Annotated in this window: 47 protein-coding genes; 37 read left to right on the forward strand and 10 right to left on the reverse strand. The window is 37.2% G+C overall.

What is annotated here, in order from left to right; genetic code table 11:
- The first annotated feature begins 197 nt into the window (after positions 1 to 197).
- From WH267_RS18130 to WH267_RS18165, 8 genes are all read left to right on the forward strand, one after another.
- Positions 198 to 368, forward strand: a complete 171-nt coding sequence (locus tag WH267_RS18130; RefSeq protein ID WP_340010089.1) for a hypothetical protein — start codon at positions 198 to 200, stop codon at positions 366 to 368.
- Positions 369 to 438: 70 nt separating this feature from the next.
- Entirely contained in the window at positions 439 to 1,113 is a 675-nt protein-coding gene (locus WH267_RS18135; protein ID WP_340010090.1) for a response regulator transcription factor, read from the forward strand.
- A gap of 140 nt (positions 1,114 to 1,253) precedes the next feature.
- A complete protein-coding gene (locus tag WH267_RS18140) occupies positions 1,254 to 2,546 on the forward strand; it encodes a PorY family sensor histidine kinase (protein WP_340010091.1) in 1,293 nt (430 codons plus the stop codon).
- A gap of 93 nt (positions 2,547 to 2,639) precedes the next feature.
- Positions 2,640 to 3,407 (forward strand): sulfite exporter TauE/SafE family protein, encoded by a 768-nt coding sequence (locus WH267_RS18145; RefSeq protein ID WP_340010092.1) that lies wholly within the window; start codon positions 2,640 to 2,642, stop codon positions 3,405 to 3,407.
- A gap of 38 nt (positions 3,408 to 3,445) precedes the next feature.
- Positions 3,446 to 3,676, forward strand: coding sequence for a hypothetical protein (locus WH267_RS18150; protein ID WP_340010093.1), 231 nt, complete (start codon positions 3,446 to 3,448; stop codon positions 3,674 to 3,676).
- Between the two features lie 113 nt (positions 3,677 to 3,789).
- Positions 3,790 to 4,542 (forward strand): COG4705 family protein, encoded by a 753-nt coding sequence (locus WH267_RS18155; RefSeq protein WP_115972885.1) that lies wholly within the window; start codon positions 3,790 to 3,792, stop codon positions 4,540 to 4,542.
- Positions 4,543 to 4,578: 36 nt separating this feature from the next.
- The gene (locus tag WH267_RS18160; RefSeq protein ID WP_340010094.1) at positions 4,579 to 6,996 is read left to right on the forward strand and encodes a TonB-dependent receptor domain-containing protein; all 2,418 of its coding nucleotides are present in this window, start codon (positions 4,579 to 4,581) and stop codon (positions 6,994 to 6,996) included.
- 20 nt (positions 6,997 to 7,016) lie between these two features.
- Complete coding sequence (locus WH267_RS18165; protein WP_340010095.1) at positions 7,017 to 7,817, forward strand: phosphatase PAP2 family protein; 801 nt, start codon at positions 7,017 to 7,019, stop codon at positions 7,815 to 7,817.
- A gap of 180 nt (positions 7,818 to 7,997) precedes the next feature.
- Here the strand turns inward: WH267_RS18165 and WH267_RS18170 are convergent, their stop codons facing one another.
- On the reverse strand, positions 7,998 to 8,921 hold the full coding sequence (locus WH267_RS18170; RefSeq protein WP_445223280.1) for an alpha/beta hydrolase: 924 nt from the start codon (positions 8,919 to 8,921) through the stop codon (positions 7,998 to 8,000).
- A 279-nt stretch (positions 8,922 to 9,200) separates the two neighbouring features.
- Between WH267_RS18170 and WH267_RS18175 the strand changes: the two genes are divergently transcribed.
- Positions 9,201 to 10,805 (forward strand): T9SS type A sorting domain-containing protein, encoded by a 1,605-nt coding sequence (locus WH267_RS18175; RefSeq protein WP_115972888.1) that lies wholly within the window; start codon positions 9,201 to 9,203, stop codon positions 10,803 to 10,805.
- Positions 10,806 to 10,903: 98 nt separating this feature from the next.
- Here the strand turns inward: WH267_RS18175 and WH267_RS18180 are convergent, their stop codons facing one another.
- The 3 genes from WH267_RS18180 to WH267_RS18190 all read right to left on the reverse strand — a co-directional run bounded on the left by WH267_RS18180 (position 10,904) and on the right by WH267_RS18190 (position 14,623).
- Positions 10,904 to 11,707, reverse strand: a complete 804-nt coding sequence (locus WH267_RS18180) for an SDR family oxidoreductase (RefSeq protein ID WP_340010096.1) — start codon at positions 11,705 to 11,707, stop codon at positions 10,904 to 10,906.
- Positions 11,708 to 11,729: 22 nt separating this feature from the next.
- A complete protein-coding gene (locus WH267_RS18185) occupies positions 11,730 to 13,394 on the reverse strand; it encodes an FAD-binding dehydrogenase (RefSeq protein ID WP_340010097.1) in 1,665 nt (554 codons plus the stop codon).
- Between the two features lie 128 nt (positions 13,395 to 13,522).
- Positions 13,523 to 14,623, reverse strand: coding sequence for a hypothetical protein (locus WH267_RS18190; RefSeq protein WP_340010098.1), 1,101 nt, complete (start codon positions 14,621 to 14,623; stop codon positions 13,523 to 13,525).
- Between the two features lie 127 nt (positions 14,624 to 14,750).
- On the opposite strand from WH267_RS18190, the gene WH267_RS18195 reads away from it, so the two are divergent.
- The 8 genes from WH267_RS18195 to WH267_RS18230 all read left to right on the forward strand — a co-directional run bounded on the left by WH267_RS18195 (position 14,751) and on the right by WH267_RS18230 (position 23,557).
- Positions 14,751 to 15,026, forward strand: coding sequence for a hypothetical protein (locus WH267_RS18195; protein ID WP_123319122.1), 276 nt, complete (start codon positions 14,751 to 14,753; stop codon positions 15,024 to 15,026).
- 83 nt (positions 15,027 to 15,109) lie between these two features.
- A complete protein-coding gene (locus WH267_RS18200) occupies positions 15,110 to 15,538 on the forward strand; it encodes a rhodanese-like domain-containing protein (protein WP_340010099.1) in 429 nt (142 codons plus the stop codon).
- A gap of 1 nt (position 15,539) precedes the next feature.
- Entirely contained in the window at positions 15,540 to 16,043 is a 504-nt protein-coding gene (locus WH267_RS18205; RefSeq protein ID WP_340010100.1) for a TlpA family protein disulfide reductase, read from the forward strand.
- A 444-nt stretch (positions 16,044 to 16,487) separates the two neighbouring features.
- Positions 16,488 to 16,883, forward strand: a complete 396-nt coding sequence (locus tag WH267_RS18210) for a DoxX family protein (protein WP_340010101.1) — start codon at positions 16,488 to 16,490, stop codon at positions 16,881 to 16,883.
- A 163-nt stretch (positions 16,884 to 17,046) separates the two neighbouring features.
- On the forward strand, positions 17,047 to 18,120 hold the full coding sequence (locus WH267_RS18215; protein WP_340010102.1) for a sensor histidine kinase: 1,074 nt from the start codon (positions 17,047 to 17,049) through the stop codon (positions 18,118 to 18,120).
- A complete protein-coding gene (locus WH267_RS18220) occupies positions 18,101 to 18,802 on the forward strand; it encodes a LytR/AlgR family response regulator transcription factor (protein WP_340010103.1) in 702 nt (233 codons plus the stop codon). Before WH267_RS18215 ends, WH267_RS18220 begins: the two co-directional genes overlap by 20 nt.
- Positions 18,803 to 19,086: 284 nt before the next feature.
- Complete coding sequence (locus tag WH267_RS18225; RefSeq protein WP_340010104.1) at positions 19,087 to 22,110, forward strand: SusC/RagA family TonB-linked outer membrane protein; 3,024 nt, start codon at positions 19,087 to 19,089, stop codon at positions 22,108 to 22,110.
- A gap of 10 nt (positions 22,111 to 22,120) precedes the next feature.
- A complete protein-coding gene (locus WH267_RS18230) occupies positions 22,121 to 23,557 on the forward strand; it encodes a SusD/RagB family nutrient-binding outer membrane lipoprotein (protein ID WP_340010105.1) in 1,437 nt (478 codons plus the stop codon).
- A gap of 100 nt (positions 23,558 to 23,657) precedes the next feature.
- Here WH267_RS18230 and WH267_RS18235 read toward each other — a convergent pair whose 3' ends face one another.
- Positions 23,658 to 23,975, reverse strand: a complete 318-nt coding sequence (locus WH267_RS18235) for a DMT family transporter (protein ID WP_340010106.1) — start codon at positions 23,973 to 23,975, stop codon at positions 23,658 to 23,660.
- A 288-nt stretch (positions 23,976 to 24,263) separates the two neighbouring features.
- On the opposite strand from WH267_RS18235, the gene mug reads away from it, so the two are divergent.
- Positions 24,264 to 24,767 (forward strand): G/U mismatch-specific DNA glycosylase, encoded by a 504-nt coding sequence (gene mug / locus WH267_RS18240; RefSeq protein ID WP_340010107.1) that lies wholly within the window; start codon positions 24,264 to 24,266, stop codon positions 24,765 to 24,767.
- A 3-nt stretch (positions 24,768 to 24,770) separates the two neighbouring features.
- Here mug and WH267_RS18245 read toward each other — a convergent pair whose 3' ends face one another.
- The 3 genes from WH267_RS18245 to WH267_RS18255 all read right to left on the reverse strand — a co-directional run bounded on the left by WH267_RS18245 (position 24,771) and on the right by WH267_RS18255 (position 29,455).
- On the reverse strand, positions 24,771 to 25,376 hold the full coding sequence (locus WH267_RS18245; RefSeq protein ID WP_340010108.1) for a DNA-3-methyladenine glycosylase: 606 nt from the start codon (positions 25,374 to 25,376) through the stop codon (positions 24,771 to 24,773).
- A gap of 498 nt (positions 25,377 to 25,874) precedes the next feature.
- Complete coding sequence (locus tag WH267_RS18250; RefSeq protein WP_340010109.1) at positions 25,875 to 28,046, reverse strand: S9 family peptidase; 2,172 nt, start codon at positions 28,044 to 28,046, stop codon at positions 25,875 to 25,877.
- 14 nt (positions 28,047 to 28,060) lie between these two features.
- Positions 28,061 to 29,455, reverse strand: a complete 1,395-nt coding sequence (locus WH267_RS18255; protein ID WP_340010110.1) for an aminopeptidase P family protein — start codon at positions 29,453 to 29,455, stop codon at positions 28,061 to 28,063.
- Between the two features lie 187 nt (positions 29,456 to 29,642).
- Between WH267_RS18255 and WH267_RS18260 the strand changes: the two genes are divergently transcribed.
- From WH267_RS18260 to WH267_RS18290, 7 genes are all read left to right on the forward strand, one after another.
- Positions 29,643 to 30,527 (forward strand): AraC family transcriptional regulator, encoded by an 885-nt coding sequence (locus WH267_RS18260; RefSeq protein ID WP_340010111.1) that lies wholly within the window; start codon positions 29,643 to 29,645, stop codon positions 30,525 to 30,527.
- 88 nt (positions 30,528 to 30,615) lie between these two features.
- The gene (locus WH267_RS18265) at positions 30,616 to 31,521 is read left to right on the forward strand and encodes a dihydrodipicolinate synthase family protein (RefSeq protein WP_340010112.1); all 906 of its coding nucleotides are present in this window, start codon (positions 30,616 to 30,618) and stop codon (positions 31,519 to 31,521) included.
- A gap of 16 nt (positions 31,522 to 31,537) precedes the next feature.
- Positions 31,538 to 33,022: an aldehyde dehydrogenase (NADP(+)) gene (locus tag WH267_RS18270; protein WP_340010113.1), complete on the forward strand. Its 1,485-nt coding sequence runs from the start codon at positions 31,538 to 31,540 to the stop codon at positions 33,020 to 33,022.
- Positions 33,019 to 34,017 carry a 4-hydroxyproline epimerase gene (locus tag WH267_RS18275; RefSeq protein ID WP_340010114.1) on the forward strand — a complete coding sequence of 333 codons (999 nt, stop codon included), beginning with the start codon at positions 33,019 to 33,021 and terminating at the stop codon, positions 34,015 to 34,017. The genes WH267_RS18270 and WH267_RS18275 overlap by 4 nt, the downstream gene beginning before the upstream one ends.
- A gap of 18 nt (positions 34,018 to 34,035) precedes the next feature.
- Positions 34,036 to 35,301, forward strand: coding sequence for an NAD(P)/FAD-dependent oxidoreductase (locus tag WH267_RS18280; protein ID WP_340010115.1), 1,266 nt, complete (start codon positions 34,036 to 34,038; stop codon positions 35,299 to 35,301).
- A gap of 213 nt (positions 35,302 to 35,514) precedes the next feature.
- Complete coding sequence (locus WH267_RS18285) at positions 35,515 to 37,671, forward strand: zinc-dependent metalloprotease (protein WP_340010116.1); 2,157 nt, start codon at positions 35,515 to 35,517, stop codon at positions 37,669 to 37,671.
- Between the two features lie 184 nt (positions 37,672 to 37,855).
- Positions 37,856 to 38,356, forward strand: coding sequence for a GNAT family N-acetyltransferase (locus WH267_RS18290; RefSeq protein WP_340010117.1), 501 nt, complete (start codon positions 37,856 to 37,858; stop codon positions 38,354 to 38,356).
- 65 nt (positions 38,357 to 38,421) lie between these two features.
- Here WH267_RS18290 and WH267_RS18295 read toward each other — a convergent pair whose 3' ends face one another.
- Together WH267_RS18295 and WH267_RS18300 are read right to left on the reverse strand one after the other, a co-directional pair.
- Positions 38,422 to 38,808: a DoxX family protein gene (locus WH267_RS18295; RefSeq protein ID WP_340010118.1), complete on the reverse strand. Its 387-nt coding sequence runs from the start codon at positions 38,806 to 38,808 to the stop codon at positions 38,422 to 38,424.
- 43 nt (positions 38,809 to 38,851) lie between these two features.
- Entirely contained in the window at positions 38,852 to 39,829 is a 978-nt protein-coding gene (locus WH267_RS18300; protein WP_340010119.1) for a polysaccharide deacetylase family protein, read from the reverse strand.
- Positions 39,830 to 39,918: 89 nt separating this feature from the next.
- Between WH267_RS18300 and WH267_RS18305 the strand changes: the two genes are divergently transcribed.
- The 12 genes from WH267_RS18305 to WH267_RS18360 all read left to right on the forward strand — a co-directional run bounded on the left by WH267_RS18305 (position 39,919) and on the right by WH267_RS18360 (position 55,145).
- Complete coding sequence (locus tag WH267_RS18305) at positions 39,919 to 40,776, forward strand: AraC family transcriptional regulator (protein WP_123321680.1); 858 nt, start codon at positions 39,919 to 39,921, stop codon at positions 40,774 to 40,776.
- 92 nt (positions 40,777 to 40,868) lie between these two features.
- Positions 40,869 to 41,285: an RrF2 family transcriptional regulator gene (locus tag WH267_RS18310; protein ID WP_115972914.1), complete on the forward strand. Its 417-nt coding sequence runs from the start codon at positions 40,869 to 40,871 to the stop codon at positions 41,283 to 41,285.
- A gap of 80 nt (positions 41,286 to 41,365) precedes the next feature.
- Entirely contained in the window at positions 41,366 to 42,079 is a 714-nt protein-coding gene (locus tag WH267_RS18315; protein WP_340010120.1) for a phosphoadenylyl-sulfate reductase, read from the forward strand.
- An 11-nt stretch (positions 42,080 to 42,090) separates the two neighbouring features.
- Complete coding sequence (gene cysD / locus WH267_RS18320; protein WP_340010121.1) at positions 42,091 to 42,999, forward strand: sulfate adenylyltransferase subunit CysD; 909 nt, start codon at positions 42,091 to 42,093, stop codon at positions 42,997 to 42,999.
- Between the two features lie 74 nt (positions 43,000 to 43,073).
- Positions 43,074 to 44,312 carry a sulfate adenylyltransferase subunit 1 gene (locus tag WH267_RS18325; RefSeq protein WP_340010122.1) on the forward strand — a complete coding sequence of 413 codons (1,239 nt, stop codon included), beginning with the start codon at positions 43,074 to 43,076 and terminating at the stop codon, positions 44,310 to 44,312.
- A 4-nt stretch (positions 44,313 to 44,316) separates the two neighbouring features.
- On the forward strand, positions 44,317 to 45,147 hold the full coding sequence (gene epsC, locus WH267_RS18330; RefSeq protein ID WP_123321678.1) for a serine O-acetyltransferase EpsC: 831 nt from the start codon (positions 44,317 to 44,319) through the stop codon (positions 45,145 to 45,147).
- A 29-nt stretch (positions 45,148 to 45,176) separates the two neighbouring features.
- Positions 45,177 to 46,088 (forward strand): cysteine synthase A, encoded by a 912-nt coding sequence (gene cysK / locus WH267_RS18335; RefSeq protein ID WP_123321677.1) that lies wholly within the window; start codon positions 45,177 to 45,179, stop codon positions 46,086 to 46,088.
- A 25-nt stretch (positions 46,089 to 46,113) separates the two neighbouring features.
- The gene (cobA, locus tag WH267_RS18340; protein ID WP_115972919.1) at positions 46,114 to 46,959 is read left to right on the forward strand and encodes a uroporphyrinogen-III C-methyltransferase; all 846 of its coding nucleotides are present in this window, start codon (positions 46,114 to 46,116) and stop codon (positions 46,957 to 46,959) included.
- Positions 46,949 to 48,658, forward strand: a complete 1,710-nt coding sequence (locus WH267_RS18345) for a diflavin oxidoreductase (RefSeq protein ID WP_340010123.1) — start codon at positions 46,949 to 46,951, stop codon at positions 48,656 to 48,658. Before cobA ends, WH267_RS18345 begins: the two co-directional genes overlap by 11 nt.
- Positions 48,659 to 48,690: 32 nt before the next feature.
- Entirely contained in the window at positions 48,691 to 50,364 is a 1,674-nt protein-coding gene (gene cysI / locus WH267_RS18350) for an assimilatory sulfite reductase (NADPH) hemoprotein subunit (protein ID WP_340010125.1), read from the forward strand.
- A gap of 384 nt (positions 50,365 to 50,748) precedes the next feature.
- The gene (locus tag WH267_RS18355; RefSeq protein ID WP_340010127.1) at positions 50,749 to 53,622 is read left to right on the forward strand and encodes a TonB-dependent receptor; all 2,874 of its coding nucleotides are present in this window, start codon (positions 50,749 to 50,751) and stop codon (positions 53,620 to 53,622) included.
- Positions 53,623 to 53,627: 5 nt separating this feature from the next.
- The gene (locus tag WH267_RS18360; RefSeq protein ID WP_340010129.1) at positions 53,628 to 55,145 is read left to right on the forward strand and encodes a TSUP family transporter; all 1,518 of its coding nucleotides are present in this window, start codon (positions 53,628 to 53,630) and stop codon (positions 55,143 to 55,145) included.
- Positions 55,146 to 55,613 lie beyond the last annotated feature (468 nt).

The following is a 55,613-nucleotide window of genomic DNA, read 5'->3' on the forward strand; positions in this document are numbered from 1 at the left end:
TTTTGTTTTTAAGTGTCCGTTCTGAAATAAGTTAAAAATTGAACAGATTAATGATAATCTTTAACGAGCTTCATCCACTATTTCTAAAATTCCGGCTGCAATCCAAACCAATCGCTTTGAAGAAATAGAGTTGTTGTTTTATCAAAGTTTAGGAAGATCCGTTTTCTGTATTTCTTTTCAGATAAAGGATTATCCTGATGACTATTGCAGAAAAATACAAGATTAATATTGTAGATACTGTCCCTCATTTTGTATTGGCTTCTGAAAAATTTGTTTCTATTATTCCCGGTGCCAGTAAACCGAACCAGGTACAGGATAGTGTGAAAGCAGAAGGCCTGATCTATGAAAAGGCCCAAGTCCCTTTTTAGTCCCTTTTATTCTCAAGATTATTTATTTGACGTTCAAAATTTCTTCAAAATTTAATCTTAGATTTATCGCATGAAAATTCTAATTGTTGAAGACGAAGCAGAACTCTCCAAAAGTATTTCCGAATATTTATCTTTGGAAAATTACCTCTGTGAAAATGCAGTTACCTTCAGTGAAGCCATAAATAAAATAGAAATGTTCGACTATGACTGTATCTTACTGGATATTATGCTTCCTGATGGGAATGGTCTTAAGATTCTGGAGGAATTAAAAAAGCGAAATAAGGAGGATGGTGTTATTATTATTTCTGCCAAAAATGCTCTGGATGACAAGATTGAAGGTCTGAAGCTGGGAGCTGATGATTATCTTACCAAGCCTTTTCACCTTTCTGAGCTTATGGCAAGGGTGTATTCCATTATCCGTAGAAAGCAGTTCAGCAGTTCTAATGTGGTCAGACAAAATGAACTTCAGATCGACCTTCTGGCGAAAACGGTAGCCGTGAATGATGAAACTGTTTCTTTAACCAAAAAAGAATTTGACCTTTTAATCTATTTTATAGGAAATAAAAACAAAGTAATCTCTAAAAGTACACTGGCAGAACATCTTTCCGGTGATTTTGCTGATATGCTTGATAATCATGATTTTGTATACGCCCATGTGAAAAACCTTAAGAAAAAACTATATGATGCAGGTTGTGAACATTATTTGAAGACTGTATATGGAACGGGGTATAAATGGGAAGCGTAGGTTAGAAAGTATATTCCTGCTATGATTGAAAGGATACAGATGACAGTCTATTTTCAAATTTTTACCCCTTAAATAAAATGCTAAATTGCAAAGAGTAAAAACGATTCAAACGATCAGCTTTAAACCTTGAACCATACAATTTGAAACCTCTACTAAGCAAAACCACCAAACCTTTTATTATCTATGTACTTATTGTTCTGATGATAAGTATTCCCGTGTATTATTTTGTAGTGGACTCCATTTGGCAGAATGAACTGGATGAGCATAATCAGATTATTGTAGAGAAAACGGCTTATAAATTCAATCATTTAAAGCTTTCTGATGAAAATCTGGAACGGAGTATCGATCTTTGGAACCATATTCAGCCCGAAACAGATATTGAAAGAATCACCCAGAACCAGATAAGGAAAGACAGCGTTTATATTTCGGAAAAACATCTGCCATTTATTTCCGAACAAAAAAAAGAACGCTACCGATGCCTGAAAAAGGTCGTGTATATCCATGGAAAACCTTATCTGTTTACAGTAGAGACCAATATTGAAGAGTCTCATGAAACAATTGGTATCATTGCGATGATCACGATATTCTTCTTTGTGGTCATTTTGGTAGGGCTTCTTTACCTGAACAGGAAGTTTTCTGCATCCATCTGGAAACCTTTCAGGGATACGCTTAATCAGCTCAAAACTTTTAACCTTAACAATCAAAGTAAAATTGAATTTCCAACTTCTGACACTATGGAATTTCAAGAGCTGAATCAATCTGTTCAAAAGCTGATAGAACGTAATATCTCTGTCTATAAAAGCCAGAAAGAGTTTACTGAAAATGCATCCCATGAACTGCAGACTCCATTAGCTATCATTAAAAATAAACTGGATCTTTTGCTACAGGATCAGGATCTTACTGAAAAACAGTATGAGATTGTTGAGGATATGAACAAAGCACTTACAAGAAGTTCCCGTATTAATAAAAATCTGTTATTACTTGCTAAAATAGATAATCATCAGTTTGATAATTCTGAAACTATTTCATTTGACCAGATGCTTCTTCAAAGTATTGATATTCTTGAGGAACATTTTGAACAGAAAAACATATCTGTAGAGAAAAATATAATCCCTATTAAGGTAAATGGAAACAGCAGCCTTACAGAGATTATGATAAATAATCTTATCATCAATGCGATCCGCCATACTGCTTTTGGAGGCACAATTTCTATTCAATTAACGAATTCTGTGTTCGAAGTTTCTAATTCAGGAACTCAACAGCTGAATGGAGAATTATTATTTAAAAGGTTTTCAAAATTATCTGCGGATACTAATGGAAGCGGACTTGGTTTATCTATTATCCAGGAAATCTGCAAATTTCATCACTGGACAATCAATTACAGATTCGAAAATGGGCATCATATTTTTTCTGTTAGTTTATTATTTTCTTAACATTTAAATTTAAAAAATTCAAAATTAATTCTAAATCGGAGGGCATCTTTGTACTGAAAATATTAGGTACTGAAGTGTAAATTTTATTTAGAAATGATTTTAAAAATTGCTTTTTTATTCGCAGGAACTATTCTTGCATTCTGGATCAGCGCTATCTGTGGAGGTGGTGCAAGCCTTATTCTGATTCCGATCCTGAATCTTTTGCTTCCTACCTCACTGATTCCTTTTTCTCTAACGATTGGAACCTTTACAAGTTCAGCTTCCCGAATTGCTGTATTTAAACAACATATTAACTGGAAGATATTTTTATGGTTTGTTCCGTTTTCTATTCCGGCTGTTCTGTTGGGTGCCTATCTGATTAAATATGTAAACCCCAATTATCTGCAACTAATGGTAGCATTCTTCCTGATCGCCAATCTGCCGCAGCTTTTTGCTTCTAAAAATAAAATTGAAGAAACAGGAAAAGAATATCCAAAATCAGCATTGGCTCTTATTGGTTTCTCTGCAGGTTTTATTTCGGGGATTACAGGAGCTGTAGGATTGCTTTTTAACCGTTTTTACTTAAAATTCGGACTTAAAAAAGAGGAAATTGTAGCAACCCGTGCGGCTAATGAAATTTTTCTTCATCTTATTAAACTTATCATTTATATTTCATTAGGGCTATATTCCAATACTGCTCTTTGGTTAGGAATTGCGATTGCAGTAGCCGCTATTCTTTCTTCTTATACCGTGAAATATATTCTGCCGCATCTGAGTGAAAACCTGTTTAAAAAGATAGGGTATGGGGCTATGGTTGTTTCCGGGATCACTTTAATGATAAGTACTTCAGGAAAGATTATCCAGAGCAGGATCAGATTGTGATTAATTCTTCATCCACTGGGCATAAAAATGTTTATACAATGTCCTGGAGAAACACCCGGATGGTTCTTGAATATAAAGGTCAAGAAGGAATAGAAATAGAGAAAAATGTACAGCCTGAGGAACTGTCCGGAAATCTGAAAGAAAAGTATCATACCCTCATAGAACATTATGATGAGGTTCATATTGAAAAAGTATATGTATTAGGAAAGAAGACCTCTCATGAGTTTTATTGTTATAAAGGCAATGTGCTTACAAAATTCAAAGCTTAATAATATATTCTGAATTATAAAATATAGATACACAGTGTTTTACCATGGAGTTTTTCGCAGATTGATACAATTTATCCTTCTGAATATTATAACCCAATAAGAAAATAAATACAATGAGAACGGCAAATAAAGTAGCAGCAGTCACTATCCTTTTCTGGCTTATGAAAATTGTAGCGACCACTTTAGGAGAGACCCTTGGTGATTTTATTTCCATGACCCTGAATTTGGGTTACACGAAAGGAATCCTCATTACCTTATTCTTTTTCATCTTTATATTATCAATACAACTCAGCGTCAAAAAATATATCCCGGCTGTGTACTGGTTGGTTATCATCGCAACAACCACACTGGGAACGGAAATTTCAGATTTTATTGACAGAACATTGAAAGCCGGATATTTAACAGGAAGCCTGATACTTCTTTCCGGGCTTTTACTTTCGCTTTTTTTATGGTATAAAAAGTATCGTAATCTTGAGGTATTCCCCCTATTTGAAAGAAATAAAGAATTCTATTACTGGACCGCTATATTATTCTCCAATAGCCTTGGAACTGCATTTGGGGATTTTTTGAGTGATAATTTAGGACTTGGATATATGACCGGAGCTTTGATTACCGGACTGATCATTCTGATTGTTGTACTGCTCCATTATTTTACAAAGATCAATCATGTGGTTTTGTTTTGGATCGCCTTTGTATTGACCAGACCGTTTGGAGCTACTTTTGGAGACCTTTTGACTAAACCTCTTACAAAAGGAGGTCTTGATCTGGGAACAATCAATGCTTCCTTGGTATCTCTAGCCTTAATGATCGTAATGATTTTTATTTCGCAAAGAAAACAAATTAACGAACCTAATCTTCAAAACTGAAATTTTATACAATAAGTAATTAAAGCCCCAATTATAATGAACAGATCAAAATTTTTACTTTTCCCAACCGTTGCTATTTCTTCTATGGTGACCGCACAAGTAAGTTCAGTCACTTTTTCCGGAAAAGTAACTACTAAGGATAAGGAAGCCATTCCTTATTCCAATATAATTTTAAAAAAGGAAAAAGATACAGCATTTGTTGCCGGAACAATTACCAATGAAGAGGGAAGGTTTTCTATTAGCGGAGTTAAACCAGATCATTACTTACTGGAGGCTTCCATCGCAGGATATAATACGCATAAACAATCTGTTTTTATTGGAGGCCTTTCTGAGTTTTTAGAAATTCCGCCGATAGAACTCAATCAAAAACAAAAAAAAGAAACAACAATTGAAGAAGTCGTTATATCTGCTTCTAAAAAAAATGAACTGGATAACAAACTTGATAAAAAAACCTATTCTGTAGCGGATAATATCAGCCAAAGTGGAGGATCAGTATTGCAGAGTATGCAGAATCTTCCCGGGATTACTGTACAGGACGGAAAAGTACAATTGAGAGGAAATGATAAGGTAACCGTTCTTATTGATGGTAAGCAGACCGCCCTTACGGGATTTGGAAGCCAGACCGGACTTGATAATATTCCGTCTTCAGCCATTGAGAAGATTGAGATTATCAACAATCCTTCTTCAAAGTATGATGCCAACGGAAATGCTGGAATCATCAATATTATCATGAAGAAAAACAAACAGAATGGCTGGAACGGAAAAATAGGGTTTACAGCAGGTCTGGGCTCATTGTGGGTAAGAAAAGACAACTTGCCAACCATCAGGCCTCAATATACACTGACTCCAAAAATTAATCCGTCTCTTTCTCTTAATTACAGAAAAAATAAGATCAATCTATTTCTACAGGCTGATAATTTATACACAGAAACTCTCAATAAAAATGAATTTGTAACCCGTAATTACGATAACGGAACGGTTATTAACTCTCAATTGAAAAGAAACAGAAATACCAACTTCTTTAACACAAAAGCAGGATTAGACTGGAATATTGACGCCCAGAATACTTTAACTATTTCAGGAATGTACGGAAGTGAAAAAATTATAGATCGTGGAGATCAGCCATTTTTCAATGGAGATAAGTCTCAGCGCCTTCGTTTGTGGCAATTTCTGGAAGATGAGCTGAAAACGACCATAATGGGGAGTGCTTCTTATCAGCATAAATTTAAAGAAGCAGGTCATTTATTAAATGTTGGATTCAATTATACTTTTCACAGGGAGGATGAAAAATATTTCTATGATAATTATTTACCGGCATCTACCGGAACTGATGCTTTCAAACTCTTATCAGATGAACAGGTTTATGATTTCAATGTAGATTATATAAAACCTTTAAAATATGGCAGAATTGAAACAGGTATTAAACTGAGAAGCAGAAGTATTCCTACCAATATGAACTTTATTCCCGGAACAAATTCAGTATTGGATGCATCTGCCGGTGGTAAAGCTGACTATAAAGAATTTATTCCTGCTGTTTATGGAAACTATATTTTTGAGGATGAAAAATGGGAGGCTGAGCTTGGGCTAAGGCTGGAATATGTAAGAATTGAATATGATGTGAATCCTAATCATCCAACGTATAAAAGTGATGGATACCATTATACTCAGCCATTTCCCAATTTTAGACTAGCCTATAAACTGAATGACCATAACAAGTTTTCAGTGTTCTATAACAGGAGAGTAGACCGTCCGAATGAAGTGGATATCAGAATATTTCCAAAATATGATGATGCCGAAATCATTAAGGTTGGAAATCCTGCATTAAGGCCACAATTTACCAACTCTATTGAATTGGGATATAAATATAATTGGGATAATGGATATTTATATTCTGCCATATATCATCGCTTTGCCAATGGTACAATTACCCGGATCTCGAGTATTGTACCAGGCAGTAATCTGATCTATGCGATTTTTCAAAATGCCGGTAAAAGCTATAATACAGGATTAGAAGCAATCTGGAATCAAAAGGTTTCGGATGTCTACTCATTCAATATCAATGGAAATATCTATCGTAACCAGATCAATGCATTTACAGTTCAAAATCTATATCCTCAGCCTAATATATTTTCAGCAGACAGGCAGAACGCTGTTTCCGGAAATATCAAGGTGAATAACATCTTTCGTTTTTCAAAAGGACTGAATATTCAGCTTACAGCTGTTTATCTGGCCCCGGATGTTATTCCTCAGGGAAAAATAAAAGAAAGGTTCACCATGGATATTGGGTTGAAAAAAGCAATTCAGAAAGGAAAAGGGGAGCTTTTCTTAAATGCCTCTGATCTCCTCAACACAATGGTTATTAAGAAAAATATTCAAGGGATGGGGTTTGCATATACCAGCAATGATTATTATGAAACCCAGGTTGTAAGACTGGGATACAGCTATAAGTTTTAATATAAAACAATCTACGTAAAATGAAAAGGTCCTGTCAAAAATTACTCATCTATCTACTGATTTTCACCTCTGTTATCAGTAAAATCAATGCTCAGAATAATGATACTATTATGGTTGATGAGTCTAAAAAAGATAGTTTGTCTGGTATCCATACAAGTAAGCTGAATTATAAAAGTCTGATTCTTCCTACAGCATTCATTGCGTATGGAGTAGCAGGCTTAACAACAGATAAGCTCAAACAACTTAATTTTTCTACCCGTACAGAGATTAATGAACACCAACCGGCACCAATGAACCTGGATAATTATACCCAATATGTTCCTGCAGTAATGGTATACGGATTGAATGCCATAGGAATAAAAGGAAAACATAATCTAAGAGACCGTACTATCATTTATGCTTCTTCACAACTGATTTCTGCGGCATTTACCATGCCTTTAAAATACCTTGTCAAAGAAGAGAGACCCGATCAGTCAAACACCCTTTATTTTCCTTCCGGGCACTCTGCCACAGCATTTTCTTCTGCACAGTTTATGTTCAGGGAATATAAGGATACCAATTTCTGGCTTAGCCTTTCCGGATATCCGTTTGCCATTTTTACAGGAGTATACCGGATGCTGAATGACAAACACTGGCTTGGAGACGTAGTTGCCGGCGCCGGCTTTGGAATTCTTTCTACAGAACTGGCTTACTGGCTTTTCCCAAGGATCGATACTATCCTTCGTGGAAAGAATAAAGCTAAACCCCTCTCAAGTTCTACCATGGTTATGCCTTTCTATCAAAATAAAATAGTAGGAATAGGATTGGTTAGAAATTTCTGAATCAACCTTTTGTAACTGAACGTTTGTTAATTTTTAACCATTAAGGATATTGATCTTAAAGTTAAGATTCAAATAAATTTGAATGAAGCATTTGATTTATTGATAAAGTGAATCGGCGGCCTATGGCCGCCGATTCATATTGTTTCAAACTAAAAACATTGTCTATTAATAGATAATATATTACAAATTTTCCCTGTAAAAAGGGATCAATTTATCCAATGCTATTTTTACAGGCTCCGGCTGATCATACAGTTCGTAATGTGACCATCCTTCCGCAATCACAAGTTCCTTTTTCTCTGATCTGGCTCTTCTTATAATCTCCAGGCCATCTCTGTACGCTCCAAAACCTCCGGGCTTATCCCCAATTACTACCATTAATGGTTGTGTGAGTAATACCTCTGCAAGATAAAAAGCATCCCAGCCCACTGCGGCACTGCTTCGGGAATATAGATAACTGGTCGCTCCGTGTGGTTTTTCCCCTCTTGAGGTTTTGTAATATTCTGTAGCTTCCAATACATCAATATCCTTGATTCCAGCTGCTTTCCCAGCTTCTACAGATGGTGGTAGAAATTGGTCAATACGTCTTTCTGCTCCTCTTGCTTCTGCTGTACGTTGTTCCGCAATCTTCTCCAACGCATCAATAGGGTTCCAGCTTCCAAATGCTTCTCTCCAAAGTCTTCCATAATTAGCTCCTGTAATGCTTCCTACAGCCTTGATACGACGTTCTGTCATAGCTGCGTTGATCGCATAACCACCGCCACCACAAATTCCCAATACCCCGATACGTTTTTCATCTACATAGGGAAGGGTTACAAGATAATCGCAGGCACAACGGAAATCTTCCACTCTTAATGTGGGATCTTCAATGAAACGGATATCTCCGCCACTCGCTCCCTGAAATGATGCATCAAATGCCAGCACTACAAATCCTGCATCTGCCAATGCCTGTCCATACACATTTCCGGAAGTTTGTTCTTTACAGCTTCCTATTGGATGGCCACTAATGATGGCTGCATATTTTTTATTTTCGTCAAAATTAGGAGGGAAATAGAGATCTGCTGCAACGTCCCAGTTAAGATTTTTGAATGTTACTGATTGAATCATAATACTTGTTTTTTAGTGATTAACACTGTGATTATTTTATGATACAAATGTACAGGCATTCATTTTCAAAGCAGGTAAACATATTACCTGAAAACGGATACATTTTACTGATAGAAAAACCTTCAGGTTTCGAAAGACCTGGTGTTTATTTTAAAACAAGATTAATTTACATTCAGAATTATTAATCTAACAATGACGTTAAAAAATTTTAAAATATGAATGTTTATTCCTTTACAAATTATATTTTTACTCTTCTAATTCAAATAAACTAAAAAAACCATGAAATTCAATTACAAAAAAACACTACCTGTATTGGCCGGTATTTTTTTTTCGGGCTTTGCTATGGCACAAGCTCCGTCCATACAGTGGCAAAAATCTTTTGGAGGCACCGGAAGTGACTATGCAAGTTCTATCATACAGACAGCAGATGGTGGATATATGATTGCTGCATCGTCTAACTCAACTAACGGTCATGTTACCGGAAATCACGGAAATTCAGATTACTGGCTCTTAAAATTAAATTCTACAGGAGGTCTTCAATGGCAAAAAACTTTTGGAGGAACTGGAGATGACAGAGCCACTTCAGTTATTCAGACTACAGATGGTGGATATGTGGTTGCCGGAAATTCTGATTCAAACAATGGTGATGTGACAGGCAATCATGGGTTTACGGATGGATGGGTTTTAAAATTAAATTCTGATGCCGGCGTTACTTATTGGAAAAAAGCTTTTGGAGGAACAAATTATGATACAATCAATGAAATAGTCCCAACAACAGATGGTGGATATATATTTGTGGGAAGTTCTTCTTCAAATAATACCGGTGATGTACCCGGAAATAATGGTTATATAGATTATTGGATCGTAAAAATAAATTCGGATGGAAATGTTCAATGGAAAAAATCTTTAGGGGGAACAGGAGATGACCGGGCCGGTTCTGTTGTTCAGACTACAGATGGCGGATACGTAGTTGCCGGATATGCCGAAAACAATAATGGTGATGTAACAGAAAACCATGGAGGGAAAGATTATTGGATCATAAAACTGAATTCAGATGGTGGAGTAATTTACTGGAAAAAATCTTTAGGTGGCTCACACCAGGACTTAGCAACATCTCTTGCAAAAACTTCAGATGGAGGGTTTATTGTAGCAGGTCATGCATTTTCTAATGACGGAGATGTAACCGGAAATCATGATGGAACTGATTACTGGGTTGTAAAAATAGATGCCACAGGAAATATTCAATGGCAAAAAGCTTTGGGGGGAAGCAAAGCTGACTTTGCCTCTTCTGTCATTCAGACAAATGATGGCGGGTATTTGGTTGTAGGAAGTACAGCTTCAAATGACGGCCAGGTGACAGGATATCATCCATCTACAGGTTCAGGTTCAGGAGAAGTGCCTTCTTCTTATGATTATTGGGCTGTAAAACTGGGTGCTACAGGAAATATTCAATGGCAAAAATGCTTGGGAGGATCAGGAGTTGATGATGCAAACTCTGTTATTCAAACAGCAGATGGGGGATATATAATTGCCGGAGGTTCTAATTCAAACAATGGTGATCTAACCGTTAATCAAGGAAATGATGATGTCTGGGTAGTAAAACTCGCTCCGGAGAATCTGGCAACAAACGAGGTTTCGAAAGATATTGTAGTTACAGCTAATGTTTTCCCTAATCCGGCAAAAGATTATATTACCTTAAAGGTTGATTATTTTACCCCTTCTATGCAGGTTGTGATTACAGATATGTTAGGAAAAACAGTGCATCAGCAGAAATTAGAAGGACTAAGAACAAAAATTAATACAAGTCATCTTGAAAAAGGAGTTTATTTTTTAACCGTACAAGGTGGTACACAAAAAATAACTAAAAAATTCATTATAGAATAATTTTACATTAAATATTGACCCAAATAAACCCCACACTTCAAGTGTGGGGTTTTATATTATAAACTGCATCCTTATCTCATTCATTCTAAAATTTTCTTTCAGACTACTTTTGCTTTTCGGATGATTTTTGCTAACAGCGCAGGGAAGAACCTTTTCAGATAAACTCCTAATATTTCTTTGCCACCAATGGCTTTTTGATTTTTCTTTTTTTCAATGGCATACAGCATTTTTTTGGCGAAAATATCCACAGGCATTCCGTTATTGGTAGCATCGTCCATTGTTCCTTGTTTTGATCCGTCACCGGTTACTGCATGAATGGATATATTGGTTTGTATAAACCCAGGGCAGATTATCGTTATTGAAATGTTTTGAGCATATAATTCTGCGCGGAGAGCATCAAAAAAACCATGAAGTGCATGTTTTGCAGCTGCATAACCACTGCGCATCGGAGCTCCGAATATTCCCATAAGGCTTGAAACTACAGCAATCTGTCCGCCTTTATTTTGAATCATATAAGGAACCACGGCTTTGGTTAATGCCACTGTCCCTATAAAATCAACATCCATTAAGCGTTTATCTACTTCTATATCGGTTTCCATAGCCAGAGAACGTTGTGATAATCCTGCATTATTAATCAGAATATCTATTTTTCCAAATGCAGCCTTGGCTTTGGCTGCTATTTCAGGCATTTCTTTATAGTTCTTCAGATCTAAAGGAATTACAGTATATCTGTTAACAGTAAGCCCGGCACTCTCCGCCACTTCATAAAGCTGTTCTTCATTTCTTGAGGAAAGAATAATTTTAGCATTGCTTGTTTGTACCAATTCTTTTACCAGAGCTTCACCAATTCCCGATGATGCTCCTGTAATCCAGATTACTTTATCGTTATAATAATTGCTCATTCTGTGCTTTTATCCATTTGAATTATTCTTTTAACCCAGCAATATACTTTCCGGCTTTCATTCCTGAGAAAATACACCCACCGAGAAATGTCCCTTCCAAGGCCCGGTAACCATGCATTCCGCCACCTCCAAATCCTGCCACTTCCCCTGCTGCATAAAGTCCTTCAATGATACTGTCATCATCTCTTAAAACCTGTCCGTTCAGATTGGTTTTTATTCCGCCAAGTGTTTTTCTTGTTAAAATATTCAGCTTTACCGCAATCAAAGGTCCGTTTTCAGAAGAGAGGATCTTATGGGGAGCAGCAACTCTTCCAAGCTTATCTCCCAGGTAACTTCTGGTGCTTCTGATGTAGTTAATCTGCGTATCTTTTGAAAACTTATTATCAAGCTCCCTGTCTCTGGCTTCGATCTGAGATTTTATTTTTTCATAATTCAGGAGGTGGTTGCCCGCCAGCTGATTCATTCTTTCTACAAGATCTTTCAGATTGTCTGAAACGATGAAATCTTTTCCATGCTTTTTAAAAGCTTCAACAGGGCCGGGAGCTTTCTTTCCAAAAATTCTCTTCAGAAAAAGAGCATAGTCTCTATTGGTAATATCCGGATTCTGTTCTGAACCGGATAGAGCAAATTCTTTTTTGATGATTTTTTGGGTCAGAATAAACCAGGAATAAGAATATCCTGTATCCTGAATGTATTTCAATGTTCCCAGCGTATCAAATCCTGGAAGAAAAGGAGCGGGGAGACGATTTCCCTTAGCATCAAACCACAATGAGGAAGGTCCCGGCAATATCCTGATTCCATGATTGGGCCAGATAGGTGCCCAATTTTGCAACCCTTCTGTGTAATGCCACATCCTGTCACGATTGATGATACTGGCATCTGCATTTTCAGCAATACCAATCATTTTACCATCTACATAGGCCGGAACACCACAAACCATATTTTCCGGAGGGGTACCCAGCCTTTCGGGCCAGTTTTTCCTTACCAATTCATGATTGGCACCGATACCTCCTGAGGCAATGATAATGTGAGGTGCAGAATATTCAAATTGGGAGATGATGTTTCTATTGGTAGCAACCCCTCTTTCCTGAGTATCATTTTCGAGAATATCACCTTTCAGACCGGTTACTTTTCTGTTTTCTACAGTCAGTTCCGTCACTCTGTGCCGGAATTTCATTTGCAGCAGCCCTTTTTCTTTGACTTCATATGCTTTTTCTACAAAAGGTTTTATTACTCCTGTACCGGTTCCCCAGCTCACATGAAAACGGGGGACAGAGTTTCCGTGCCCGCTGGCAGATCCGTCACCACGTTCTGCCCAACCTACCATAAACATCAGTCTGATGCCCATTTTGGAAATGTACTCATACTTTTCCCCTGCAGCAAATTTAAGATAGGCTTCTGCCCATTTTCGGGGCCAATAATCTTCATCACGATCAAAACCTGCAGTCCCTTTCCAGTCCTGTAAAGCCAATTCATAAGAATCTTTAATTCCCACTCGCCGTTGCTGGGGTGAATTAATCAGGAAAAGTCCCCCGAATGACCAGAAAGCCTGTCCGCCAATATTCTGTTCAGTTTCCTGATCCAGAAGCAGTACTTTTTTCCCAACATTTGTAATTTCCATTGCTGCTGTAAGTCCTGCCAATCCGGATCCTATGATTATGGCATCAGGCTGGAATATTTCTTCCATGATAAGGTGTTTTTTATTCACAATACTTTATATAAATGTATAAAATATTTGTATTTAAATACATACAACCCTTTCAAAAACAATAAGAAATTATTAAGATACCAGAGACTTACAATATTGAAGATCTTTTAATCCAAAGTTTCAAATTCAACTATAGCACCGAGATCTTCCAATTGTTTAGCATCATATTCCAGCCATTTTCTGTATCCGGTTCTGAACAATATTTTAGGTTTTTTACTGAGTTCAAGTGCTTCTGATCCTGAGAGCCCGAATTGTTTCTTCAGTAATGCAATAACCTTCATTTTATTGGGTCCTATATCCGTAATATACAAATTGACTTCTGAACCTATTGATTCATAAGTTTCTATTGGTACTTCTGATTCTTCTTCTTCAATACTTGTATAGACTTCTTTCCATAAAGGATTTTCAAGATCTATATTTTCATCAAAATATTGAATTAATGCTTCTTTATCAAATCTTAGATTCTGAATTTCATGCAGTATTTCCTGAAATGTACTTAAACTTTCGGCTATTTTTACAGGCTCCCAAACTCCCTGACCGTGATAGGCGAAATAGACCGGAAAATCATCTTTAGCCTCATTTAGATCAATAAAAAAAGGATCTGCAAAATAATTGGAAGCCAGAACAATCCAATCTGATTTAAATTCTCCCGGCACATCACTCGTCAGGTCTTTATTTTCTACTGAGTTATAATGATATCCATCCTGAAAATAATAAATATGTTCTGCAGAAGTATAATTTTCCGGCAACGCAAGTCCTTCAATAATGGCTGGTTCTTTCAAAAACTGCAGAATAGAGGGGAAAGAAGCTATTTTTTGAGCTAAAATAGTATTTTCATTTTGCTTTCTCTCAAGGTTAGCCTCCGAAACTGCATTCTGTTTTCTTTCAAAAGGAAATTTCCGCTGCATCCAGTGCATCAGATCGCGATCCAGTACTTCAAAATCTTTTTCCTGCAATACTCCATACGAACTCAGGTACACTTTTGTATTTCCTGCATCTTTGGAAATAACAGCAACCTGCCCACCGGAATCGTCTGCCACCGGAAGATATTCGGAAATATATTCCCCAAATTCATAAGTATCATAACGTTCCTGTATCTCTTCTACTGTACGAAACACACGGACTACATCAAAAATAATCTCGTCTTTGTATTTTTTGGTAAAAGCCTTAATAAAATTTGCCCAGTGCTCAGGAGGATTCATTTTCATAGAATAAAAAATACTTTTAAATTACCTTAAATCATAGCTAAGCCTTACTATGATTTGTTTTTCTCTACTAAAATACAAAAAAGAGAAATTCATCTGAAGTTTTATCTTTGTTAAAAATCATGTTACAATGGAAGAAACTAAACCTTATCCAATATTTGCAGTAGATAAAGACGGAACCCGCCACAGCATTGATGCTGCATCCATTATTATACAGCTCGAAGAAGAGGATATTGAAATATCACTGATCCCACCACATCCTGTTTTTCAAGGAAAACTGACCTTAGCAACCGGTTCTGCTATTCAAGGTAGGGAACAGGAGAGAGGTTCCGGAACCCGATTGATCATTGAACCGGGAGCTGCCAATGTCATTCATATCACTCCTAAAAAGAATAAAACCCTCTAAAACCCTGGTAATTGCCGGAAAATACAGTCCTGAAACCTTTTAAAATTCAACAAATCATTTATATATTTGTGAAAAATAGAAGTATGAAGTATTTGTTTATGATGGTGTGCTTTGTCTGCTCCGTTTTCAGCCAGGCACAGCAAACACAAAATCCGTGGAAAGATAGTCAGCTGATGGATCCGGCATTATTGGCCTCCAGAATTGTAAAACATAAAACCAAGGATTTATTAATCATTTCTGTAGGGCCTGAGGCTATTATTAAAGGTTCTGTAGATATTGGCCCTACTCATGAGCCTGAGAATCTGGAAAAATTAAGAACTTATCTTAAAGACATTCCTAAAAATAAGGAAATTGTAATCTATTGTGGATGCTGTCCTTTCGTAAAATGCCCGAATATTCGTCCTGCATTTAATTTATTGATGGAAATGGGTTTTAAAAATGCTCAACTTTTAAATCTTCCTAAAAACATAAAAACGGATTGGCTGGATAAAGATTATCCTACAAATGATTAATATGAAAACAAATTTCATCCTATTATTTTTCATCCTGTTTTCAGGATATACATTCGCTCAAAATAAGATCGAAATAGGGAAGAAGGCTCCTGAAATAGTAATGTCTCAAGCAGATGGATCTCCATTTTCGCTTTCAAGCTTAAAGGGGAAATTGGTTCTTGTTGATTTCTGGGCTACCTGGTGTGCTCCGTGTGTAGGAGAGCAACCGGAATTGAAAAAGCTATATGACACCTATTCTGATCAGGTAAAAGCTAATAAATTTGAAATCCTGGGTGTTTCTCTGGATAAAAATAAAGAGAGCTGGCAGAAAGCGATCGATCGATTTAGTATCAACTGGATACAGATCAGTGATTTAAAATTCTGGAAAAGCCCTGTAGCAAAAGCCTATGAAATAGATGAACTGCCTTTCAATGTTATTATTGATGGGGAAGGAACCATCATCGCTAAAAACCTTCATGAAAAGGAGCTTGAAGAATTTTTAAAGAAAAGTTTAGATCAGAATTAAGATCGGAAGAATAACGATACAAAAGAGTGGTCAGGGTGGCCACTCTTTTTGTTTTTTGACAGTTGTTTGTGCATTAGAATCGGAGCTGATTTAGCTGTTGTTATCAATCAGAAAGTTATAGAGGGAAGACATTCCCGATTGATAAGTTTTTTTCAGTCAAGTTTTATTAATTTCTTGAATTAATGCGGTAAAAGTAAGGAATAAATTCACAAAAATCACAATTAAGGGAATAATTAATATGTTAATCTTTGCTTTTAAATAAGTAACAATTAGTTAATAATAGAAGATAAATAAAGGAAAATATTTGGTAACCATCAGAGACAAAACAGGTTAGAATACTTTGAATATTCATTTTCAAAAAATGGAAAAGAATTTCATATGCTGTTAGAAGCAATTCATATACAATAAAAACAAATATTTCTTCATGATATCTACCTTAGATTCATGAAAAAGAACTTCTACCTCAGATTTGCATTGTCTGTTATCTTACTTATGCATAGTGTCATTTCTATTTTTAGTGGCGATGTTAATAATTTTGGAATCAATTATCTTAATACCATAGGGTATGCACCTATAGGATTATACCTTGCGTGGGTAATAAAACTGACACATCTTGTTTCAGTTCCATTACTTTGGCTGGATCGTTGTATACAACCGGTTGCCATCAGTAATATCATCATTTTGATTTTTGGAATTTATTATATTCATTGGGGGAATGGCTGGTTTGTGGTAGGAGGCGGAAGCAATGGAATTGAATTTAATATTCTTTTGATATTTTCTTTTATCAATCTCATGTATCCTGAAGTTCGTTTAAAAAAAGGATCAACAAAAATATTGTAATTTGATCTTTATTTTGAACTGTTAAGAAGGATTAATAAAACATTTTTGATATTACTGTATTAATCCTATAGGTTGTTTGTAGATGAAAGAACTGTTTTTATAGCTTTTATATTTTTATATTTGACTGAACAATATTACTTTGTACTTTTAAATCATAATAAGCTTGAAATCAATCATAAAATCCAAGGTACAGGTTCATTTGCTTTTTTGGATATTGTATTATATTCTGGAGGCATATCTTGACTTTTACTGGTCCAGATACCAGTTTCCGGATTTCACTTGGCAGATACGGCTTCAGAATACCCTTCTTCTGGAACTGGGGTATCTTCTGATTAAAATTCCTCTTGCTTATTTATTATTGTATGTGTATGAAAAGATTCATTTTAATAAGGTTATTAAATGTATTCTCTATATTCTGATTATTATACTCGCCGTTTTAGGACATCGGTTTTTTACCCATTATATTATTTATCCTTATATCTATGGAGTCACTGAGACTTTAGGTGATAAGCAGCCTTCCGGATTTATCAACGGTCTGGTGGCTTTCAATTCCTTTATGGATCTTATTTTTATGGTTGGATTGGTTTTCGGAGTAGAAATTACAAGACAGAAAAACATGCTGAAAGAACAGATTTCTCAATTGAAATCGGAAAAACTGGATCAGGAACTTACCATGTTAAAAGCCCAGATCAATCCTCACTTTCTGTTTAATACTCTGAATAATATCTATGGAATGGCTCTTAAAAAGGCAGATGAAACCCCTGATGTAATTCTCCAGCTCTCCAAAATCATGCGGTACAATATCTATGAAGCGGCTGAAAAAAGTATTTCCATAGAAAAAGATATTGAAAATATTAAGGATTTTTTACAGATTCAGAAAATAAGACATCACCATCTTAGTGTACAATTACAGGAAAGTATCGATAATCCTTCTCAGGAAATTTCACCGCTTATCCTGATTCAGTTTGTTGAAAATGCTTTTAAGCATGGTGTTTCCGAAAGTCTGGGAAAGTCTTTTATTACCATTGATATTAAACTGGCAGACGGAATTCTTACCTATTCTATTGAAAATTCCAAAGAAGAGAGATCTCATCAGCATTCTACTAAAATAGGACTGAAAAATATCCGCCGCCAGCTTGAACTGCTTTATCCTAAACACAGGCTAACTGTTGAGAATAAAACTGACCGATATATTGTGCAACTCAAAATTGATTTCAATGATACATCCAACCTCTAAAAAATACAACTGTATTATTGTAGAAGACGAGCCCATTGCCGCAGAAATTCTCGAAACTTTTATTTCCCGGGATCCGGAACTGACTCTGACAGGTACATGTTCTGATGCTGTACATGCAAGCAATCTTTTGAGTATTCATAAAGTAGATCTGATGTTCTTAGATCTTCATCTCCCGGTGGTTAAAGGCTTTGAATTTTTGAAACAACTGAAGAATCCGCCATTTGTGATTGTAACAACAGCCTATCATCAATATGCAGTAGAGGGATATGAACTGGATATTGCAGATTATTTACTGAAACCTATTCCTTATGAACGGTTTGTAACAGCCGTTGGTAAATTTAAATACTTAATGGAAGCTGAAGATGCCTTACTGGAAATGGCTGAACGCGATCATATTTTTATCAGTAGTGGCAAGAAACAGATTAAGATCATTCTACAGGACATTTTTTATATCGAAAGTTTAAGGGAATACATTCATATTCATACTAAAACAGAGACATTTACCTTTAAAATGCCAATCAGTAAAATAGAGGCAAGTCTAAACCCGAATATCTTTACCCGTATTCATAAGTCCTATATTATTTCCAAACCAAAAATCGAAGTAAAATCTGCAACCATTGTACAGATTAAAGGCAAAAAGCTTCCTATTGGCCGGACTTACAAGCCATTTATTGACTTGTAGGGTTTAAAACCACCCCGTCAAAAATTAGAGGAATTTTTGCCACCCCTTCAGAGGAGGGGAATGTATAGTCCTTCAATTCAGGAGTTGTGGAGGCTGCAGATTTCCAAAGTTTTTTAAATCATTTAAGATACTGTAATATATTTTATTCCAGTAATAATAAAAACAATCTCCGTAACTCATTACTCATATTTTAGTAGACTGCATCCTGCCATTCATATATAGATTTCACGATATTCTTCACCAATTATTGAATTTTGAATAAACAATAAGCAAAATCAATAATTATGAAATATAAGTTAAAGCTTTTAAGTGCGGGAGTCGCTTTTTTTATCGGAAGCGAAACCTATTTCAGCCAGGGAAAACAGGACACCCTTATCACAAACAATATTGAAGGGATTGTTGTCACCGCATTAGGAATCAAAAGAGAAAAAAGATCTTTAGGGTATTCTACACAGGAGGTAAAAGGGGAAGATCTCAGCAAAAATCCTACAACCAATTTCTTGAATAATTTATCAGGGAAAGTGGCAGGACTTGAGATCAGGCAGTCTACCAACTTCGGAGGCTCAATAGATGCCGTATCAAGAGGGTATAAATCTATTTTGGGTGATAACCAGGCTTTATTTGTCGTAGATGGAGTTCCCATTATCAATAGGAATATAAATTCAACGGTTCAGCAAAACGGAGGTGGTGGTTATGATTATGGAAGTCCTGTTTCGGATATCAATCCTAATGATATTGAAACAGTGAATGTATTAAAAGGGGCTGCTGCAACAGCTTTATATGGATCCAGAGCGCAAAACGGGGCTATTATCATCACTACTAAAAAGGGAAAGAAAAACTCACAGGGCATCGGATTGGAATACAGTGGAAGTATTTCTGTATCTACTGTTGATAAATCAACTTTTCCGGAATACCAGACACAATATGGACAGGGATACTGGGGAAATTATTTTCCGCCATACAAGAATGAACCAATGGCAATTTTGTGGCATGATGCCTCTTACGGAGCTCCATATGATCCCAATCTTATGGTATGGCAATATGATGCCTTCATCCCCGGTTCCAAAAACTTTGGAAAGAAAACACCTTGGGTAATGGCTAAAAACGGACCGATTACCTTCTTTGAAAAGGCTATTAACCAAACCAATAATATTGCTTTGAGTGGCGGAAATGATAAGGCAACCTTCAGACTGAGCTATTCTAATACCAATGCTACGGATATTATGCCTAATTCTTCCTTAATGAAAAATAATTTTGGCGGAAATGCAACTTATAAGATTACCGATAAACTTACAGCAACTCTTTTTGCAAATTATATCACACAAAGAACCAAAGGAAGAAATTCCACAGGATATACGGATAATATTATGACCGGATTCCGACAGTGGTGGGCAACCAATATAGATATTCAGGATCAGAAATATCTTTATGATACTTACCATAAAAACTATACATGGAATATAAAAGGACCGGATAATCTTTCTCCTTCTTATTGGGATAATCCTTATTTTTCACGGTATCAGAATTATCAGAATGACAATAGAGACCGTTTTGCCGGAAACTTCAGCCTGAACTATGATGTTTCAAAAAGCATCAATATTCTGGGAAGAGTAGGAATTGACGGGTATACCATGATGACTGAGGAAAGAAAAGCAGTAGGTTCCATGCCGGCTTTTTTCAGCTTTAATCCTATAGAACAGCCTTCGGGATATGCAGTTACGAATCTCCGCTTTACAGAAACCAATTATGACCTGATCGCTACTTATAAAAATAATATTACAGAGGACTTAAATCTGCAGGCATTATTGGGAGGCAATGTCAATGTACAGTCAAATTATTCCAATGCACAGACAACAACAGGAGGTTTATATATTCCTGATCTTTATACTATTTCCAATTCGGCATCCACTCCTGCCAAACCTATTGTAAACGATAATACAAAATATATTTATGGAGCATTTGTACAGGCTTCTCTAGGATATAAAAACACTTATTATCTGGAAGGAACTTTCAGAAGAGATCAGTCTACCTCATTACCTAAAGCAAAACAGGTTTATTATTATCCTTCCGTTTCTGCCAGTGTTGTATTCTCCAATCTGTTGAAACAACCATGGTTAAGTTTCGGAAAGATAAGAGCAGCGTATGCAGAAGTAGGTTCGGATACTAATGCAGATCAACTAAGAAACAGATACATTCCTCAGGCATCTATAGATAATAATCCTGTGTATTCTTACAATACTTCTTTAAGGAATGCAGACCTTCTTCCCCAGAAACTGAAAAATCTTGAAATAGGAACCAACATGCAGTTTTTAAAAAACAGGATAGGAATAGATCTTTCCTGGTTCAGAAATATTGCATTTGATCAAATATTACCCCTTCCCATTTCTCTGGCAACGGGCTCTCTGTCTAAAATTCAGAATACAGGTGAGCTTACCACAAAAGGGATTGAACTTACTTTGAATGTGACTCCATTGAAATCTGAATATTTTAACTGGGATATGTCTATTAACTGGTCTAATCCCAAAACTAAAGTCACAGCTTTACGGGAAGGTATAGAAAATATTACGCTTGGATCCCTACAGGGTGGTATTTCCATTAATGCTCCCCTCAACGAGGAATATGGAAGTATCTGGGGAGCAGATTTTGTTTATGATCCCAATGGGAACAAGATTATAGGAAGTAATGGGGCTTATCTGCATACTGATGACAGCAATCATAATCTTGGGAGTTTTCAGTCTGATTTTGTGGCAGGCCTGAATAATTCATTTACTTATAAAAACTTTAATTTAAGCTTTCAGATCGATTGGAAAAAAGGAGGAAAAGTATTTTCTCTGGATCAGTATTATGGTTATGGAACTGGACTTTATCCGGATTCTGTAGGCTTTAATGATCTTGGAAATCCTGTTAGAAATCCTTTAGATAATGGTGGCGGTGTTATTTTACCGGGTGTAATGCAGAATCCTAATAATCCGGGGCAATATATTCCCAATACCATCCGCCTTGACCGTTCAATGTCCAGCCAGACGCTGGAAACCGATCCTCCTGTGGCAGCATTTGTGTACGATGCAAGTTTTATCAAGCTTCGCCAGGTATCTGTTTCTTATACCTTCAACAATCAATTCTTAAAAAAGGCAGGGATCCAGAACCTTACACTTGGGCTGACAGGAAGCAACCTGTGGATTATTCATAAGAATCTTCCTTATGCAGATCCGGAATCCGGGCTTTCATCAGGAAGTATCCAGGGATATCAATCCGGAGTAATGCCTTCTACCAGAAACTTTGCCTTCAATCTGAAAGTTAATTTTTAAAACCGTTACCATGAAAAACATTATAATAAGCTCTCTTTTAGTACTGGCCCTTACAAACTGTACATCAGATCATGTGAATGATGATGCCAATGTAGCCTATACTATGGCTCCTGAGCCTCTTCTCACATATGCAGAAAAAGAACTCAGTGATTATATGACCACTCCGAGCGTCAATGAAAATAATTTTCGCCTTACTATGCAATACTGGCAGGAAGTAACCTATGTAAGTGAAAGTAATTATAATTTTACAGCAAGAAATGTCTCCAATAATGTGTGGGCAGACAATTATGTGAATGTTCTGAATAATCTGAATAAGGCTAAAGAACTTATAGAACAATATCAGCCCACAGCCTCAGAAGTGAATACCTGGCCTGCAAAGAAACAGAATCAGCTGGCTATTATTGATATTCTTTCAGTATATACATTTCAGACCATGGTTGATACTTTTGGTGACATTCCTTACAGTCAGGCTCTTAATTATGATAAATTTCCTCTTCCTACCTACGAAAATGATACAGAGATTTACGGAAAATTAATCCATCGCTTACAAACAGATCTCAATAATCTGGAAGAGGGAGAAGGCAGTTTCGGCTCGGGAGATATTCTTTACAGAGGAGATATAGGAAAATGGAAAAAATTTGGAAATTCTCTGCTTTTAAAATTAGGAATTGCTCTTTCTGACGTTAATCCTGCACTGGCTCAATCTACTATCAATGCAGCGATTACAGGAGGAGTTATTACCAATGAAACAGATAATGCTCTTTTTAAGTATCAGGCTGAAACGCCTAACTTTAACCCATTGTTTGAAAATATTGCCAATAGTGGAAGGGATGATTTTTTTGGAGGAAAGCCTTTTATAGATTTTCTTAATGCCACTTCCGATCCCAGAAGAACTCAATACTTTCAGGATGTACATGGTGAATATATTGGTCAGGTAATAGGAGTATCAGGTGTTTTCTCAGATTTTTCTGCTCCGGGGATTTTCGCTTACATTCCTGTTACTCCCGGAAAACTAATGACCAGTACTGAAGTTGCTTTTTACCTTACAGAAGCAGCGGCCAGATTTGGAATTGGCGGAAGTCCCGGGGTTCTTTATCAGAATGCTGTACAGGCCTCTTTCCTGGAATGGGGGCTTTCTACCCAGGATGCACAGAACTACCTTTCAAATAATCCTTATGATGCTTCCAACTGGAAAAAATCTATTGGAGAGCAGTCATGGGTTGCTATGTACAACCATCCTGTAGTATCCTGGAATTTTTACCGGAGATTAGACTTTCCGGTTTTACAGGCTCCACCTACCGCTATTGCCAATGCTGGCGGAAAAATTCCTGTAAGACTTCAGTATCCAACATTGGAAGCAACAACTAATGGAACTAATTATGCCAAAGCTTCAGCAGCCATTGGTGGTGATAAACTCACAACAAAAGTTTTCTGGGATGTTCAGTAAATAAGTTTTTTACTTTTTTCATATCAATTATTTTATACATGAAGCCTGTATTTTTATAATGCAGGCTTTTTTACTGCTATTAGAGTTACCGTTTTAGTGGTTAAAAAAGTTTAAGTCCAATGATTCCTACTACAATCAGCAATGCTGATAGTAATCTTAAGATACTTGCTGAGTCCTGAAAAAATATAATACCTACTAATAAAGTTCCTACTGCACCAATTCCTGTCCACACAGCATATGCCGTCCCAATGGGAATACTTTTCTGAGCATACCAGAGAAAACCACCACTCACTGACATACATGCGATTGAAAACATGATCCAGTTCCATTTATTATTTTCAGGCTGCTGAGATAACTTAAGCCCCAACGGCCATCCGATTTCAAAAATCCCTGCAATAATTAACGCAATCCAGTTCATACTATTTATTTTTTTTAATGATTAGGAATGAAAATCTATCGCTAATGACTTCTAATTTATTTTAATGGTCATCATTATACTATTTCATCCTTCTCAATTACCATACAAAGGTACCGGGATCTACTCATATCCAGAGGTAGAAACTAAGTGACCCTGCAAAAAACACTGATAAATCGTATTATTTTGAGAATGAAACGCTAAACATCTTAAACCAATCTAAGTTTAAATAACCAAAATATTTGATATCTTTAAATTATAAAAAACAGATCTATTTAATTTACTTCAGATATGCTAACAGATATCATTACCTCTAATCTCAATGTAATCTTTTGCGGAATTAATCCAGGCTTAAAATCCTCCAACGATGGCCATCATTTTTCAGGGAGGAGCAACCGTTTTTGGAAAGTTCTTCATCTCTCAGGTTTTACTCCTTATGAGATTGAAGCGGTGAATGATACTGTTATTCTAGAATTCGGGTGTGGGTTAACAACGGCTGTTGCAAGAGCAACTTCCCGCGCTGATGAACTTTCAAAGGAAGAATTTGATGATGCTCTTGAAACGTTTAAGGCCAAAATAACAGAATTTCAGCCTAAGTATGTAGCTTTTCTGGGTAAGGCTGCTTATAAAGCCTTTTCTAAAAAGAAAGAAATTCAATGGGGACAACAGCCGGAGGATTTTTGTGGGGCAAAAGTCTGGGTTTTACCTAATACAAGTGGTTTAAATCGTGGATTTTCTTTGGATGATCTTGTTGCTTATTACAAAGAGTTTTATCAGACCATTCATTCATCGTAAAATCTATATTATGTTGGGCTTGCTCACATATTTATTTCCCTTCACAAAAAAACGCCAGGGTAATAATGCATCTTCCTGTGCATAAGCAACTCCTATGCGAGGCCCTGTAACGATATCTTCAGAAGGATACTGAATTCCGCGATCTTCAATCCATATTTCATTTCCGGTCAGATCTTTTTTATTAAATGAACGATCAATTCCCAAAGCTTTAGCAGCAGATCCGGGGCCAGAGGAAATTACAGCTTTAGAAGCGGGCATATTTCTCCTGTTTTCCATAATCTCAGTTCCGATTAACGGTTCAATAGCTCTCACCAGAACGGCATGAGGCTCATCTTCCACAGAAGTTACCACATTGAAAAGATGGTGAATGCCATAACATAAATACACGTAAGAAATTCCGCCATGGCTGTACAGTGTCTCAGTTCGGTCTGTACGTCTGCCTCCGTAAGCATGAGAAGCTTTGTCGTAAACTCCATTATAAGCTTCCGTTTCTACAATAATTCCGGCTGTTATTTCACCATTGATTTCTGTAAAAAGTACTTTTCCCAAAAGATCCTGAGCCAGAAAAAGGACGTCTTGGGCTGAATAATAGGAGAGTGGTAGTTTCAAATGATTTATGTTTGCCTAAAATTAGTAATAATTTGTTATATGAAGGGCTGGAAGGGGGAAGCTTGAGGCTGGAAGTTACTATTGGACATATATAACTTTTGAATTACATTTTTAACTTCAGTAAAGCATCGTTGAAAAGCAGTAAAAGAAGTTGGAGGCGGGGAGAGGGAAGCTGGAGGTTACTATTTCGTTGATAACTTCTGAATGACATTTCTAACTTGATTAAAACACTATTTAAATGCAATAGCCAACTGTACAGCAACTTTGCTGATAAAGCCGGTTTAAGATTAAAAAAAGGAGAAGCAAACATTTTAGAGGAAGCTACTGCAGAAATTCAAAAGGAACAGATGAAAGTACATCTAAAAAAAAATAGAATTGCCTCCTGACTGCAAGTACTTCCTGCCCCCAGCCTCCCTCTTCCTTTCTCCTTACTCCTTACTCCTTTTCTTCCTTACTCAAAAAAAGCCCCACATTCCTGTGAGACTTCTATTGATTATCTTATCTTCCTCCCGGAGGACAGTGTTCTTTTAAATATTTGGTAAACATTGTAGCCAGATGCAATGATGTTCCTTCACCTTCACTGATAGAGTGAGTTCTGTTGGGATAAGACATCAGCTGAAACTGTTTGTTATATTTTACAAGTTCATTAATGTAAACTTCTGTATTCTGATAATGCACGTTATCATCACCTGTTCCATGAACCAGTAACAGATTCCCTTTAAGGTTTTTAGCATAAGCCAGAGGAGAACCGTTTACAAAATCTTCTCTGTTTTCCTGTGGAAGTCCCATATAACGTTCCTGGTAGATATTGTCATAGAATAATTGGTTGGCTACCGGAGCAATCGCGATTCCGGTCTGGTAGATATCAGGATATTGGCCTAAAAGGTTTAATGTGGAAGAACCGCCGCCGCTCCAGCCCCATACAGCCACTCTGGAAGTATCTGCATAAGACCATTTTGCAAACAGCGCTTTAGCACCCATAGCCTGATCGCGAATATTCAGCTGTCCTATTTTACGGTAAATAGATTTTCTCCATTCACGCCCTTTAGGAGCAGGAGTTCCGCGATTTTCAAGGGAAACATACAGATACCCGTCCTGAGCCATATCTCCAACATATAAACCATTCTTTCCTGCGTAGAAATTGTCTGTTACGGTTTGCGATCCGGGTTCACCATATACCATAAACACAATCGGGTATTTTTTATTAGGATCAAAATCTTTAGGTTTTACTACCCATCCGTCTAAAGTAACACCATCCTGTGTAGTAATCTGGAAAAATTCTGTTTTGGCTCTCGCCGGATCTGCTTTTGAGACACTCTTGGCAGCTACAAGCTCTTTATGTTCCGGAAGTGATACCACAGCTCCTGCTGAACGCGCATTGACACTGCTGTTGTTAAACATTGCAATTTTTCCGTTGGGAGATATTGTATATTGATTGGATCCGGTGTACGCTGCAGGAGTGATTTTTTGAGCTTTTCCACCCTGCATACTTACTTTGTACAGATATTTCTGGGCAGCATTATCAGGGGAGGCCAAAAAGTAGATCAGCTTGTTCTGAACATCAAAAAACTCAGGTTTAATCACATCAAAAGCATCTTTTGTAATCAACGTTTCCTTACCGTTCATATCTATTTTATAAATATGTCTCCAGCCGTCTTTTTCAGAAAGCCATAAGAACTCTTTACCATTGTTGATCCAGTCCCAGCCACTTGGGTCATTGTCATTCCAGCGGGATTTGATGTCAATCCATGCTGCATCTGTTTCCGTATGAATGGTTTTGCTGCTTCCGGACTGAGCGTCTGCCACTATAATTTTACTCTGATTCTGTTTTCTGTTAAGCTGCTGCAAAATAATAGATTTAGAATCCAATACCCATTCCATTCTCGGAATATAATGTTGTACCTCGTCACCTGCAATGTCTGCTTTCTTCGAAGATTTTGCAGCAAGATCATAGAACCAGATACTGCATCCCGAAGGATTTTCACCCACTTTCGGATATTCTACAGGAACAGTAAATGAATATAGACTATCGGTATTATTGATCATCAGGAAGTTTTTAGTATCCCGTGCATCCAGCTTCCAGTAAGCAATTTTGCTTCCGTCCGGAGACCATCTGAAACCATCCTGAGTCCCGAACTCTTCCTCATAAGCCCAATCAAAAGTTCCGTTAATCATTCGGTCTGTACCATCATTAGTAATCTTAGTAAGCTGATTATTAGAAAGGTCTTCAATATAAATATTATGCTTAGATACATAAGCCACCTTTTTACCATCAGGAGAGAACTTTGCAAACATTAATGATGAGGTGGGCAAGCTTTTCCCAAGCTGTGTGAGCTTTTTAGTATTTTTATCAAAGATCCAATAATCTCCACGGGTATTATCGCGCCATACTTTCTGGGTATTGGTAAAAAGCAATAAACTTTTCCCATCCGGTGAAACCTGAAAGCTCTGTACTTCTAAAGCTGTAGAGCTTCCGGAAGGAATTAAGTCATTATTGCTTAAAAAAGCCTGATCTTTTCCAGGATTCAGTACGTCAATAATCCCGACACCATTTTGGGTAAATGAGTAATAAGCATTACCATCAGGAGTCCATTGCGTTTTCTGTGCTGCAAATGGTGACAAACACAGAAAGTATAATGCTACAATTGTTAGTTTTTTTATCTTTTTCATATAGAAAATCGGAATTAAGCTAAATGCTCTGCTCTGTAGTTTTCAATTTCATCAACGGTTGTAATCAATCCGTTTCCAAGAAGTCTGTAACTGTCATCTGTAATCAGGAAATCATCTTCCACACGAACTCCACCGAAGTTTCGATATTCATTTACCTTATCGTAATTAATGAATTCAGCACTTTTATTTTCGGCCTGCCAGATATCAATCAATTCAGGAATCATGTAAATACCGGGTTCCACGGTTACTACAAATCCTGGTTCCAAAGCCTTTCCTAAACGTAAAGATTTAAGACCAAATGTTTTGGTATCTTTTGGTTCTTCTTCGGTATATCCTATATATTGCTCACCAAGGTCTTCCATATCATGTACATCCAATCCCATCATATGTCCCAGTCCACATTGGAAAAACAGAGTATGAGCGTTGTTTTTTACGGCCTCTTCAGGGTTCCCTTTCATCAAGCCCAAATCAACAAGTCCTTCTACCAGATACTCAGAAGCTTTCAGGTAAATATCTTTGAATTTAACTCCCGGTTTCAAAAGATTCTGAGCGTTATTGAATGAATTCAAAACCACGTCATACATTTCTTTTTGTTTTGTACTAAAGGTTTTGCTTACCGGAAATGTTCTGGTTAAGTCACCTGCATATCCCATAGCCGTTTCTGCTCCGGAATCATTAAGGAAAAGATCACCTTCCTTCAATGTATTAAGACGGTAATGATTGTGAAGTATTCCACCGTTGATCGTAACAATTGGCGGATAAGACATCTGACATTCTTTATTAGCAGCAAGATATTGAATAGCATTGGCTATTTCATATTCTTTAACGCCCGGTTTTGCCATTCTCATGGCCAGTAAATGCATTTCATTAGATACATTCACCGCTTCTTCTATCTGTACAATTTCCTGAGCTTCTTTTACAGAACGTTGCTTTACAACAGCCTTAATCATTTCTACAGAAGATTGTAATTCTGCAATCTTAATTCCTAATAGGTCCGTCAATAAGATTTTATTGGAAGACTGATAGGGTGGAAGATAATGTACTTTTCTTCCGGATGTCTGTGCTTTCAGAATATATTGGGCAAGCTCGGCATACGGTAAAGTTTCCTGCACACCAGACTTTTGACTCTTTTCTTTCAAAGTTTCCTGTCTGCCCATCCAGACGATATCATCAATACTCAGTTCATCTCCGAAAACAATGGTCTTATTTTCATCAATATCAATAATAGCTGCAATCTTAGGTTCCTGAATTCCGAAATAATACAGGAAAGTACTGTCCTGGCGGAAATAATAAGGATTATGCTCAAAGTTTACAGGATTCTCTATATTCCCTAAAAACAATAGAATTCCACTCGCCACATTGCTTTGCAATACGGCTCTTCTGTCTTGATAAGTCTGTGCTGAAAACATATATTATGAATACTTTTTATTTTAAAAGTTTAAAGTTACGATTTTGTACTACTCGAAGTACTTTATTCATTAAAATTATGAAGATGTAAAGTTTGTATTTTAATATGATATTTAATGTTCATATTTTACTTAAATTCGGCAATATTTTAACCTACCCCCTTCATTGGTTTTATAAAGTATTGATTATATGAAGAGCCTTCAGTTTTCAGTCCCTGCTGACACCAACAAAAGTATCCGTATTCAGGAAGATATTATGCCTAATTTCTATCCTTATTTCCACCGGCATACGGAAACACAGATCATGTGGATCCTTAAAGGGCATGGTACTCTGGCGATAGAACAAAACCTCTTCACCTTCGAACCCGGAGATATTTTTTATCTGGGCGCCAATCAGTCTCACGTTTTCAAAGGAGATTTTAAAGAAAATGAAAAACAAAAAGTTCATGCGATCTCTATATTCTTCGATCCTGATAAAAAAATAGTTGCCTTTTTTGATTTACCCGAATTTGAAGAGCTTAAAAATTTCATTGAACACTCAAAAGTAGGATTTCAGGTTGCTTCAAAATTAAAAGCAAGTGTAGGAGAGAGTATGGCAGCCTTACAAAAAACACAGGGAATAGAACAAATCATAGGTTTTATAAAGATTTTAAACCACTTGATGCAGAACAGACATCTGCATATCCCCCTTTCTTCAGAAAAGAATCTGCCTAATCATATTTCAGACAATGATCAGCGAATTATAGATGCCCAAAACTATATTAAGAAAAATTTCACTCAATATAAGCTTACTCTTGATGCCATTGCAAAAGAGGCCTGCATGACTCCACAGGCATTCTGTAGATCCTTTAAAAAACGCACCCGAATTACTTATATTCAATACCTTAATGAATTACGGGTACAAAGAGCCTGCAGATTATTAACCTCCAGCAGTATGTACAGCATTTCATCCGTTGCGTTTAACAGCGGATTCAACAGTCTTACCAACTTCAACCGGGTATTTAAATCCATCATGAAGTACTCTCCAAAAGAATATCTGAAGCATTATAAAGAGGCTACTACAGACCACGAATAATCACATGTTAAAATACGGTTAGAATACATTAAAATATTAACATTTACCGTTTTAAAATTCACTTAGTTTTGAATAAATATTATTTGATATGAGTACAAAACTAAACTGGGAAGGGATTTATCCTGCTGTATTAACTCCTTTTACAAAAGAGGGAAAGATTGATTTTGAAATGTTTGCAGTCAATACAGAAGCCCAGATTAAAGCCGGAGTTCACGGAATTATCCTTGCCGGAACATTAGGGGAAGCCAGTACGCTGGAAACCGAAGAAAAATTTGAACTTCTTCAATATGCTAAAAAGATTACAGCAGGCAGAATTCCCATTATCCTTAACCTTTCTGAAAATACAACCAAAAATGCTATAAAATTTGCTCAAAAAGCAAAAGAACTAGGAGCTGACGGATTAATGTTACTTCCTCCAATGCGTTACAAAGCAGACAGTCGTGAAGTGGTAGAATATTTCAAAGCCGTTGCCACTGCTACGGACCTTCCGATTCTTATCTATAATAACCCGGTAGATTACGGAATTTATGTAACGCTTGAGATGTTTGATGAGCTTATAAAATATCCAACCATTCAAGCTGTTAAAGAATCCACAAGAGATCTGGCGAATGTAACCAGAATGATTAACCGTTTCGGAAACAGAATCAAAATTCTTGGCGGAGTAGATACCATTTGCCTTGAAACCTTACTACTTGGTGCCGATGGATTGGTAGCAGGACTTGTAGATGCTTTTCCTAATGAAACAATGGCCATGTATAACCATGTTAAAGCAGGTCAGTATGATAAAGCAGTAACCATTTACAGATGGTTTATGCCATTATTGGAACTGGATATTCATCCTAAACTTATCCAATACATTAAACTGGCAGCCACCGCTGAAGGAATCAGTAATCCCTATGTAAGAGCTCCGCGTCTTGAAATTCAGGGCGAAGAAGCTGAAAGAATCCATAAGATTATTGAAGAGGGTAGAACCAACCGTCCAACATTAGACTAATTCCAAAACAAAAGCTATGATTGAAGAAACATCAAAAGAAAATATTGAGTTAAGAATTCAGATGGCTTCCGAAGCGTACCAATTCCTGAAGAATACAACGATAAAAGAAAGAGCTGCATTGATGAATGCTGTTGCTGATCGGATTGAGGCTTTAGGAGAAGAACTTTTAACCACCGCTCATACTGAGACTTCATTGCCCCTGGCAAGACTTACAGGTGAAAAAACCAGAACAGCAGGACAATGGAGAAGTTATGCAAAAGAAGTAGCTTCAGGAATATACACTGAACCAAGAATTGATCTCGCTCAGCCCGAGAAGCAGAAAGGAGACCTTAGAAAGTACAATATAGGGTTAGGCCCCGTAGTTGTTTTCGGAGCCAGTAATTTCCCGTTTGCTTTTTCCACAGCAGGAGGTGATACGGCAAGTGCAATAGGAGCAGGCTGTCCCGTTATTGTAAAAGCTCATCCGGCTCATCCTCAAACCTCTAAAATGATGGCTGATGCTATATCAAATACCATAAAAGAATTTGGCTGGCCTGAAGGTATCTTTAGTCATATCACAGGAACTTCCTATGAAATCGGATCTTATTTAACTCAACATCAGGATATTCAGGCAGTAGCATTTACCGGTTCATTTACAGGCGGAAAAGCTTTGTTTGATATTGCCAATCGCCGTGAAAACCCTATTCCCGTATTTGCTGAAATGGGAAGCATCAACCCTGTATTTGCACTTAAAAACCTGATTGAAAATAAAGCAGAAACTTTAGCTAAAGAATATGTTAGTTCTTTAACATTAGGAGTAGGGCAGTTTTGTACCAACCCGGGAGTATTTATTGCTGTTAAAGGAGAGTCTCTGGATCGATTTATCTCTGCTGTAAAAAATGAAATTACAGGTATTGCACCTGCCAATATGCTTCATAAAGGAATATATGAAAACTTTGAACATCATAAAGCAAATGCAATAGCCCAACCTGATATTGAAGTAATCGCTACCACAGCAACCGAAGAAGGAAAAGGAAGTGCTGCTGTTATACAAACCAATGCTCAAAGTTTCATCAATAATCCTGTACTGAGTGAAGAAGTTTTCGGTCCATTTGGTATCATTGTCACTTGTGAAAACAAAGAAGAGCTTATACAAATCGCTAAAAAACTAAAAGGACAGTTAACGATTACTGTAGCTGCCACTTCGGATGATATTCGGGAGAATTCTGAACTGATTCACCTTTTGAAAGATAAATGTGGAAGACTGTTATTCAACGGGATGCCTACCGGAGTAGAAGTTGTGTATGCTATGCAGCATGGAGGACCTTTCCCATCTACCACAGATGCGCGCTTTACTTCCGTAGGACCAGATGCTGTAAAACGATTTGTTCGCCCAATTTCTTTTCAGAACTGGCCGGATGAATTCTTGCCGGAAGAACTAAGGAATGAAAACCCTTTACAAATCAGCAGAATTGTAGATGGAGAAGTTAATTCAGGATCATTAAAATTAGAAACCGTATGAACAGAACATTTTTTTGTATAGACTCCCATGCCTGTGGCTGTCCGGTACGCCTTGTTTCAGGCGGTGGACCGATCTTAAAAGGAAACTCCATGATGGAGCGCAGGCTTCACTTCATGAAAGAATATGACTGGATCCGAAAAGGTTTAATGTTTGAACCCCGCGGCCATGATATGATGAGCGGAAGTATCCTTTATCCGCCTATTGATGAAGAGAATGATATTGGAGTCTTATACATTGAAACCAGCGGCTGCCTTCCTATGTGCGGACATGGAACTATTGGAACGGTTACCATTGCCATAGAAGAAGGACTGGTTGTTCCTAAAATCCCGGGAAAACTACGCTTGGAAACACCAGCAGGGCTTATTCTCATAGATTATGTACAGGAAGGAAAAAAAGTAAAATCGGTAAAGCTGACCAATGTAAAATCTTTTCTTTACGCTGAAAATCTTGAAGTGGAATGCCCTGATCTTGGGCTCATAAAAGCTGATGTTGCTTATGGAGGAAACTTTTATGCCATCATTGACCCACAGGAAAATTTCAGAGATATTTCTGATTTTACAGCTAGCCGGCTTATTCACTATGGGAAAATCATCAGAAAATTACTCAATGAAAAATATCAATTCATTCACCCTGAAAATGAACATATTTCTGGATTAAGCCATATTCAATGGACTGGAAATCCTACAGATCCAAAAGCCAGTGGACGAAATGCAGTATTAGTAGGTGAAAATGCTCTGGACCGTTCTCCTTGCGGAACAGGTACATCCGCAAGAATGGCTCAATGGTATGCAAAAGGAAAGTTAAAAGAAGGGGAAGAGTTTATCCATGAAAGCTATATTGGTTCCCAGTTTATCGGCAGAATTGAAGGAACTGCTACCGTTGATGGCAAACCTGCTATTGTTCCTTCAGTGGAAGGTTGGGCTAGAATTACAGGCTATAATCAGATTATTATTGATGATGAAGACCCGTATTGGTTGGGATTTCAGGTAATGTAAAGTTTGTAACGAATTTTTATGACACAGAATAAAGGCAAAGCACTTATCATAGGTGCAGGAATAGCAGGATTAAGCTCAGCCTATTATCTTTTACAGAAAGGCTGGCAGGTAGAGATCCTTGAACAGAATGATCTCAGCAACAATTGCTCTTACGGCAATGCAGGAATGATTGTACCCAGCCACTTTACCCCTTTGGCCGCTCCCGGAGTTGTTGCACAGGGCATTCGATGGATGTTTGACAGTAAAAGTCCGTTTTATGTGAAGCCATCACTCAGTACTCAATTATTATCCTGGGGACTGAAATTTCTGAAACATACCAATCAGAATCATGTTGACCGCTCAGCATCTGCAATCAGAGATCTTAATCTGGAAAGCAGCAGTCTTTATAATGAAATTGCCCAAAACCCAGAATTTGATTTTGAACTGAATCAAAATGGAATTCTGATGCTGTATAAAACCGAAAAAGTAGCAGAAGAGGAAACAGAGCTTGCTCATAAAGCCATCAGTTTAGGATTACCCGTTGATATTCTGGATAAAAAGGGAATTCAGGAGCTCGAACCTAATACTCAACTGGATGTTATAGGCGGCATCAATTACAAATGTGATGGCCATATGAATCCGGTAAAGCTGATGAAGCAAATGATCTCTTACCTTAAAAACAATGGGGCTATTTTCCACACACAGCATAAAGTTACAGGATATGAAATTGCAGGAAACACCATAAAAGCAATAATAGCCAATGGTAAAAAGTTTTCAGCAGACCGTTTTGTAATGACTGGAGGTTCGTTTCTACCGGAACTTGCCCAAAAAGCAGGTATAAAAATTCAATTGATGCCCGGAAAAGGTTATTCTTTCATGCATACTTCTGAAAATCCTATCCATAGACTGGAGCATGCTGCCTTATTATTGGAAGCAAGAGTAGCGGTAACCCCTATGAACGGGCAGATCCGTTTTGGAGGAACTATGGAACTGGCTTCCCATCAGGATAAAATTAATATGAAAAGAGTAGAAGGAATTGTCCAATCCATCCCAAAATATTTGCCAGATTTTCAGGTTAAATTATCTAAAGAATCGGAAATATGGTTCGGATACAGGCCTTGCGCACCAGATGGGCTTCCTTATCTGGGACAATCTTCTAAACTAAAAAATCTGATTATTGCAGGTGGCGGCGGAATGATGGGACTAAGCTTAGGACCCATTTTTGGAAAAACAGTTTCAGAACTTGCGAATGACCAAAAGCCAACGGTTGAGATAAAGATATTCAACCCTGAAAGGTTTAATTAAAAAACATCACATAACACACAAAATTATTATTTATGAAAACAGTAACTCTTGCAATACATTCTATTATGAAGATTGCATTTTTTAACGGGTTCTTATTTTGCTATTCCTGTGAAAGCAAAGAATCAGAACCATTGAAGATGGTAAAGTTGTTGACAAAAGCATGGACAAAATTGACTATTCAAATAATTTATTAACAAACAAATCCAAAAAATCATGAAAAAATTTAAATTACTACTACTTGTTTCCCTATTTCCAATAATAGGTTTTGCTCAAGAAAATAGACCTCATGAGTGTAAAGCTGACGAAATGATGAAAAAACATTTCGAACGGCACCCTGAATCTAAGGCTGAATATGAAAATTTTGAAAAATTCACCAAAGATTTTGTAAAAAAAATGGAATCAAACAAAACTCCATTGAATAAAAAGGTCAACACTCCCAACTACATCATCCCTGTGGTTTTTCATGTGTATGGAGAATCTCAGAGTAATGTAAAAGTAAATTACCAAAAAGTTGTTGACTTGCTGCAACAAATCAACTTAAATTTCAATGGAATCAATACCGATTCAAACACTATAGACCCTTACTTCCAGCCTATTAGGAGTACATTAAGCATTGAATTCCGCTTAGCTAAAATTGACCCAACCGGAAAAGCAACAAGCGGAGTGGTATTTCACCCTTTCAAAAGTGGATATGGCAACGGAGGCGGATATGATGCACAAATTGGAGCAGATGCATGGGACAATACAAAGTATATGAATGTGTATATACAAAATGATCTATATGCTGATAAAGATTTATATCAATCAGGAGTTGCCTGGTATCCGGATTCATACATGTCTTCAGTAAATACAGCAAGAGTTGTTTATAATGGCCGTTATATATATGATGCTGCAGGAACTGTGGCTTCAAACGAGTTTTCTGATACATTCACTCACGAATTTGGGCATTGGTTAAATCTTCAACACACGTTCAATGTTCTTTGTTCGACTTCGAATCCGAGTAATGATGGTGACGGAGTTGCCGACACCCCTGTAGAAAATAATTCTTCCGGATTAGGGTGTACAACTGGAAACAATTGTCTTGGACAAAAAGTGAACGTTGAAAACTATATGGGATACAACGGTTCCGCTGGTTGTTATAAAATGTTTACCAATGGACAGGTTAACAGAATGTTAGCCGCATTAAATCACCCGTCAAGAATAAATTTATGGCAGCCTGCTAATTTAGCTGCAACCGGAGTTGCCAATACTCCGCCTAAATTAACGCTTAGCAACAGTACCTTTACAGAGAACTTAAATAATAATGGAGTTGTGTCATTAGATGGAACAGTAGCATCTGCCCCTAAATCAACGATTACGCTAAACGGAGCAACATTTGCCATACCAAATGGAACTACTCTTACTGCAGGAACACATTTCACCTCTTCATTACCCGCAGGACAAACAGCAACTATAGCAGTTACAAGCCCTACTACTGCTACACTTACCATAAATGGTGCGGCAACCAGCCATCTTAAAAGTCAGGTCCTGAATTCATCAATTACGTTTCTAAATCCGGCTATAACAGGAGGCGTAACTTCATTAGGATCAACTACATCTTTGGCATTAACTTTTTCTTACAAAGATCCCTATAAAATAGTTACAGGAACTCCTCTGGAAAGTTATGCCAATCCAACACCAACAACAGTAACAACCAACTCCGGAGCACCTTGGAAATATTTTATCATTAACCCGGAGCTTAGTGATGATGCAGGGTATGGCGCTTGGTACTATGGAGCAAATCAATTAAAATTGGAAACCTATTGGAAAGGATTAGTATGTGGGGTAGGGACAAGAAATATTAGTTTAATTCCGTCTTGCACCACTATAAGTAATGCAAATAATATAGGTTATCCAACCGGTACTCCCGGACAGCTTGACGTGTACACCCCTACATACACTACCTGGTCTGGGCAAACAGCTTATGTTGGTTTTAGAAACCAATTCGAAGGCTACAATATTAACGGCTATTTCAAACTGAATGTTGGGGCCAATGGTTCAGGTTATTCTGTAACTGAGTTTGCATATAATACACAACCATATGGCAGTATTACAACGCCTTGTGCATTACCATTATCATCATTATCCACTTCAGACGTTGATACAACAAACTCAGAAACATCCATCTATCCAAATCCAGTTTCTGATGTATTGAATATTAAAACAAAAGGAGAAATTAAATCAATTTCTGTTTACGACATGTCCGGAAGAAAAATGAATGCTAAAGTTATTGGGGATAAGGTTGATGTTAAACACTTCCTAGGCGGAACTTATTTAATTGATATTGAAACTTCTTTAGGGAAATCTTCTCAAAAATTCATTAAAAAATAGGATAAAACATACATTTAATGAAATAATTTAGTATTGATATTTTAGCTATTCACTTGTTGAATAAAAAATGGACTTAATTTTTTAAGTCCATTTTTGTTTTATGACGAATATTATCAGGTTTTATCGGCAATTATGAGTTTATTTACGTAATTTTATTCATCAATTTCAAACGAAAATTATTCTTATGTACTATAAAAATGATACCATCATTATCCGGGAATTCACTCCGCAGGAACTCAATTTATTCCTAGACCTGTTTAAAAATGAAAATGTTACCCGCTATCTGCCTTACAAATCTCCTGAAGAATTTAAAGAAATGTTTGAAAAAGCATTATCAGATTATAAAGAAGGGCCGTTCAGCAGATGGGGAATATTTAATGCTCAGAATGATGATTTTGTTGGAATCTGTCTCGCCAGAAATTTCCATCATAATTCCAGCCAGATAGAAATCGGGTATATACTTGGCGAAAACTACTGGGGAAAAGGAATCGGAACTCAAATATCTAAGGCATTGGTCAGCCATTGTCTTTCAACCGACGAAAAGAAAGATATTATTGCCGTAACAGATCTTGATAATATTGGTTCACAAAAAGTATTAATCAAAACTGGGTTTAACAGAATTGAAAATCTGGTAGAAGAAAACCGGGAACTGGCTTATTTTTTATATTCAAAAGGAGAAGGATAGACTAATAAAGCATGCTGAGAGTAAACATTTTTTGTCCTCTCAGCATGCTTAAATATTTACTAATACTATTTTCTATCCACACAAAGATAATTGTCATCCATTCTGGAAATCAGGATATAAAACAATCCGGCGTAGATCATTTGAATTCCCATAGCTTCCCAATTTTCAACCGTACTACTGCCGAATAGCAGTAAAATGATCAGTGAAGCTCCTGCCATTACAGCAATCCTCGTTTTAAAACCTAAGATAAGAAGCAATCCGATGCTAAACTCCAAAAACGGAAGAGCTGTACTGAATGTTTGTACAAATAACTGAGGAAGCCAGCTTTTTTCAAAACCTTTTGCCATGCCGTCAGCAAAATCCTGAAGCTTGGTTAATCTCACCAATCCATGTCCTAAAAAATTGATTCCCATCGATAAACGAAGGAAAAGATAAGCAGTGTTTTTATTCATAAAAGTATGTTTAAATTATTATTTCAACCTGATAAACAGTTTGTTAATTATTAAATTTCGCTTCACTATTATCAACCGGAGTATCCGGATCGTTCATTACCATTTTAGCGATATCATCTTTTCTCATAAAGACCACACCCTGTTTTTCTTTAGTGTATTTAATAAATTCTTCCATAGCATGCATCATTGCAGGAGTTCCGCCAATTCTGTCATGGAAACTGATACTCATCATTCTTCTTTTGGTTCCTCCTTCCTCATACAGTCTGTCAAATTCAAATTTAAGCTGAGCAAGAAACTGATCCGGACTCCAGTGTTTTCCTTCGATATTCACAATATCATTGTTACGAAGCGTATAAGGAATAACTACAAAGTTTTTACCTTTTACCTTGGTGATGAAAGGTTCATCATGACTGAGATCATCAATATGATAAAGAAATCCTAGCTCTTGCAATACTTTCAGAGTATTGGGGCTTCTTCTCAGCCAGTTGCAATTGTAACCTACAGCTTTTTGACCTGTAATTTTCGCAACTGCATCTACACCTTGCTTTATAAACTGTAATTCTTCATCATAACTTCTATTCCACTGATTATCCCAGGAAATTCCGTGAGCTGCAATCTCATGTCCGCCTTCTGCAATCGCTTTTGCTATTTCAGGATATTTCTCCGCAGCTGTTCCCACAACATGGGAAGTTACTTTGATATCATATTTTTTCCAGAGATCCAGCATGCGGTAAATTCCTTCATTTCTTCCATAACGGTACCAGCTTTCTGCAGGAAGATCCGGCTGACCTTTGGGAAGTGGAGTATTACTGAAAGGACTTTCTGCTCCTTCAGGCTGACCACCCGTTTCAAACTGCATGGATACGGAAATCACCAGTTGCGCTCCATTAGGCCAGTGTTTCTTTGTAATAAGTTTTTTTTCTTCGTGATTTCCTTTTCCATCACGGTCATTTGCCTTAAAACCGGGTACTAAAAATACTGTTGCAACAAGTACTGCTATTGATTGTCTTATATATTTCATTTTGCATGTATTTACACTGCAAAATTGCCTATTAATCCATTCTTTATTATTGTAAAAATTAATCTTAAATTTGTAAAAATCCATTATTCATGAAAAGAATTGTCAACTTCAATTCCTTTAACATTTTCAGAATCGAAAAAGAAATCTGGGATATTGAATACCATAATCATAACTTCTATGAGTTGATTATTATTGAGAGTGGAAAAGGCTCACATCATCTCAACGGGGTTACCTTCCCATATCAAAAAGGAGATATTTTTCTTCTCAGACCCAGTGATGCGCATGAATTTACCATTCAGAATAAAACCAGGTTCATCTATATAAAATTTACGGAAGAGTATATTTGGGAAAACCTCCTGATGAATAAGAAAAATGAGCTTAAAAAAATTATCCAGCTCCTGATGGAAGACCGGTCTTTTGTGTATGAATCCTTCATTAAAAATAAGACAGACAGGGAACATCTTCTTCAGCTTTCCCGGATTCTTCTGCATGAATTCAGCCATAAAAGTTTATATCATAGAGAAGTTACAGCAGATCTCTTTTCAGGAATTTTCACTATTCTGATAAGAAACACAATGGGTAACATTACCAATCAAAAATGGGTTTCCAAAAACCTAAACAGAATCGACAGGATATTATACTACATCAATGTCAATTTTCTGGATGCGGATAAAATGAAAATAGAAAACCTGGCCAAAGAATTTCTGCTTTCCCCTAATTATATCAGTATCTATATCAAAAAACAGACTGGTTTTTCCATCCAGCAGCATATTATTCAGTATAAAATAAAAACTGCTGAAAAACTCTTGCATCAAAGTAATTATAACATCAATGAAATTGCGGATAAGCTTGGTTTTAACGACCTTAGTCATTTCAATAAAATATTTAAAAACTATAAAAATATGTCTCCGTCTGCCTTTAAAAAAGGGAATAAAGCCGGATTATAATTCCTATTGATATTCAATTCTGAAAATGAAAATATTTCCGGAATTACTAAACATTTCGATAATCAGATAATTTGTTATAACTTGCGTAGATTATGATGTCCAAACGTTGCAAATACGCACTGAAAGCAATGGTCAGATTAGCAAGAAATTACAATCAAGGCTATCTGCCCACTTCTATTATTGCACAGGATGAGAACATTCCCAAAAAATTTCTGGAACAGATCCTTCTTGAACTTAAAAGAGCCAAACTTGTGAACAGCAAGCAAGGGAAAGTAGGAGGATATTACCTGCTAAAATCTCCTGATGATGTATCTTTAGCGGATATCTACCGTATTTTTGACGGACCTATTGCTTTGACGCCTTGTGTATCTTTAAACTTCTACGAAGCATGTGATGATTGTGTAGATGAAGCAGAATGTTACCTTAGAAATGAATTAATCATCGTTCGTGAAAAAACCAGAAATAGCATGATGGAGGCCACTCTGACCAAGTTTATCAATAAAAAATAATTTTTTTTCATTTAAATTCTACTATTCTGATAGGAGTTATAGAATTTTATATATATTTGCATCAACAAATTGGAATGGAAATGGAAAACAGTCTGAAATATAAATTTGAAAAATTGAAGGAAGAAGCCTTAGGGCAATCTGCCCAGCAGGATCTTTTACAATTGCTGACAGAAAGATTTCCGGATGGAGTAGTATTCTCAACCAGCTTCAGCTATGAAGACCAGGTCATCACTCACTTAGTGAAAAATCTGAATGTTGATATTTTCACACTGGATACAGGAAGGCTTTTTGAACAGACTTACGAAACCTGGGCTTCTACAAAAGCTTTCTTCAAAAAAGAGATCAAGGCCTATTACCCGGATACTGAGGAACTGAAAAAATTTGTATCAGAAAACGGACCCAACTCATTTTATCAGTCTGTTGATCAAAGGAAAGCATGCTGTACCATCAGAAAAGTTCATCCTTTGAAATCTGCTTTGAAAGGATATAAAGTATGGGTTACGGGTTTAAGATCTGAACATTCCCCAAACAGACAGAATATGCCAGTCTTAGAATGGGACGAAGATAATCAGATCATTAAGTTTCATCCGCTTCTCCACTGGAGCACCGAAGAGGTAACAGATTATGTCAAAAACCATCAGTTACCCTACAACTACCTTCACAAAAAAGGATTTGTAAGCATCGGATGTGAACCCTGTACAAGAGCCATCCGGGAAGGAGAAGATTTCAGAGCAGGCCGTTGGTGGTGGGAAGATGCCAACAAAAAAGAATGCGGTCTGCATATTCATCAATAAAAAAGAAAAACATGTCAATATATCATTTAGATTATCTGGATCAGTTGGAAGCTGAATCGATTTACATTTTAAGGGAAGTAGCAGGACAATTTGAACGCCCGGCACTCCTGTTCAGTGGTGGAAAAGACAGTATTGTACTGGCTCATTTAGCATCAAAAGCATTTCGTTACGGAAAAATACCGTTCAAATTTGTTCATGTAGATACAGGGCATAACTTTCCGGAAGTATTAAACTTTAGAGATCAACTTGTCAATCAATTAGAAGTTGATTTAGTCGTTCGTAAAGTAGAAGATACTATCAAAAAGAAAAGCTTAACGGAACCTAAAGGAAAATTCCCTAGCAGAAACTGGTTGCAGACCTTTACTTTACTGGATACCATTGAAGAATTTGAATTTGATGCCTGTATCGGTGGGGCCCGCAGAGATGAAGAAAAAGCCCGTGCCAAGGAAAGAATATTCTCGGTTCGTGATGAATTCGGACAATGGGATCCAAAATTACAGCGTCCTGAATTATGGAGCATCTTCAACGGAAAAATTCATAAAGGAGAAAATGTAAGAGTATTCCCGATCAGCAACTGGACGGAGCTTGACATCTGGAATTATATCCGAAGAGAAAAAATCGAACTTCCTTCCATTTACTTCTCGCACGACAGAGAAGTGGTGGATCTTAACGGACAATGGATTGCCAATTCTCACCATGCATCTCTTGAAACCAGCGATATCATCACCACAAAAAAGATAAGATACCGTACCGTAGGAGACATGACTTGTACTGCAGCAGTAGAATCTAAAGCAACATCAATTGATGCTGTGATTGAAGAAATTGTCGCCACAAGAATCTCTGAACGTGGTGAAACCAGAATTGATGACCGTGTGACGGAAGCAGCAATGGAAGACCGTAAAAAAGGAGGCTATTTTTAAATAAGTAATCAGCAATGGGTCATAAGTAATCCCTTTTACTTATATCACTCACCATTACTCATAAACAAAAACAGATGGATATATTAAGATTTATAACAGCAGGAAGTGTAGATGACGGTAAAAGTACCCTTATCGGAAGACTGCTATACGATAGTAAAAGTATTTTACAGGATCAATTAGAAGTACTGGAAAAACATTCTAAAAATAAAAATGATGACGGGGTAGACCTTGCTCTTCTTACAGACGGCTTACGTGCTGAAAGGGAGCAGGGGATAACCATCGATGTTGCATACAGATATTTTTCGACCTCAAAGAGAAAATTTATCATTGCTGATGCTCCCGGTCATGTACAATATACAAGGAATATGATTACCGGAGCTTCCAACTCTGATCTGATGGTGATTCTGATTGATGCCCGCCAGGGAGTAATTGAACAGACAAGAAGACATTCTATCATTGCTTCATTATTAAAACTGAAGAAAGTAGCTGTAGCCATTAATAAAATGGATATGGTAGATTATTCACAGAAAGTATTTGAAACCATCAAAGCAGATTATGCTAAAATTGCAGAAAGCCTTGGATTAAATGAGGTAAGCTATTTCCCGATTTCAGCATTGAAAGGAGATAACATTGTTTCAGAATCTACTCAAACAGATTGGTATCAGGGGCCTTCACTTTTAGAATATCTGGAACAGGTAACCCTGAATGAAGAATTAAATACCGGAAGCCGTTTTCAGGTTCAGTATGTCATTCGTCCTCAGACTGAGGAATTGCATGATTACAGAGGATATGCCGGGCAGATTTTAAGTGGAAAATTCAAGAAAGGAGATAAAATCCATATTCTTCCGGCTGGAATTACAACGGAAATTGCTAAGATTGAGATCAACGGAATTGAAAAAGAAGAAGCCTTTGAAGGACAACCAGCTGTCATTCATGTAACCGATGATGTGGACATCAGCAGAGGAGATCTTTTTGCAACGGAAGAACAACTTCCAGTCGTTGAAAAAGACCTTGAAGTTTTGTTATGCTGGCTTGACCAAAAATCATTACAACCCGGTAATAAATACCTGCTTCAGCAAAACAGTAAACTGGTGAGAGCTGTTGTCAAAGAGATTGATTATAAGATTGATGTGAATACCCTTACCCAGGAAAAAGCTGAAGGCGACATCAAACTGAATGAAGTGGTAAAAGTAACCATCCGAACGGCACAGCCTTTGGTCTATGATAGTTTTATCAATAACAAAAGAACAGGTTCTGCAATTTTGGTAGATGAAACTTCTAATTCCACGGTTGCAGCCTGCATAATTCAATAAGAAAATGTCAGTTACCAATCATTTCATTGAAAGAATTCATCAGAGCAAACAGAATAAAACCCATGGATTCTTTGACAGAGCCAGAGTAAAGGTTTTTGTAACAGAATTGTATAAAGTATTGTTTCTTCCACAGCCAATCAATACTCCCGATCATCTGAAACAAGATTTTACAAAGCTGAGTGCACATCTTTTCATCCTGATTAATACAGTAACAAAAGATGAAGACCTTACCGAAGTACAGGTGAATGCTTTTTTTGAGGCCTTGCCACAAATCTATAATCATCTCGTTCAGGATGCGCAATCCATCCTGGAATTTGATCCGGCAGCAGATTCTTTAGAAGAAATTTATCTTGCCTATCCCGGATATTTTGCAACATATGTATACAGGATTTCGCATCAGCTATGGAATCAGGAAATACCGGTTTTACCCCGTGTTATTTCAGAATATGCACACAGCAAAACAGGAATTGATATTCATCCAGGAGCAGTAATCGGAGAATATTTTTTCATCGATCACGGAACCGGAATTGTCATTGGAGAGACAACCACTATTGGCAATCATGTCAAAATATATCAGGGAGTAACCCTGGGAGCGTTGAATGTCTCCAAAGAAAAAGCCAACCAGAAAAGGCATCCCAATATTGAAGATCATGTCATTATTTATTCGGGTGCAACCATTTTGGGCGGAAATACAACCATAGGCAGAGAAAGCATTATCGGAGGAAATGTATGGATTACTCAAAATGTCCCACCCAATTCTCTGGTCTATAACAAAAGCGAAATAAGAATAAAGGATAACAACCCCTTACCGGAATCATTAACCTTTGTAATATAAAAACAGAAAAAACAAAAAATTGTATTGATATGAAATTTCAGAACACACTAGAAACCATTGGAAATACACCAGTCGTAAAGATCAATAACTTATTCAATTCAGATCATGAAATCTGGATCAAACTAGAAAAAAGCAACCCCGGTGGAAGCATTAAAGACAGAATTGCTCTGGCAATGATTGAAGATGCAGAAGCTAAAGGATTATTGAATAAAGACAGCGTTATCATAGAGCCTACCAGTGGAAACACAGGAATAGGATTAGCATTGGTGGCTGCTGTAAAAGGATATAAACTGATTCTGGTAATGCCGGACAGTATGAGTATAGAACGCCGTAAGATTATGGAAGCCTATGGTGCTGAATTTGTGCTTACTCCAAGAGAAAAAGGAATGAAAGGGGCCATCGAAAAAGCTAACGAATTAGCAGAAGAAACCCCAAATTCATGGATCCCTAGACAGTTTGATAATCCTGCCAACGTAAAAGTACATGTAGAAACTACCGCTCAGGAAATTTTAAAAGACTTCCCAGATGGTCTGGATTATGTAATTACAGGAGTAGGAACCGGTGGACATATCACAGGGATTGCTCAGGCATTAAAACAACATTATCCTAACCTTAAAGTCATTGCAGTAGAACCGGAATTATCTCCTGTACTAAGCGGTGGAAGCCCTGCACCACATCCTTTACAAGGTTTAGGAGCCGGATTTGTACCATCTATTCTGGATATTACCCTTTTAGACGGAGTTATTACAGTAGGTAAGGATGAAGCGTATGAATATGCCATTAATGCTGCTAAAAAAGAAGGACTTTTTGTGGGAATTTCTACAGGAGCTGCTTTAGCTGCTATTGCAAAACAATTACCGGAAATACAAACTGGAGCTAAAATTCTTACCATCAATTACGATACCGGAGAAAGGTATCTTTCCATTGAAGGACTCTTCTAAAATCCTTTAACTAATACCGATTTCAATGAATACAACAATAAAATCACCTAAGGTTTACCTTATCGGTGCAGGGCCTGGCAACCCTGATTTGATCACAGTAAAAGCCGTAAAAGCCATTGCTAAGGCAGACGTTGTTCTTGCCGACCGTCTGGTAAGTCCTGAAATTTTAGAAACTTACCTTAATAAAGATACAGAGCTTATCTATGTAGGTAAGGAATGCAGCAAAAATGCGTCTACCCCTCAATCACTTATCAATACTTTAATGGTAGACTATGCTTTACAGAACAAAACAGTAGTAAGGCTTAAAGGCGGAGATGTTTCCATTTTCTCCAATATTCTGGATGAATTACAAGCCTTGAAGGAACATCATATCCCATTTGAGATTATTCCCGGAATTACAGCTGCTTTAGGAGCTGCGGCCTATGCAGGAATGCCTTTAACGGCAAGAGGATATTCAACATCTGTTCGTTTTCTGACCTATTATAAGTCTGAAATTCTTACAGACGAATATTGGAAAGACCTTGCCGGTACTCAGGATACTCTTGTGTTCTATATGTCTAAAGGCAATCTTACCAGCCTTGTTGATAAATTCATTGAACTGAATGTTTCACACGAAAAAAAGATCGCTGTGATAGAACAGGCTACTACGCCTTATCAAAAAGTGTATACTTCCACCTTTGAGAACTTTAGTGAAACATTGGGAGATAAATCATTTGCCTCACCATCATTGGTAGTGATTGGAAAGGTGGTAAATCTTCATGAAGAATTCTCCTGGCTGGAAAATGCAGAACAGGAAGGTCTTTATTTTAAATCGGTTGAAAACGGAAGCTTAGTCCCAAAAACTCAAAATTTCTTCGAATATGCTGTCTGAAACTAAATTAAATATTCTTAAACAGATCTCCAGTGATTTTTCAAGAGATGAATCCATCTGGGCAAGCGGATACCTAGCAGGATTAGCAGGAGCACCTCTTACTGGGGTACAGCCTCCTTTACAGGTAACCTTTCCGGAACAAAATACAGTAAAGAAGATCACGCTGGCTTATGGTACAGAAACCGGAAACAGTAAGAAGTTGGCAACAACCCTTGCAGGAATCATAAAAAAGAAAGGGGTTCAGGTTAAATTAGCTGATCTTTCCCAATACAAGCCCAAAGATCTTTCAAAAGAAGAGTTCTTCTTTGTGGTCATCAGTACGCAGGGAGAAGGAGATCCGCCAGTATTAGCCAAGAAATTCTATGATTATATTTATGAGAATGAGATCAATCTTAGCGCTCTGAAATTCGGAGTTCTGGCATTAGGAGATACCAGCTACCCATTGTTCTGCAAAACAGGTGAGGATGTAGATTCCCGATTTGAAATTCTTGGAGCACAGCGCATCATTCCATTAAAAAAATGTGATATCGATTACGAGCAGGATGCCCAAAACTGGATTGAACATGTTTTTGAAGCGGTGAACAAAACTTCTGCCAGCAGTGTTATAAATACACCCGTTCAGAAAGCTTCAACAGGAAGAAAAAAATATCTCGGGAAAGTATCTGCCATAATTAATCTGAATGATATTACTTCTGAAAAGGAAACCTATCATATTGAAATAGAAACAGAAGAAGCTTTAAGCTATCGGCCTGGTGCTGCTTTGGGAATTATTCCTTTCAATTCAAAATCTGTAGTGGATGAAATTATTGCTGTAACAGGAATTGATCCTAAAAAAAAGATCGAAACAACAAAAGTTACAGATCGTGTAGAAGAGCTTTTATACAAGCATCTTAATATTAGCTATTTGCTTAAATCCGTAGTGGCTCAATATGCCAAAATTACGGGACATTCTATTCCGGAAGTCCGTTTAAGCCTTCTGGATTTACTAAGGATTTATCCGGTGAAAAATGCAGAAGAATTTGAAGAAGTAATCCAGATTCTGACGGCTCAGGCACCACGTCTGTATTCCATATCGTCTTCTCCGGAAGCGCATGGCGAAAATGAGATCCATATTACCGTTGCCAGATCGGAATTCTTTATTGACCACCAGAAACATAACGGTCTGTGCAGCGGTTATCTCAGCGAATTCAGTGAAGGCGGAGAGGTTGAATTCTATATTCAGGATGCCGGACATTTCAGATTACCGGAACCGGATAAAGATGTTATTATGATTGGGCCGGGAACAGGAATTGCGCCTTTCAGATCATTCCTTTGGGAACGTGATGCTACTGGAGCAGAAGGGAAGAACTGGCTTTTCTTTGGTGACAGGAGTTTTGTATCAGACTTCATTTATCAGGCCGAGCTTCAGGATTTTCTTAAAACAGGAAGCTTAACCCATCTGGATCTTGCTTTTTCAAGAGATACCGCAGAAAAAGTATATGTTCAGCACAAACTGGAACAAAAAGCGCAGGAAGTCTTTTATTGGCTTGAAAACGGAGCCTCAGTCTATGTATGCGGAACCAAAGAACCTATGAGCCGTGATGTAGAAAATACCCTGCTCAATATTATTCAGCATCAGGGAAAACGCAGTCAGGAAGAGGCCGTTCACTATCTGGAGGAGATGGAACTCAATGGCCGATATGCTAAAGATGTTTATTAAAAAAGTACCTACACCCTTAAAAGAAAACAATTATGAGCCATAAAGACAATCTTTCCCCTGTAGAAAGAATTAAAACCCAAAGCAACGGACTCAGAGGAACACTAAACGAAAGCCTTGCAGATGATTTTACCGGAGCTATAAGAGAAGATGATCAAACCTTAATCAAGTTCCATGGAATGTACCAGCAGGATGACAGAGACAGAAGGGAAGAACGGGTTTCCAAAAAACTGGAATGGCTGTATTCTTACATGATAAGACTAAGGCTGCCTGGCGGATTTTTAACTTCAGATCAATGGATCGGAGTGAATGATATTGCCAGTGACCATTCTACGGGAACCATCAAAATAACTACCCGCCAGACCCTTCAGTTGCACGGTATTTTAAAATCTCACTTAAGACCAACCATTCAGAGTTTTAATCTGAATCATCTTGATTCTATTGCAGCTTGTGGTGACGTAAACAGAAATGTAACCTGTACAGCTAACCCATCAGAGTCTCCATTGCATCAACAGACGTATGAACTGGCAGGCAAAATCAGTGAAATGTGTCTTCCGAAAACAAAATCCTATTATGATATCTGGATTGATGATGAATTAATTGTAGACAGAAAAACAGAAGAAGATCCATTATATCAGGACAGATACCTTCCCAGAAAACTAAAGATCGGAATTGCCGTTCCTCCCAATAATGATGTAGATGTATTCATCAATGATATTGCCTTGATTGCTATTATTGAAAACAACGAGATCGTAGGATATAATATCGCAGCAGGTGGCGGATTAGGAGCAACGCATGGGAATGAAGCCACTTATGCAAGACTAGCTTCTGTACTGGGATTTGTAGACTCTGAAGAAAAAGCTTTACAAACAGTATATGAAATTATTACCGTACAGCGTGATTTCGGAAACAGAAGTGACAGAAAGCTTTCAAGGTTAAAATATACTATTGATAAGCTTGGCATCGATCAGTACAGAGCAGAGGTAGAAAAAAGAACCGGATTCAGTTTTGAACCTGCCAGAGCATTTAAGTTTGAACAAAGAAAAGACCGCTATGGCTGGACGCAAAATCATGAAGGAAAATGGTTTTATACCGTTTTCGTAGAACACGGGAGAGTTCTTGACATTGAAGATTATCCTTTAAAATCCGGATTATTAAAAGTCGCTCAAACAGCTAATGTCAACTTCAGATTTACCTGTAACCAAAACCTGATTATTGCCGATATTCAGGAAGAAGATAAAGCAAAAATAGAAAGCCTTTTACAAGAGTACGGAATTTCAGAAGCTACTGAAAAAGCGAGTGCCCTGCGTAAAAATTCTGTAGCATGCGTTGCCTTAAATACCTGTTCACTGGCTTTAGCAGAAGCACAGCGTTATTTGCCATCTCTGGTTACCAAAATAGAACCTATTCTTGAAAAACATGGCCTTTTAGAAGATGATATTACCATCAGAATGACCGGATGCCCTAACGGATGTGGACGTTCTCCCAATGCTGAAATCGGATTTGTAGGGACTGCTTATGGGAAATACAACCTTCATATCGGCGGTGATCGATTGGGAATGCGTCTGAATACAAAATACAGAGAAAATATTGCAGAAGAAGAAATTCTAACCACTCTGGATGAACTTTTCAGAATCTATGTAAATGAAAAACATACAGAAGAAACATTTGGTGACTTTTCATACCGTTACTTACAAACCTTAAACTGAAAATATGACTAGCCTTTTTTATGATCAGAAAAAACTAAAAAAAATTCAACCATTTCTTCTAGGTGAACGAATGTGTATGTGTTGTTGATTTTCAATAATAACAATATATACAGACTGTTTTAAATGCTATTGAAACCACAGAAGGCCTAAAACTACCATTTAAATAACCATTAAGAGAAGTTAAGATTTTAAGATAAATCAAAGATAAGCACCACTTAAAACTAAGATCATCTTAATACTATTATCAATTTTGGTTTATGTAGTTTTTATACGCAAAGCCTTTTACCTTAAAAACAATTTAAGTATCAAAACTTTTGTGCCTTTTGTGGTTAAAAATAAAAAATTCAAACAGCTCCATTCTTATCCATCTAAAATAGAAGAACAATGAAAAACAAAAGACAGGGATATTTTCTGCCTAAAACAGGAGTTATAGTATTTACATTTTTATTCTGCAACCTGGCAGAAGCACAGCAGCTTATAGAATTAAGCGGAATCATCAGAAATACTGGGACCCAGAAAGGAATTGATGCTGTAAAAGTACAGGTTGAAAATACGCAGGATACCGCATCAACCGATCAACTAGGAAATTTTAAAATAAGAACAAGGGTAACCATTCCTTTCCGGCTGACAATCAATAAAGATGGTTTTTCAAGTCAGACCGTAGAGATTCTTTCGCTTTCCAACAAACTTACCATCGGGCTCAATCCTCAGAATACCATTATTGATGATGTAGTAATTTCAGCATCCCGTATTCCGGAAAAGATACTAAGATCTCCAATCGCGATTGAAAAGATTGATATTAAAACAATCCGCGAAAGTCCGGCAGCATCTTTTTATGAAACCCTGGAAAATGTAAAAGGTCTCCAGCTTTTAACCTCCAGCCTTACGTTGAAAATTCCTAATTCCAGAGGATTCAATTCTCCCAATAACTTCAGATTTATGCAGCTGGTAGATGGAGTAGATGTACAGTCTGCAACATTAGGAGTTCCGCTGGGAAATGCAATTGGTCCTACAGAATTGGATATACAATCCATGGAAGTCACTCCTGGAGCCGCTTCCGCATTGTACGGAATGAATGCCATCAATGGGCTGGCCAGTTTACAAACAAAGGATCCGTTTACCTCTGAAGGAGTAAGTGTGTATTTTCGTGGCGGAGTGAATCATGTAGATAATTTCAATCACAAAATAAGTTCTCTGGGGGAAAGTGCCATAAGATTGGCCAAAGTATTCCATAAAAACTTTGCCGTTAAAGTGAATGCTTCTTATTTTACCGGAACAGACTGGATTTCAAACAATCAAACCGATCAGAACCCTAATTCACTGATTACAGCCAATCCTAATTTTTCTTTACCCAATAATCCGGCAGAAGACCTTTGGAACAAATACGGTGATGAAAGAAACAACAGAGTAGCAGTAAAAGTAGATTATAATGGAAAACCCACCACATTTAATGTTTCCAGAACAGGGTATCTGGAAAAAGATCTTGTAAGCCCGGAGGTAAAAAATATAAAATTTGATGCCGGATTATATTACCGTTTTGGAGATCAGTGGAAAGCATCTTACGTGTATCGTTACGGATTGCTTGACGGAACTTTTCAAAGAGGAAACAAAATCCGTTTACAAAATGCTACCGTTCAGAACCACAAAGTAGAACTTACCGGAAAAGAACTTACATTCAGAGCCTATGTATCCATAGAAAATACGGGGGATTCTTATAACCTGAAACCTTTGGCTGATAACCTTGATCTTACGAATCTGTCTAATAACAATTGGAAAAGTATCTTCCAGACTGCTCTTCAAAATAATCTCAATGCAGGAACCAACTTAAATGAAGCTCTTATTCTTGCCCGTCGTGAGGCTGATAAAAATAGAGTCACTCCCAGAACAGCAGCCTTTGATCAGTTAAAAAATACCATCATCGGAATTAACAACTGGGATTCTGCCAATGCAGGAATTGCAGGAGCCCCTGCAACAGGGGGAGCCAAACTGGAACAGAAATCCAGATTTTACCAGGGTGAATTAACCTATGATTTCAGCAGATTTGTAAAGATTTTCAACCTTCTTGCAGGAATTGATTACCGTTTGTACAGCATAACGCCTGATGGAAACAACTTTGTAGATTTCGACAGAGCTGTTACGGAAAGAAATATCCCTTTATCCAATGGAACTTTCGGTAAGGATGTTGTCTATCAGAAATATGGAGCCTTCGCACAAATTACCAAGCTTTTCTTTGATGATAAATTAAAAATTAATGCTGCACTCCGCATTGACAGAAACCCTGAATTTGAAGCGAAACTAAATCCGAGAATAAGCATTGTGTACTCTCCTGTTAAACAGCATAATTTCAGAGCCTCCTTTCAAAACGGATACCGTTTTCCATCCTTATTTGAAGCTCTTTCTTTCGTGAATAACGGAAATGTAAGAAGAGTAGGCGGGCTTTCAAAGGTGAATGATGGTTTAGGTTATCTGGAAAACTCTTATACTCTGGCTTCTATAGATAGGTTTACTTCTGCTGTAAATGCCAATGTGGATGGCGGAAAAAGTCAAAGCCAGGCTGCACAGGATAATCAGCAGCTCTTAGCCGTTGCCAACCTGCAGAAATTACAACCGGAAAAGATCAATTCATTTGAAATAGGGTATAAATCGGTATTCTTTAATAACAAACTCGCTCTGGACTGGGATTTTTACTATAATATTTATGAAGGATTCCTTGGACAGGTAGAAGTAGCCGTTCCTAAAAGCAGCCAGGTAGGAAGCAATGCAGCCGTTTTGGCGATGCTTGACAGAAGCAAACAGGACCGATACAGAGTATACACCAATAGCAACAGTACTTACAAAAGCTATGGAACCTCCTTTGGAATCCGGTATAATGTGATTAAAAATTACAATGTGAATGCCAATGTATCTTATAACGACCTGGCTTCCAATAATACTTCGGACCTGTTTATTACAGCATTCAATACCCCCAAATGGATGGTGAATGTAAGTGTGGGAAACAGAGAGATTATCAGAAATATCGGATTTACGCTTGTAGCAAGATGGCAGACTGGTTTTGACTGGGAAAGTCCTTTAGCTTCAGGAAAAATTCCCGCTTACTATACCATCGATGCCCAGGCTACATGGAAGATTCCTGAAATTCATGCCAATGTAAAAATTGGAGCAACGAATTTACTGAACAGACGTTACTTCCAATATGCAGCAGGCCCTGAAATCGGAGGTTTATATTATCTCGCTTTTACGTATGACTTAAAACTGTAATCAAGATGAGCAATTCTTTATATCCCGTTTTTTTAAAACTTGAAACCTTATCGTTACTTATCATTGGTGGCGGAAAAATTGCCCTGGAAAAACTGGAGTCAGTATTAGGTAATTCTCCTGAAACCTCTATAAGATTAGTAGCAAAGGAAATCTCCCCTGAAGTCAGAGCCTTACAGAATAAATTTTCCAATATAAAATTATACGAAAGGGCTTATACCAATGATGATTTTAATGATACTGATCTGGCGATTATTGCCGTTAATGATATTGAATTAGCAGCGCAGATCCGTAAAGATGCCCATCAGAAAAATGTATTGGTTAATATTGCAGACAAACCGGATCTATGTGATTTCTATTTAGGTTCTATTGTAAAAAAAGGAAACCTTAAAATCGCAATTTCAACCAATGGAAAATCTCCCACCATCGCCAAAAGGCTCAGAGAGACATTCACAGAAACCATTCCTGACGAAATGGATCTTGTTCTTGATAATATGCAGAATATCCGTAATCAATTAAAAGGAGATTTTAACCATAAAGTCACTGAACTGAACAAGATTACCACCCAATATCTGTCTGATGGAAAGTTATCTCCTTCAAAACCTGATCTGGAAATTGAAAAGCTCATCAGCATTACTAAAATTGCCCAGAGAAAGGCCAATATCTATCTGGCGATCATAGGGGTTATGCTTCTTTTCGGAATCTTTGGTCTTGTGGTCTATCAGTTTGATCTTTCTGATGACATTCAGACGTTTCTCAGCAAAGATGGTCATATCTTTTACTGGATGCTGTTTGCCGGTTTTATGGCTGAAATTGTTGCCGGATCAATGGGAATGGGATATGGTGTTATCTGTACCACCATATTACTGCTATTGAACGTTCCGCCACCTGTTGTAAGCGCAAGTATTCATTCAGCAGAGTCTTTTACAACCGCAGCCGGAGGATTCAGCCATTACAAATTGGGAAATGTCAATAAAAAAATGGTTTGGGTGTTATTTCCTTTAGCTATAGTGGGATCTATCATCGGTGCATTAACTTTATCTCATTATGGAGAACATTATGCCCATATCGTTAAGCCGATCATTGCCTGCTACACCTTGTATTTAGGATCAAATATTTTGAGAAATGCCTTTAAAGACAAAAATAAGAATCGTGTTAAAGCCAAAAGAAGAACCAATCTCAGAGTATTAGGATTAGTGGGAGGCTTCATTGATTCCTTTGCAGGTGGCGGCTGGGGACCTTTAGTCACCGGAACATTAATTAAGGAAGGAAGAATTCCCCGTTATGTGGTGGGAAGTTCAACGGTTGCTAAATTTTTATTGACAGTTACGAGTGCCATCACTTTTATCTTCACTATTGGGATTCATCACTGGAATATTGTGTTGGGACTTCTGTTGGGTGGTGTTTTTACCGCTCCGTTTTCCGCCATGCTTACGTCCAGACTTCCTACAAAGAAGATGTTTGCCGTGGTAGGAGTAGTCGTTATCCTGATGAGTCTGGTAACAATTGTCAAAACGTTTCTTTAAAAGAGGGAAGCCTGAAGATGGAAGAGGGAAGTTTTTAAAGCCCGAAATGCAATGATAGTCTTGTTTATTCTTTCTGTCATTATTTGTTTAGGATACTTTCAGAGGTAGTAAGTTGGATAGTAACTTCCAGCCTCCAGCTTCCATCTCCAACCCATTCTTTAAAGTCAGGAAGTCTGAAGCCGAAAGAGGGAAGTTCTTAAAGCCCGAAATGCAATGATAGTCTTATTTATTCTTTCTGCAATTATTTGTTTGAGATACTTTCAGAGGTAGTAAGTTGGATAGTAACTTCCAGCCTCCAGCTTCTATCTCCAAGCCATTCTTTAAAGTCAGGAAGTCTGAAGCCGGAAGAGGGAAGTTTTTAAAGCCCGAAATGCAATGATAGTCTTGTTTATTCTTTCTGTCATTATTTGTTTAGGATACTTTCAGAGGTAGTAAGTTGGATAGTAACTTCCAGCCTCCAGCTTCCAT

Source organism: Chryseobacterium sp. MYb328, from assembly GCF_037572595.1.
In the GTDB taxonomy this organism is placed as follows: Bacteria; Bacteroidota; Bacteroidia; order Flavobacteriales; family Weeksellaceae; genus Chryseobacterium; species Chryseobacterium pennae.

Bases quoted from the DNA above. Each gene is read 5' to 3' on its own strand.
- WH267_RS18220 (WP_340010103.1), top strand. From the start codon at position 18,101: ATGATACATCCAACCTCTAAAAAATACAACTGTATTATTGTAGAAGAC.
- cysI (WP_340010125.1), top strand. From the start codon at position 48,691: ATGAGCCATAAAGACAATCTTTCCCCTGTAGAAAGAATTAAAACCCAA.
- WH267_RS18270 (WP_340010113.1), top strand. From the start codon at position 31,538: ATGATTGAAGAAACATCAAAAGAAAATATTGAGTTAAGAATTCAGATG.
- WH267_RS18135 (WP_340010090.1), top strand. From the start codon at position 439: ATGAAAATTCTAATTGTTGAAGACGAAGCAGAACTCTCCAAAAGTATT.
- WH267_RS18150 (WP_340010093.1), top strand. From the start codon at position 3,446: ATGTCCTGGAGAAACACCCGGATGGTTCTTGAATATAAAGGTCAAGAA.
- WH267_RS18160 (WP_340010094.1), top strand. From the start codon at position 4,579: ATGAACAGATCAAAATTTTTACTTTTCCCAACCGTTGCTATTTCTTCT.
- mug (WP_340010107.1), top strand. From the start codon at position 24,264: ATGCTAACAGATATCATTACCTCTAATCTCAATGTAATCTTTTGCGGA.
- WH267_RS18300 (WP_340010119.1), bottom strand. From the start codon at position 39,829: ATGAAATATATAAGACAATCAATAGCAGTACTTGTTGCAACAGTATTT.
- epsC (WP_123321678.1), top strand. From the start codon at position 44,317: ATGTCAGTTACCAATCATTTCATTGAAAGAATTCATCAGAGCAAACAG.
- WH267_RS18325 (WP_340010122.1), top strand. From the start codon at position 43,074: ATGGATATATTAAGATTTATAACAGCAGGAAGTGTAGATGACGGTAAA.
- cysD (WP_340010121.1), top strand. From the start codon at position 42,091: ATGTCAATATATCATTTAGATTATCTGGATCAGTTGGAAGCTGAATCG.
- WH267_RS18145 (WP_340010092.1), top strand. From the start codon at position 2,640: ATGATTTTAAAAATTGCTTTTTTATTCGCAGGAACTATTCTTGCATTC.
- WH267_RS18295 (WP_340010118.1), bottom strand. From the start codon at position 38,808: ATGAATAAAAACACTGCTTATCTTTTCCTTCGTTTATCGATGGGAATC.
- WH267_RS18315 (WP_340010120.1), top strand. From the start codon at position 41,366: ATGGAAAACAGTCTGAAATATAAATTTGAAAAATTGAAGGAAGAAGCC.
- WH267_RS18180 (WP_340010096.1), bottom strand. From the start codon at position 11,707: ATGAGCAATTATTATAACGATAAAGTAATCTGGATTACAGGAGCATCA.
- WH267_RS18230 (WP_340010105.1), top strand. From the start codon at position 22,121: ATGAAAAACATTATAATAAGCTCTCTTTTAGTACTGGCCCTTACAAAC.
- WH267_RS18225 (WP_340010104.1), top strand. From the start codon at position 19,087: ATGAAATATAAGTTAAAGCTTTTAAGTGCGGGAGTCGCTTTTTTTATC.
- WH267_RS18235 (WP_340010106.1), bottom strand. From the start codon at position 23,975: ATGAACTGGATTGCGTTAATTATTGCAGGGATTTTTGAAATCGGATGG.
- WH267_RS18165 (WP_340010095.1), top strand. From the start codon at position 7,017: ATGAAAAGGTCCTGTCAAAAATTACTCATCTATCTACTGATTTTCACC.
- WH267_RS18360 (WP_340010129.1), top strand. From the start codon at position 53,628: ATGAGCAATTCTTTATATCCCGTTTTTTTAAAACTTGAAACCTTATCG.
- WH267_RS18290 (WP_340010117.1), top strand. From the start codon at position 37,856: ATGTACTATAAAAATGATACCATCATTATCCGGGAATTCACTCCGCAG.
- WH267_RS18175 (WP_115972888.1), top strand. From the start codon at position 9,201: ATGAAATTCAATTACAAAAAAACACTACCTGTATTGGCCGGTATTTTT.
- WH267_RS18190 (WP_340010098.1), bottom strand. From the start codon at position 14,623: ATGAAAATGAATCCTCCTGAGCACTGGGCAAATTTTATTAAGGCTTTT.
- WH267_RS18265 (WP_340010112.1), top strand. From the start codon at position 30,616: ATGAGTACAAAACTAAACTGGGAAGGGATTTATCCTGCTGTATTAACT.
- cysK (WP_123321677.1), top strand. From the start codon at position 45,177: ATGAAATTTCAGAACACACTAGAAACCATTGGAAATACACCAGTCGTA.
- WH267_RS18280 (WP_340010115.1), top strand. From the start codon at position 34,036: ATGACACAGAATAAAGGCAAAGCACTTATCATAGGTGCAGGAATAGCA.
- WH267_RS18250 (WP_340010109.1), bottom strand. From the start codon at position 28,046: ATGAAAAAGATAAAAAAACTAACAATTGTAGCATTATACTTTCTGTGT.
- WH267_RS18260 (WP_340010111.1), top strand. From the start codon at position 29,643: ATGAAGAGCCTTCAGTTTTCAGTCCCTGCTGACACCAACAAAAGTATC.
- WH267_RS18305 (WP_123321680.1), top strand. From the start codon at position 39,919: ATGAAAAGAATTGTCAACTTCAATTCCTTTAACATTTTCAGAATCGAA.
- WH267_RS18355 (WP_340010127.1), top strand. From the start codon at position 50,749: ATGAAAAACAAAAGACAGGGATATTTTCTGCCTAAAACAGGAGTTATA.
- WH267_RS18170 (WP_445223280.1), bottom strand. From the start codon at position 8,921: ATGATTCAATCAGTAACATTCAAAAATCTTAACTGGGACGTTGCAGCA.
- WH267_RS18310 (WP_115972914.1), top strand. From the start codon at position 40,869: ATGATGTCCAAACGTTGCAAATACGCACTGAAAGCAATGGTCAGATTA.
- cobA (WP_115972919.1), top strand. From the start codon at position 46,114: ATGAATACAACAATAAAATCACCTAAGGTTTACCTTATCGGTGCAGGG.
- WH267_RS18345 (WP_340010123.1), top strand. From the start codon at position 46,949: ATGCTGTCTGAAACTAAATTAAATATTCTTAAACAGATCTCCAGTGAT.
- WH267_RS18275 (WP_340010114.1), top strand. From the start codon at position 33,019: ATGAACAGAACATTTTTTTGTATAGACTCCCATGCCTGTGGCTGTCCG.
- WH267_RS18285 (WP_340010116.1), top strand. From the start codon at position 35,515: ATGAAAAAATTTAAATTACTACTACTTGTTTCCCTATTTCCAATAATA.
- WH267_RS18130 (WP_340010089.1), top strand. From the start codon at position 198: ATGACTATTGCAGAAAAATACAAGATTAATATTGTAGATACTGTCCCT.
- WH267_RS18195 (WP_123319122.1), top strand. From the start codon at position 14,751: ATGGAAGAAACTAAACCTTATCCAATATTTGCAGTAGATAAAGACGGA.
- WH267_RS18155 (WP_115972885.1), top strand. From the start codon at position 3,790: ATGAGAACGGCAAATAAAGTAGCAGCAGTCACTATCCTTTTCTGGCTT.
- WH267_RS18210 (WP_340010101.1), top strand. From the start codon at position 16,488: ATGAAAAAGAACTTCTACCTCAGATTTGCATTGTCTGTTATCTTACTT.
- WH267_RS18255 (WP_340010110.1), bottom strand. From the start codon at position 29,455: ATGTTTTCAGCACAGACTTATCAAGACAGAAGAGCCGTATTGCAAAGC.
- WH267_RS18200 (WP_340010099.1), top strand. From the start codon at position 15,110: ATGAAGTATTTGTTTATGATGGTGTGCTTTGTCTGCTCCGTTTTCAGC.
- WH267_RS18205 (WP_340010100.1), top strand. From the start codon at position 15,540: ATGAAAACAAATTTCATCCTATTATTTTTCATCCTGTTTTCAGGATAT.
- WH267_RS18185 (WP_340010097.1), bottom strand. From the start codon at position 13,394: ATGGAAGAAATATTCCAGCCTGATGCCATAATCATAGGATCCGGATTG.